At 38.3% G+C, this 57671-nt stretch carries 43 protein-coding genes and 4 pseudogenes (1 of these 47 running past the window's edge); 6 read left to right on the top strand and 41 right to left on the bottom strand.

Features of this window, described 5'->3' with window-relative positions; all coding sequences use genetic code 11:
* Positions 1 to 263: 263 nt before the first annotated feature.
* The 4 genes from B0I26_RS06515 to B0I26_RS06530 form a co-directional block, all read right to left on the bottom strand.
* The gene (locus B0I26_RS06515; protein ID WP_181502758.1) at positions 264 to 725 is read right to left on the bottom strand and encodes a protein-export chaperone SecB; all 462 of its coding nucleotides are present in this window, start codon (positions 723 to 725) and stop codon (positions 264 to 266) included.
* Positions 726 to 740: 15 nt separating this feature from the next.
* Positions 741 to 1295 (bottom strand): hypothetical protein, encoded by a 555-nt coding sequence (locus B0I26_RS06520; RefSeq protein WP_111644662.1) that lies wholly within the window; start codon positions 1293 to 1295, stop codon positions 741 to 743.
* A gap of 289 nt (positions 1296 to 1584) precedes the next feature.
* Positions 1585 to 2061, bottom strand: a complete 477-nt coding sequence (locus B0I26_RS06525; RefSeq protein WP_111644663.1) for a macro domain-containing protein — start codon at positions 2059 to 2061, stop codon at positions 1585 to 1587.
* Between the two features lie 685 nt (positions 2062 to 2746).
* Positions 2747 to 5062: an S-layer homology domain-containing protein gene (locus B0I26_RS06530; protein WP_111644664.1), complete on the bottom strand. Its 2316-nt coding sequence runs from the start codon at positions 5060 to 5062 to the stop codon at positions 2747 to 2749.
* Between the two features lie 472 nt (positions 5063 to 5534).
* Here B0I26_RS06530 and B0I26_RS06535 point away from each other — a divergent pair, with 472 nt between their 5' ends.
* Positions 5535 to 6239 carry a hypothetical protein gene (locus B0I26_RS06535; RefSeq protein ID WP_111644665.1) on the top strand — a complete coding sequence of 235 codons (705 nt, stop codon included), beginning with the start codon at positions 5535 to 5537 and terminating at the stop codon, positions 6237 to 6239.
* 227 nt (positions 6240 to 6466) lie between these two features.
* On the opposite strand, the gene B0I26_RS06540 is transcribed toward B0I26_RS06535, so the two are convergent.
* Together B0I26_RS06540 and B0I26_RS06545 are read right to left on the bottom strand one after the other, a co-directional pair.
* A complete protein-coding gene (locus B0I26_RS06540) occupies positions 6467 to 7243 on the bottom strand; it encodes a hypothetical protein (protein ID WP_181502760.1) in 777 nt (258 codons plus the stop codon).
* A 225-nt stretch (positions 7244 to 7468) separates the two neighbouring features.
* The gene (locus tag B0I26_RS06545) at positions 7469 to 10198 is read right to left on the bottom strand and encodes a dynamin family protein (RefSeq protein WP_111644667.1); all 2730 of its coding nucleotides are present in this window, start codon (positions 10196 to 10198) and stop codon (positions 7469 to 7471) included.
* 279 nt (positions 10199 to 10477) lie between these two features.
* Between B0I26_RS06545 and B0I26_RS18515 the strand changes: the two are divergent.
* Both B0I26_RS18515 and B0I26_RS06555 read left to right on the top strand, forming a co-directional pair.
* Positions 10478 to 10691, top strand: a pseudogene (locus B0I26_RS18515) (IS3 family transposase); the annotation flags it as partial.
* Positions 10692 to 10855: 164 nt separating this feature from the next.
* Positions 10856 to 12094 carry a Fic family protein gene (locus tag B0I26_RS06555; protein WP_111644668.1) on the top strand — a complete coding sequence of 413 codons (1239 nt, stop codon included), beginning with the start codon at positions 10856 to 10858 and terminating at the stop codon, positions 12092 to 12094.
* A gap of 447 nt (positions 12095 to 12541) precedes the next feature.
* Here B0I26_RS06555 and B0I26_RS06560 read toward each other — a convergent pair whose 3' ends face one another.
* The 7 genes from B0I26_RS06560 to xylF form a co-directional block, all read right to left on the bottom strand.
* Positions 12542 to 13600 carry an aldose epimerase family protein gene (locus B0I26_RS06560; RefSeq protein ID WP_111644669.1) on the bottom strand — a complete coding sequence of 353 codons (1059 nt, stop codon included), beginning with the start codon at positions 13598 to 13600 and terminating at the stop codon, positions 12542 to 12544.
* Positions 13601 to 13685: 85 nt separating this feature from the next.
* Positions 13686 to 14681, bottom strand: coding sequence for a Gfo/Idh/MocA family protein (locus tag B0I26_RS06565; protein WP_111644670.1), 996 nt, complete (start codon positions 14679 to 14681; stop codon positions 13686 to 13688).
* Between the two features lie 52 nt (positions 14682 to 14733).
* Positions 14734 to 16233, bottom strand: a complete 1500-nt coding sequence (gene xylB / locus B0I26_RS06570) for a xylulokinase (protein ID WP_111644671.1) — start codon at positions 16231 to 16233, stop codon at positions 14734 to 14736.
* Positions 16234 to 16319: 86 nt separating this feature from the next.
* Positions 16320 to 17642 (bottom strand): xylose isomerase, encoded by a 1323-nt coding sequence (gene xylA, locus B0I26_RS06575; protein ID WP_111644672.1) that lies wholly within the window; start codon positions 17640 to 17642, stop codon positions 16320 to 16322.
* A 169-nt stretch (positions 17643 to 17811) separates the two neighbouring features.
* Entirely contained in the window at positions 17812 to 18978 is a 1167-nt protein-coding gene (locus B0I26_RS06580; protein WP_111644673.1) for a sugar ABC transporter permease, read from the bottom strand.
* On the bottom strand, positions 18953 to 20494 hold the full coding sequence (locus B0I26_RS06585) for a xylose ABC transporter ATP-binding protein (RefSeq protein ID WP_111644869.1): 1542 nt from the start codon (positions 20492 to 20494) through the stop codon (positions 18953 to 18955). Before B0I26_RS06585 ends, B0I26_RS06580 begins: the two co-directional genes overlap by 26 nt.
* Before the next feature lie 86 nt (positions 20495 to 20580).
* Positions 20581 to 21669 carry a D-xylose ABC transporter substrate-binding protein gene (gene xylF / locus B0I26_RS06590; protein WP_111644674.1) on the bottom strand — a complete coding sequence of 363 codons (1089 nt, stop codon included), beginning with the start codon at positions 21667 to 21669 and terminating at the stop codon, positions 20581 to 20583.
* Positions 21670 to 21847: 178 nt separating this feature from the next.
* Here xylF and B0I26_RS06595 point away from each other — a divergent pair, with 178 nt between their 5' ends.
* Positions 21848 to 22975, top strand: a complete 1128-nt coding sequence (locus B0I26_RS06595) for an ROK family transcriptional regulator (RefSeq protein ID WP_245934724.1) — start codon at positions 21848 to 21850, stop codon at positions 22973 to 22975.
* Between the two features lie 44 nt (positions 22976 to 23019).
* Here the strand turns inward: B0I26_RS06595 and B0I26_RS06600 are convergent, their stop codons facing one another.
* From B0I26_RS06600 to B0I26_RS06665, 14 genes and pseudogenes are all read right to left on the bottom strand, one after another.
* Positions 23020 to 23334 carry a VanZ family protein gene (locus B0I26_RS06600; RefSeq protein WP_111644676.1) on the bottom strand — a complete coding sequence of 105 codons (315 nt, stop codon included), beginning with the start codon at positions 23332 to 23334 and terminating at the stop codon, positions 23020 to 23022.
* Between the two features lie 104 nt (positions 23335 to 23438).
* A pseudogene (locus B0I26_RS18520) lies at positions 23439 to 23581 on the bottom strand (UDP-glucose 4-epimerase GalE); the annotation flags it as partial.
* 229 nt (positions 23582 to 23810) lie between these two features.
* Complete coding sequence (locus tag B0I26_RS06610; RefSeq protein ID WP_111644677.1) at positions 23811 to 25844, bottom strand: hypothetical protein; 2034 nt, start codon at positions 25842 to 25844, stop codon at positions 23811 to 23813.
* Between the two features lie 6 nt (positions 25845 to 25850).
* Positions 25851 to 27833: an McrB family protein gene (locus B0I26_RS06615; RefSeq protein ID WP_111644678.1), complete on the bottom strand. Its 1983-nt coding sequence runs from the start codon at positions 27831 to 27833 to the stop codon at positions 25851 to 25853.
* A gap of 163 nt (positions 27834 to 27996) precedes the next feature.
* Entirely contained in the window at positions 27997 to 29268 is a 1272-nt protein-coding gene (locus B0I26_RS06620) for a coiled-coil domain-containing protein (RefSeq protein ID WP_111644679.1), read from the bottom strand.
* 100 nt (positions 29269 to 29368) lie between these two features.
* The gene (locus tag B0I26_RS06625; RefSeq protein WP_181502762.1) at positions 29369 to 31036 is read right to left on the bottom strand and encodes a HEAT repeat domain-containing protein; all 1668 of its coding nucleotides are present in this window, start codon (positions 31034 to 31036) and stop codon (positions 29369 to 29371) included.
* Between the two features lie 25 nt (positions 31037 to 31061).
* Positions 31062 to 32840: an Hsp70 family protein gene (locus tag B0I26_RS06630; RefSeq protein ID WP_111644681.1), complete on the bottom strand. Its 1779-nt coding sequence runs from the start codon at positions 32838 to 32840 to the stop codon at positions 31062 to 31064.
* Between the two features lie 26 nt (positions 32841 to 32866).
* The gene (locus B0I26_RS06635; protein WP_111644682.1) at positions 32867 to 34327 is read right to left on the bottom strand and encodes an alanine--tRNA ligase; all 1461 of its coding nucleotides are present in this window, start codon (positions 34325 to 34327) and stop codon (positions 32867 to 32869) included.
* Entirely contained in the window at positions 34309 to 36726 is a 2418-nt protein-coding gene (locus B0I26_RS06640) for an MBL fold metallo-hydrolase (RefSeq protein WP_111644683.1), read from the bottom strand. The genes B0I26_RS06635 and B0I26_RS06640 overlap by 19 nt, the downstream gene beginning before the upstream one ends.
* A gap of 333 nt (positions 36727 to 37059) precedes the next feature.
* On the bottom strand, positions 37060 to 37365 hold the full coding sequence (locus B0I26_RS06645; protein WP_111644684.1) for a hypothetical protein: 306 nt from the start codon (positions 37363 to 37365) through the stop codon (positions 37060 to 37062).
* Between the two features lie 102 nt (positions 37366 to 37467).
* Positions 37468 to 38400 (bottom strand): hypothetical protein, encoded by a 933-nt coding sequence (locus B0I26_RS06650; protein WP_111644685.1) that lies wholly within the window; start codon positions 38398 to 38400, stop codon positions 37468 to 37470.
* 250 nt (positions 38401 to 38650) lie between these two features.
* The gene (locus tag B0I26_RS06655) at positions 38651 to 38908 is read right to left on the bottom strand and encodes a hypothetical protein (protein ID WP_146612798.1); all 258 of its coding nucleotides are present in this window, start codon (positions 38906 to 38908) and stop codon (positions 38651 to 38653) included.
* Between the two features lie 311 nt (positions 38909 to 39219).
* Positions 39220 to 39426: pseudogene (locus B0I26_RS18525) on the bottom strand (UDP-glucose 4-epimerase GalE); the annotation flags it as partial.
* A gap of 273 nt (positions 39427 to 39699) precedes the next feature.
* Entirely contained in the window at positions 39700 to 39957 is a 258-nt protein-coding gene (locus tag B0I26_RS06665; RefSeq protein ID WP_111644687.1) for a DUF2283 domain-containing protein, read from the bottom strand.
* A gap of 69 nt (positions 39958 to 40026) precedes the next feature.
* On the opposite strand from B0I26_RS06665, the gene B0I26_RS06670 reads away from it, so the two are divergent.
* Both B0I26_RS06670 and B0I26_RS06680 read left to right on the top strand, forming a co-directional pair.
* The gene (locus tag B0I26_RS06670; RefSeq protein ID WP_245934725.1) at positions 40027 to 40161 is read left to right on the top strand and encodes a winged helix-turn-helix domain-containing protein; all 135 of its coding nucleotides are present in this window, start codon (positions 40027 to 40029) and stop codon (positions 40159 to 40161) included.
* Positions 40162 to 40372: 211 nt separating this feature from the next.
* A complete protein-coding gene (locus B0I26_RS06680) occupies positions 40373 to 40552 on the top strand; it encodes a transposase (protein ID WP_245934729.1) in 180 nt (59 codons plus the stop codon).
* 183 nt (positions 40553 to 40735) lie between these two features.
* Here B0I26_RS06680 and B0I26_RS06690 read toward each other — a convergent pair whose 3' ends face one another.
* The 14 genes and pseudogenes from B0I26_RS06690 to B0I26_RS06755 all read right to left on the bottom strand — a co-directional run.
* Positions 40736 to 41530, bottom strand: a complete 795-nt coding sequence (locus B0I26_RS06690) for a uracil-DNA glycosylase family protein (protein WP_111644690.1) — start codon at positions 41528 to 41530, stop codon at positions 40736 to 40738.
* Between the two features lie 122 nt (positions 41531 to 41652).
* Positions 41653 to 42520: pseudogene (locus B0I26_RS06695) on the bottom strand (ADP-ribosylglycohydrolase family protein).
* A 140-nt stretch (positions 42521 to 42660) separates the two neighbouring features.
* Positions 42661 to 43935 (bottom strand): hypothetical protein, encoded by a 1275-nt coding sequence (locus tag B0I26_RS06700; RefSeq protein WP_111644691.1) that lies wholly within the window; start codon positions 43933 to 43935, stop codon positions 42661 to 42663.
* A 219-nt stretch (positions 43936 to 44154) separates the two neighbouring features.
* Positions 44155 to 45123: a UDP-glucose 4-epimerase GalE gene (gene galE / locus B0I26_RS06705; RefSeq protein ID WP_111644692.1), complete on the bottom strand. Its 969-nt coding sequence runs from the start codon at positions 45121 to 45123 to the stop codon at positions 44155 to 44157.
* Between the two features lie 15 nt (positions 45124 to 45138).
* Positions 45139 to 46881, bottom strand: coding sequence for a phospho-sugar mutase (locus B0I26_RS06710; protein WP_111644693.1), 1743 nt, complete (start codon positions 46879 to 46881; stop codon positions 45139 to 45141).
* A gap of 21 nt (positions 46882 to 46902) precedes the next feature.
* Entirely contained in the window at positions 46903 to 47853 is a 951-nt protein-coding gene (manA, locus tag B0I26_RS06715) for a mannose-6-phosphate isomerase, class I (RefSeq protein ID WP_111644694.1), read from the bottom strand.
* Complete coding sequence (locus tag B0I26_RS06720; RefSeq protein ID WP_111644695.1) at positions 47850 to 48959, bottom strand: hypothetical protein; 1110 nt, start codon at positions 48957 to 48959, stop codon at positions 47850 to 47852. The genes manA and B0I26_RS06720 overlap by 4 nt, the downstream gene beginning before the upstream one ends.
* A 76-nt stretch (positions 48960 to 49035) precedes the next feature.
* Entirely contained in the window at positions 49036 to 50424 is a 1389-nt protein-coding gene (locus tag B0I26_RS06725) for a sugar phosphate nucleotidyltransferase (RefSeq protein ID WP_111644696.1), read from the bottom strand.
* Between the two features lie 59 nt (positions 50425 to 50483).
* Positions 50484 to 51809, bottom strand: coding sequence for a UDP-glucose dehydrogenase family protein (locus B0I26_RS06730; RefSeq protein WP_111644697.1), 1326 nt, complete (start codon positions 51807 to 51809; stop codon positions 50484 to 50486).
* 42 nt (positions 51810 to 51851) lie between these two features.
* Positions 51852 to 53072, bottom strand: coding sequence for a glycosyltransferase family 4 protein (locus B0I26_RS06735; protein WP_111644698.1), 1221 nt, complete (start codon positions 53070 to 53072; stop codon positions 51852 to 51854).
* 26 nt (positions 53073 to 53098) lie between these two features.
* On the bottom strand, positions 53099 to 54238 hold the full coding sequence (locus tag B0I26_RS06740) for a glycosyltransferase family 4 protein (RefSeq protein WP_111644699.1): 1140 nt from the start codon (positions 54236 to 54238) through the stop codon (positions 53099 to 53101).
* 7 nt (positions 54239 to 54245) lie between these two features.
* Positions 54246 to 55568: an O-antigen polymerase gene (locus tag B0I26_RS06745; RefSeq protein WP_111644700.1), complete on the bottom strand. Its 1323-nt coding sequence runs from the start codon at positions 55566 to 55568 to the stop codon at positions 54246 to 54248.
* A 29-nt stretch (positions 55569 to 55597) separates the two neighbouring features.
* Positions 55598 to 56431, bottom strand: coding sequence for a glycosyltransferase family 2 protein (locus B0I26_RS06750; RefSeq protein ID WP_111644701.1), 834 nt, complete (start codon positions 56429 to 56431; stop codon positions 55598 to 55600).
* 299 nt (positions 56432 to 56730) lie between these two features.
* Positions 56731 to 57671, bottom strand: partial view of a glycosyltransferase family 4 protein gene (locus tag B0I26_RS06755; RefSeq protein WP_111644702.1) — the 3' portion only. 340 nt of this gene lie beyond the right edge of the window; the window shows 941 of its 1281 coding nt (coding positions 341-1281); its start codon lies off the right edge, out of view; it ends in the stop codon at positions 56731 to 56733.

Here is a 57671-nt window from a genome sequence, read left to right on the forward strand (position 1 = left end):
AATTTAGCACATTCTTTCAGAAAAGGGGAGAGGGCTTTCTGAAGGAATGTGCAAAAAAATGGCTCTTTTGTTCCGAAATAAAGTGATAATTTACATTATAATTGCTAAGGGTCCATGTACTGCTAATTCTCATGAAATGACAAAAATATTCAAATTGGCTTTTATACGCAAATAAAAAATCAGCAATCTTTTTTGCGGTTGGTTCAAGATGTGGACATGGATGATCTGAAGGAAGAAATTGTACTCACATCAAAGCATTCAACTTACTCACCGACTGATTGATTTTCATGGTTTAGTTTTAATGATTCTAAAATATCCATCGTAGGTAAAACAATTGGTGCAATAGACATATGAGAAGTCAGAGAGGCTATTAAACTGCGAGTATACGGCAACAGTTGTGGAACAGTTTGTATATCTGTCCAATGTTCTAATTGTTGTTTTGAAATAGAAGTTTTAGTAACAAAACGCCCTCTGTAAATAATTTCAATCTTAAGCACTACATCACCGCTATCTTCTTCTCTGCTATTAACAACAGTTCTTAAGAAAGCATCAATTTCTTTTTCATTAATTAGCTCTAAACGCTTTCCAAAGATAATTTCATTCATATACTTTCCATTTTGAAGTGGCTTAATTTTGTCTATATGTACAGATTCAAGACTTGCTTCTTTAAGCTGAATATTTGTTTTCGCCAATACATATAGTTCATAAGCTTGATGATTATCCAATTCTATCCACCCCTTTCAATAGAATTTATAACAAAAGCCCTGCTGTAAATCAGCAGGGCTTAACAAGAATTCCCACTCTATATTTTCCTGTTCGGAATTTAGTTTACCTTGACAAATGATTGGTTCTTCAAAAATACCGAAATCGTGCTCTACATAAGTAACAGCCGGTTCCAAATGTACCCGGATAAACTCATTTACAGCTGTCAACAATTCAGAAATAGACAAAAACAAATTGGAAGCGATTCCATTTTCGATATCCATCTCTAAAAGCAGTTGTCTGTAGGACAAAAAATTCAATGTTTCTTCTGTATCCGGTAACGTCGTTTTTCCAATGGTTTTTATATAACCTATGCCGTACTCATCCATCCAATCCCAAAAATATGAATGATCATTATTAATCGCTTTTCCGTATTTCACCATTTCTGCAAATGAAGAAAAATCAGAAGGATATAAGTTCGTAAAATGAGATAAACTACTCATCATACGATTCATGATAGATGTCAGTAACCGATCAGATTCAGTTTGATCCGTTCTTTGAATTCCCATGAACTCCCAAACATTCTCGTTCATAGTCCTTCCCCCTTTCTGAAGAAACGACTTTATTTTATTATATAGAATATACGTTGAAAAAAATACTAAAACACTTCAATAATTTTCGACAAACTCCTAATGTAAGATTCCCATGATGTTAAGAATCCGCAAATGAAGATAAATCCAATCTGGTGCTTATGTAAAAAATAGACACTTCAAACAGCGAGAAATAGCTAAACCTATAGTTTCGAGAGTATTTCCGCTTTAAAACGAAGTGAAAATAGGAGGAGTTCGATGCTGAAAACAGAAAAACTCTATAACAAAGATGCTAAAAGCTTTGTATAAATTCTTGATCGATATCGACAACGATGAATTCAATGTCATTCACCGGTTCTAGAACTTCTTTGAAGATGGCGGCGACTTTTGCTTTATCCAAATTTCCTACCCCTGTTCCTAAAGCCGGAAGCGCTACCTTATGAATTCCATGCTCTTGACAGTAAGCGACTAAATTCTTCAGGCATGTTTTGACAATGTCATAAGATGTCGCACCAGCCGGCTCTTTCATCGTCACTAGATGAATAATGTTTTTAAAAGGAAGTGTTCCCGCATGTGTGACATAAAGGTCACCCGGCATCGGATTTTGCTCTTTACAAACCTTTATCGCTTCTGTTTCAATCTCTTTGCCGCCGGCTCTGCGAATCGCAGCCGCTACTCCTCCTCCCATCGGACCGATTCCGTTTGCTGCGTTACAAATGTATGAAACATCTTGAAGTTTGGTGATGTCTCCATTCACTGCCTTTATCACAACCATAACTCCTTTCCTTATTATTTTTATTATCGCATACTTTCACGAGCAGGCACATCATATATCATCATGTAAAAAACAACGCATTTTTCAAATTCCAAATGACTTTACGAAACGTAAATATCTTCTTTTTCCTGCACACGAACATAGGGCCTTTTTTGGCATCATCGTACTTTCTTTAGCCTATATTCTTCATTGTATAGTCGCATTATACCATGCAGAGGAAGGGTTCGCTTGAAATGGCCGAGCGCGATTGAAGTGTTAGAAGCTTTAACAACGCTGCCCGATTATGATACATTGCACAATCATTGCGCAGCGAAACAGCGAAAAGCTAGGAAGGAAGAGTGAAAACCTTAAAAAGTACAAGGAACTCAAGAGGAGATGGTACCGGAAATAGCAGTTCAAGTTGTAAGGGAGTTAAGAGGCAGATATCCTGTTATTTTTTGCTTAGGAACTGAAAGATTAACGTATGATCGACGGAAAAAGCCTAAAGAATTCATAATAGTTCAAAATTACATCCATGTATTATAATCAATTCCCATTCAGGCAAAATGAAACTGCCTGCCTCCTTTTGAATTCAGGAAACAGGCAGCATAATGCTCCAAATAAGCGGGTCAGTCCAAAGTCACTGAAGACTTTTGATTTTTCCGAAAGAAAAACCTTTCGACATTTATGCAACTTATCCTTATTGAATATCGTTCATTAATTTTGCAGAGATTAAGAATTCTGCCAGTAATTTAGCCATTTGGTCGCGTTTTAAATAACCGTTTGGATCGAAGCGACCGTCATTTTTACCAGTTAAGATACCTGCCTGATATACTTTTTCCACACTCGTTCTTGCCCAAGTACCGATTTGTTTCTCGTCTTTAAAGTCTGTCACTTTTTTGTCTGGATTTAATTGACTCATGTCATAGTTTAAGAGACCGAGATTCATAGTGCGCTCAATCATAACAGCTGCCTGTGCACGGGTAATTTGCTCGTTTGGCGCAAACGTACCATCCAGTTTACCGCGGATAATACCGTGTTTCACTGCTGCCATCAGCTCACCGTTGGCATTAAACCATTCATCACCTTTTACATCTTTAAAACGGCCGTCATATTGCTCGCTAGGCAATCCTAACGCACGTACAAGCAACACAGTAAATTGAGCACGTGTCATGTAGTCTTGCGGCGCATATAATCCATTTGTTTTTCCTTTAATGATATATTTAGATGCGAGCGTTTCAATATATTTTTCCGCCCAGTTTTTATTATTGTCCACATCTGGGAACGTTTTGTCGTTTTCTACAATGGTATATGCAGAGTTGGTTAATGATTTGACAGTTGCTGTCTTGTCGTTAAATAGAGTTGGCAGCGAAACGAACGTACCGTCCTCATTTAAACGCAAGGCTACAGAATGGTTAGGGTCAAATACCTTGTCGCCCGTCAACTCACGATCAACGTATTGCGAGAAACGAGTCAATTGTTCTGTTTTTCCATTTGCAGATACTTCAACATGAAATTCAACAACATTGGACACAATGTTTACTTTATATTTAGATGCACTTTCCTGCTTGTCCACTTCGCTCATCGCAATGGAAATCGTTAAATCTTCTGCATTCGAAACGCCGAGCCGTTGTGCAAGTGCCTGCAGCTGGTCATTTAATTCTTTTGCAGAAATTTTATAGGCTGCTTTATTTGTTGCAACAGTAACAACTGCTTCCGCTTCTTTTTTCACTGATTCTGTAAACAATTTCGCCGGAAGCTGCGCTTTTGCTACTTCTCCAGCAACAAGACGGCCAAGCGGCAAGGCAAGCTCTTTATTTTCTGAAGACAAGTTTTTCACAATGTCTGCTACTTTTGTTGCATCCACAGATACTACTTTTTCCGTTTGTCCGTTTTCATTTTTCTTCGTTTCGACTTTTGCAACATCTTTTCCGATTGTTATCTTACCATTTCCAGTTTCTGTTTTTGATGGTAAGTCCGCACGACTGCCGCCACCTGAAGTGCCTCCGCCACTGCCACCGCTGCTACCACCACTGCCGCCACTACCGCCGCTGTTGCCACCAGTTGCCTGTACAGTCACGCTCTTAGTAGCAAGAGTCATTCCATCAAGCTTAGCGTAAACAGTAATGGTACCGGATTTTTTTACCGTTAGTTTGTTTCCAGTAAAGTGAGCGATACTAGAATCAGATGTTTCCCATTGGATCGAATTAGATATCTCTACGATCATTCCGTTATAAGGTACTTTTAAATAATAGCCATCGCTATCCTCGTTAATGGACGCACCTTTAACCTTAAATGCGCTTTGCAACATCGAAGAACGAGCTGTTTTGTTCGGATCAAGCACTTCATCATTTAATTTTCCTTGCAATTTAAATAACTTTTCTACTGATAAACCAATGCCAGAAAGCTTACCTTTTAAAGTATCAAACTCGCCTGGATGGCCATCAAAAGTCATTGCCACCGCATCGCTTACAATATCCTCATAAGCAGCATTGGAAGAAAGTGCGTTAAGCGCGATAGCTTTTTCCAAGTTGCTTTCCATCGCGGAGATAAACGCTATCAACTGATCAGCCGTCACTTGGCCATCTTCATCAAATAAGGCGTTAAAGTATGTCGCATTAACCGTGCGGAATTTTGTTACCGCATACGCTAATGATTCGGCTGAATTATATTTTGTATAAATTAATGTCGCTACATTTTGCATAAGAGTTGCAAAGTCATCTTGCTTATCACTAGGAATATTTAGAGAAATAGACAAATCCTTAGCAGCCTCTTCAATGTCGGAATATGTAAGGTTACTAGCCTTACCATATGCAGACCTTAATGCCGTTTCATCTGCAGATTGATAAAAAATATAAAATCTGCTTGCAAGTTGGTCAATCTGCTTATCCACTGTCTGTGTTGCTGCACTTACTGTATTTTGATTAACAACCCCCGCCCCTACTACCGGCGTAAACGCAATGGTTGCCGCAAGCATGGCACGCAAAGCCTTCTTGCTGAATGGATATTTTTTCATTTTATCACCTCACCAATGATATATGTAATATGAAAAGTTGTGTTATATAAAGCAGATTGGTTTTACGATGGATTGATGTACTATATGGAGCATTTTGCTCGCTTTTTTGTCTAATTCTTATGTAAATTTTTCAATTTTGATTTATATATAACCAAAATTACCATTAATAGTATATTACATAAATCTATTTTACTAGAAAGTTAAAATATTAACAATATAATTCCTAACTATTTTTACAAAATTTTATTTATCATTATTTTACAAAACTGTGAAACGATTTATGGTAAAATAAATCAAATAACGACTCTTCACCGTAAAATGTACTTGATTTTCACTATAATGTGTTGAAGAAGCCAATTTTATAATAATGGTAATAAACAGAAATTGTACAAAGAATGATTGCGCTTTTGACAAAAAATATTTGCGGTGATGAATCTTAAAAATGGAAATATGTCGAAAGGAGGGAAAAAGGTTGAAGAAAAAGTGGAAAATCGCGCTTGCCAGCTGCTTCGTTCTTGCGGTTGGGGGAGCAGGTGCTTTTTACTATTCTTTCACAACGAAAGAATATGATATAAGCCAGGATGAGAAAGTTAAACAAATTGTAGAGCCGGAATATGACGTGAGACTGCCTGATGATACAGACGCAAACGGACAAAATAGCGGCAATGAAAATGTTGGCACTTCTGCAGCGAACGAAACAGAAACACCAAACCATACAAGCGAAACAAAAAATAATACCGCTCTCGCAAATAACGAAACAAAAAACGGAGCCAGCACAACAACCAATACAAACAAACAGACCAATCATCAAAACAAGACAGAAGTAACAGCAGCTTCTATTGTAGAAAAGTACCGTCCTTCATTTACGAACTTACAACAACAAGCAAACGCAAAAATTGATGCATTGGTTGCTCATGCTTTTGCAGAATATCAAGCAAAAAAAGCTGACAACGAAGAGATTTCATTGAGCTTTTTTTACAGTAAATACAACACGGCGGCAAAAGAGTTAGAATCAAAAACAGACGCGGCTTTCGAAACCATTTATCATGCATTAGAAGCAGAGTTAAAGAAACACGGGTTCAGCACAAGCTATGCGAAAGAGTTTAGAGATGCATACGAGCAAGAGAAAAAAGCACGTCGAAATGCGTTATTGAAAAAAGCCATGGAAAAACTGTAATCTTCCTACTAAAAGCCGAGGCTGACCCAAAAGCAAAGCGTCAGACACCACAACACAATATCATAAGATAAATGGACGATATATGGTGAAATGCACGTGAGGTCAGACACTTGCGGGTCAGCTCCGGCCTGCTTCGCAATAAACATCTTGCTCATAATCATAAGCGCTGCAAATGAACTAACAAATACTCCAATCCCTTCGTAAAAGATAGGATGAACGTGAGGATGCTACTGTCCATTTTGCTTGCTTAATTCAATTAAGCCATATACTTTCAGTGCGTTATATTCTTCTGGTGTGAGTCTTTTCGTAACAGCCGCTTTAATTTCTGCTTTTTCTTCCGGTGTAAGTCCCCCCTGTGCTTTCTTCGCAAATTCCGTCAGTTCGCTCATTGAAAACTTGCTGAGAAGGAACTTCGTAGCTTCTTCTCTAGATTTAAACATGAGTTGTCCACTATTTGGCGGTTGTTTCTCTTCCTTATTATTATTTTCAGATTGCTTTTCTTCCTTATCATCCTGAGCTTTCTGTTGGTCATTTATTGGTTGTTCCTTTTCTTTTTGAGCGACATGTGGACTTTGTACTTTATTTGTATCACTGCTCTGATTCGTTTCATTGTTTTGATTCTGATTCTCTTTGTTCAGCTGCTTCTCTTCCAGCTGTTTTCCTAACAATTTCTTTGCTTCTTCCGGACCGAGTTCTTTTTCAATAAGCTCCTGAACATTCTCGTCTTGTAACAAGTGATGAATATCTTCTTCTGATATTTGACTAGAAATCTCGTTCATTACTTTTTCTGAAGCCATATTCATACCAATACGATAGCCAATCCATCCAAGTCCTAATAAAAGGAGGAGCGGTACACCAAGGATGATCCTCTTCATCTTCCAAAACGGTCTTATTTTCTTACGATGGTTATTCCCAACTTTTCTGTAATAGATCCCCTTCTCATCTTTAAAATAACGAACCCCAATCCATTTCAACGGAGTCCAAATTTCTCTCATTAATGGCATAGGAATCCTCCTTGCTCCAATTAGTATACTAAGAGAATTATAAAACATCATTTTTCAAATGACTATGGTTGTTTGATTTTCCATTCTAATTCGCTCCAACTACGTAACCCTTATGCATACCATTGAATGAATTTGCCAGTGTTAGCATGTTTTATCGTTTTTAAAACATTTTCACAACGAAAAAATCGGCCTCATGGACCGATTTTTTGTTAAATCTCGCTATACTTACAGAACTCCTTTTGCGGAAATGGTCATCCACTCGTATTGGCGGAGTTTTACTTCAAACAATGTCAGCGGATCGCGGAATTTTTGCGGATTTGCTCTCATTTTCTCCAACTCTTCTTCTTTTTCCTTCATTTCTTTTTTCGTTTCTTCTACCGTTTCATTCAGTACGGCAAGCGGGTTGCGGAAGAAGAGTGAAATATCCCGCTCCAGTGATTTCGCAAACAATTCGAACGGCAGAAGCAGCTTGTTGATGATGGATTCGGCAACGTCCAAATAATCCTCATTTTCAACAAACTGTTTGTATTTGTTATATAGAATCGCATTGTTTTGCTGGAACGCTCCAAACAGCCTGCCGGCACTTTTCAACAAAATTTGATACGGTGTGCGGCGGAGAAAAATATTCATCTTCTCCATTTGCACGCTGCTCGTCATCCGGTCAGCATCACGAAGCCAGTCATCAAGCACTTGAAAGTCGCCATTCAGCTTCAGCCGCTCTTGTCCATACATCGCATGAAACCCATCGCTCATTTCATCGAGGAACGATTGACAGTGATTCAGTTCATCATTGGCCGTTACAATCCATTCCTGAAGAGAGCGGTAAGCTTTAGGCAAGATCTTATCATTTACATAGGCATGCACTCTCCGGTTCATCTCATCATTCAGTTCAAGATGAATGTTACGGAAATCACTGTCCTCTTGAATCAGATCAGAACAGCCCCGCAAAATTTCCGGAATATTTTCCGATAGATCCGATCTGATTTCCTCGAGGACTTTATGGAACGTTCTCGTGAGCATTCGCGCTTTTTCTTCTTTCAAATCCGTTAATTGATGGATGGCGCCACTCAGTTTTGTAACCATCTCTTCATTCCATTTAATCGACTCGGACAAGTTGTTTTCCATTTCTGCCCGTTTATCCAATAAATGCCTGATTAATTTGCGAATAAAGATGAATATTTTTTCGATTCGATCGTCTTCCGCAATCGGCCTATTCAAGTTTCTCAAGAACTCTGCCAGATCGTTTTGTTGTTTTCTGCTTCTTACATGTGACAAATAGGCAAACAGCTTAGCCTGCGGAAAATATGCGCGAACTTGCGAACGAGTGTCTTCAACAATTCTCGTAGCTTCTTGTTCATCATAAATTTCATCGATTTTATTGAGCAGAAAATGAATGGGAAGATGAGGCGCATATTTCCGAATCTGCATGAGAATCTCTTGTTCTTTTTCGGTAAAAGGATCGTTCGCATCAAGCACAAATAATAAACTGTCGGCAAAATACACATATGTTAACGCTTCACCTTCGCCAAATCCCGGCGTATCAATAAGAGCCAGCCTGTTTTCCTGCAAAATTGGCGATGGAAGAGAGAACTCAATCATCGCATTGTCAAAAGCCTTATTCAGCCGTCTATCTACTGCCTCCTGGAATTCATGGAAACTTGAAAAGGTGGTTAATTCTTCATCGGCTATTTTTCTAATCTCCGTCTCTTCATCCCCCTTAAAGACAATGACGGAAGATGTCGGAGCCGTTAGGATATTTTCTCCGAGAACCGCATTGATAAAAGCCGACTTTCCATTTCCGGAAATCCCGGCTACTAATAAATGATGGGTTTGAAAATCAACGAGTTCTCGGATGAGCCATCTGAAGCGGTGCCCTGGTTCTACCCCCTGCGCTTCCGCCCATTTAACGATGGAATCAAATAATGTCAAGCTGTATTCCAAACCGTCTGTCTCATTGCGGGAATGAAAAATAAGATGTTCGGCATCATTGACAACCTCCGGGTTCATACTTGATGGAAATTTCTCGCTCCATGCCAGTACCGCCGCCGAAGCAAATAAAGCATGAGAACGATCGGCTATTTTGAGCCAGTTCGTTAAGAGATTCGGAATAATCTCCGCCAGTTCTTTCATTAAATATGTTCCATCAATCAATTCAAAATAGGTTTCCTGATAAAGCGAGGACAGCTCTTTCCACGACTGCTCCCGGTTTGCATCCAAATGTAAAAAGAGGCGGTTAAATTCCCGCAGCCATGAAAAATAGGAACGCCCGTTTTTGTAACCGTTCCACAATGCCTGAACGAGCTGTTCAAATCTTGTCTGATCCGCTCCGTATAACACGGTTAAGCATTTCGAAAAATACTGCGGTTCAAAGATGTTTGTGAATCCTTGTTCGGCATAAGTTTTTAAAATATCAAACCAGTGATGCGACTCTGTCCGGATCGCTTCATTGACTGCCAGTTCAATGGCGCTCTTCCAATCGTTATGTTTTTCAAAAAAGGCCCGGGCAATGTCTGTCACATTCGGATAGTCCGGATGAAAGGATACCGCTTTTTTAATCACTTCATCCGCTTTTTCAAGCATGCCTTGGTCGATGTAAAGCGAAAATAATTGCAGCGCAACTTCTGATTGTAAGACACGGCTTTCGGTTTCAATGGATTGATAAATCTCTTCCGCTGCTGATAATTGTCCGAGTTCATAATAACAATCCGCGATATTTTTCTTCGCCCACGGCTTTAAATCATTATGAACGTTTTCCCATTTAAAAATCGCTGCCTCATAATCTTTATTATGGAAATATACTTCTCCTTGGGCAAAACGGATCGCGGAAATGTCAGCTGTCCCATCTTTATGCCCGGCAAGAAAAGCTTCTCCGAGCACACGGACAGGATTTTTTTCATCCGCTTCCATCAATGTTTCGTAAAACATTTTTTTGATCAGTTGATTCTCTAACGTCATATTGATCCCCCAGTTATGAAAACTTTCCTGTTTCTATTCTCCGTATTCTAGCAGACTTACTTTTCCATAAAGTTTCAAATTGCTTTCATTTATAATACAGATTTTTATCATCGTGTAAAATTTCAGTTAAATTATGTTATTTATTGGATGGAAGTGTAAAAAAGCGGCACAATTGCAGCTTCGATTCGTGCTCGATACGTTAACCGAGAATTCTTGCGATTTGCTTCATTCGGTTGCGTTTTAACGCGATTTTTTGGTTTTTCCGTGATTATATTATGAGGAAATTGCCGTGATCATGTATGTATTGAATGTTTCTTCTCATATTTAAAATTTAGTACGCCCAAAAACAATCGAATAGGCGTATCAGGCTATTCAAGAGTATATCCATTTTTACAATCACAATCGTTTTCAAGAAAAACATAACAGCCTTTTCCCGAGTGAATATCGAGAAAAGGCCGCAGCTTCATATACTCTTTTTTCATTGTCCGCTTGACAGGGAAATGCTATCTCAATATCGAGATGTAATAAATATTTTTTAAAAAGGCGATATTTTTTATAATATAATTAAAAAAATTATATACAAATTTAAAAAACAACGCATTTTTCATAATATAATGTTATATTGTTGGTAATAATTGTGACAGGGGGTGATTTTTTATGTATGAATTACTTTCAAAATTATATTATAAAGATCAAAAAACCTACCTTAACGAATTTGAAAAACGCTTTAACAGTTATGGAACCGTTAAGCTTCCGTTTCATATAAAACCTTATAAGAGCAGCGAAGAATTTGAATGTTTTTATGTAAATCATCAAGAGTTAGACTTGCTGCATGAGCAAATTATGAAGCAAAGTAAATTGATTCAATCGATTGTACATCGTCTTCCTCCTATCGCCATCCAGCAATATATTCAGGCAAAGTTAATCGACGAACTATTAAGCACAAACGAAATTGAAGGTGTCCATAGTACAAAAGAAGAAATGGAAACCGTTATAGAAATTATTGTTCGGAAAGAATCCAGCAAAAAAAAGAATATTAGACATCTGAGTTTAATGAAATCCTATTTCAGCCTGTTATCAGAAACAAAAACAACATTAGAAAAGATTGAAGATATTCGAGATATTTATGATCATTTAGTTCAAGAAGAAATAAAAAAGGAAAATCAGTTAGATGGGGAACTGTTTAGAAAACAGCCTGTCGATGTGGTAACTACGACCAATAAAATCATCCATCGAGGCGTTTACCCGGAGGAATCAATTAAGACAAAACTGCGACAGCTTATCAACTTCCTAAATGAACATCCATCACCAATGTTATACAGAATTGCGATTTCGCATTATTACTTTGGCTATATTCATCCTTTTTATGATGGGAATGGACGAACAGCCCGTTATATAAGCAGTATGTATCTAGCGAAAGAGTTAGATTTTTTAACGGCTCTAACCCTTTCTTATTCCACCAATAAATTGAAACAAATGTATTATGATGCGTTTTCTGAAGCAAATCATCCACGTAACAAAGGAGAGCTAACCTTTTTCTGCGAAACATTTTTCCAGATTATTCATAAGGCACAAAATGATATTTTAGCGGACCTATTAGAAAAAGAACAGAGAATGAACATGTTGTTTTCTTTAGTGAAAGAACTGAATATAGGGGATGAAACGAAAGAGAACCTCATTTTTATCCTTGGACAAAATCATATTTTTGGAATTCAAGGTAAAGGAATGACAAAAAAAGAATTAATTCAACTGACAGAAAAAACAGAGTATGTGATTCGAAAAGCATTAGACGAACTGAAACAAGCCGGATGGATTGAGTTTCGCAAAAGGAAACCGATTGAAGTGGCGTTAAGCGCAAAGTTAGCTAATCAACTAAGTTCGGATGGTGAGCATTAATCACAAGCTCGCTTGAGTATAACACCTTTTTCTGTGATACGTTCAGTCTCAGAATTCTGCAGACTCCTTAAGTGCTTTTCTCGGGCGTTCTGAGACACTTGGAAAAAATAAAAATCAAAGCCGTGTAGACTTGATTCCTTCTACCATAATCGGATTTATACTGTCCAATTTTCGACTCGCAATGCATAAGCAAAGTAGCTGTTAACCGTTGAAGCACTTTGATAAACGTATTAATCACTCAATTTTGTTCCTTTGCTTATCATATGGAAACCATATGGTAAACAAATCTCTCAAATAAACTTTGGAGCGGTGCCGTGCACTCATCCTATAAAAATATAAAATAATTTCTAAAACTTACATTTAAACATATTATTCGACTATAATTTAACATGTTCACCGAGAAGTCTCCCACCTCTAAATAACGTGTGGGTGGGAGAGGTTCATTATTCATTTGTCTGACGTAAACAAATATTTAGTTCTTTTTCGATAAATATTATTTTCGTTTAAAATAGACGAATGAAAATGAGGATGATGCACGGAATCCGGCGGAGCCTGTGTTTCTAAACATAACCCTAAATAATTTTTAGAATTCACATTTCGAATTTTATATCGTTGTTCTCCCAACTTATTTCCAGTATATAGAACGACACTTGGTTCGTCCGTTTCAATTACTAGTTTTCGTCCACTCTCTTTATCGTATAAAATAATTTCTTGCTGATGATTCGTATTTAATAAAAATGGATGGTCATAGCCCTTATTCGCTAAAAGAATCTGAGGGTGAGTTGAATTCACTCCAGCAATGATTTTCCTTCCCGTTCGAAAGTCAAAGACGGTACCTGTTACATCAATCAAGTTTCCGGTTGGAAGCAATTCACGATCCAATTCTATAAATGTATCGCTCTTTATAGTCAGTTCATGATATAAAATATCTCGTTTTAAATCACCACTTAGATTAAAATAAGTGTGATTCGTCATATTTAGTAATGTTTTCTTATCAGATTTACCATAGTAAGTGATAATAAGCTCATTCTCATTTGTTAACGAATAGATGACTTTCACATCAAGGTTACCCGGATATCCTTCCTCACCATCAGGGCTAAAATAACAAAATTCGATTGAAATCTCGTTTTCCTTTTCTTCCCCAACTTTATAGTCCCATAATACTTTGCTAAACCCTTTGTTTCCGCCATGTAAATGGTTTTGATTCTCATTTTTTGTTACTTGGTACTCTTGATCATCTAAGGTAAATTTTCCTTCTTTAATTCTGCCTGCAAATCTCCCTACCACAGCACCAAAGTATGGAGAGGAATATTGCTCATATTCTTCTATACTATCGAACCCTAATACGATATTTTCAAGCTTCCCTTCTCGATCGGGGGCAAGAATCTCTGTAATAATACACCCATAATTGATACAAGAAATTTCTAATCCATGATCATTTCTTAGTTTGAACAAGTATACTGGCTGGTTATGTTTATATCCAAATAATTCTTTTCGAATTTCCATAGTTTCCATCGCCTTTATTTATCATTTATTTTGAATGATCTGAAACAAGGTTCAATAAGACCACTGTTATCAAAGCCACCATGAATTATTGATTGATTCTTATCGATTTTCCTGTTCGAATGGATTCATAACAAGCATCAATCACCCTCATATTTTTTATTGACGATTCTCCAGAATATTTCACTTTCAAGTCTTCTAATATGGCTCTTGAAAAGTGTTCTACCTCAAGTCTATAAATGTCTCCATGAATTTTTTCTTCTCGCGTTACTCCATTCCTCTCTACTATGACAATCCCAACTCCTCCATTTCGATCGGGGCGAAATGCATAAGGTACTTTAATCGTTCCTTTTGTACCGACAACTTCGTATTCATTTCTTTCCGTCATATCAAAGCTGCAATCCATTAATGCAGTCACACCATTTTCTAATTTCATATGCACATATGCAGATAGGTCAACATTTGAAATCGGATCTATATTCCCAATTGCATGAACTTCAATTGGTTCAGTATTTAATATATATCGTACAGCATGGATCGAATAGCAGCCTACATCATACAAGCTTCCGCCGCCCATCTCTTTAACCATGCGGATATCATCTTCTCTGTTTTCTAAATAAAAAGAATGACTCGATTTAAATAATTTCACTTCTCCAATTTCCCCAGATAATATGATTTCACGAACACGATCATGTTGCGGATGGAACTGATACATAAAGGCTTCCATAAACTTCACATTACATTCAAGCGTAATTTTGTCCATTTCTACGGCTTCTTCTGCATTCAATGAAACGGGTTTTTCACAAAGAATGTGTTTTCCCTTCCTTGCCGCCTTTATCACCCATTCTTTATGCAAATGATTAGGCAGCGGTATATATACTGCATCTATTTCCGGATCATTAAGAAGCGCCTCATAACTTTCGTATGCTTTTGGAATATTGAATTCTTGTGCAATCGCATGAACTTTACTGCCTCTACTTGCAATGGCAGTGACTTCTGCATTTTCAGCTCGAAATATAGCCGGAATGAATTGTGTTCTAGCGATATTTGCCGTACTTAAAATACCCCAGCGAACCTTTTTCATTTTTTACCTCCAAATTTAAATGAAATATTGAACAAGTCTTACGATCCATGTATTAATTCCTAAAAAAGGCTAATGATTCATTTAATTCTTTTGTCTTTGCATAGACTTGTTGATAAATGGCAAATAGCTCTCTATATTTATCAACATTTTCTTTAATCGGCTCAATCACTTTAGAATGTTTTATAAATACATCTGCACACTCGTTTAATGATGCAAACCAGCCAGCCCCAACTGCTGCCAGCATCGCTGCTCCAACAGCCGGTCCTTGCTCGCTCGACAATTTTACAATTGCAGCGTTAAAGATATCTGCCTGCATTTGCAGCCAAGTTTCATTTTTGGCTCCCCCGCCAATGGATACAATGGTATCGATGTTCTTTCCATTTTCCCTAAAGATTTGGATCGATTCATTGAGAGACATTGTAATTCCTTCCAGAACCGCTCGTACAAAATCTTTTTTACGATGGGAAGTATCCATCCCAATAAAACTTGCCCGAATGACAGAATCGGCATAAGGTGTCCTTTCTCCAACTAAGTATGGAGTAAAAATGATTCCGTTCGATCCGATTGGTACATGTTCAATCCCTGAAAGTAACGTATGAAAATCCTCTTGTTTCGCAAAAACTTCTCTAAACCACTCTAAGCTGTGGCCGGCTGATAGAGTCACTCCCATCGTATAATAAGCATTTTCTTTTCCATGATTAAAATAATGAACCTTACCTTGAAAATCGCGATCACTATTTTCCTCATAAGAAAGGATGACACCGGATGTTCCAATACTGCATAACGTTTTTCCTTCTGATAAAATGCCGGCACCAATTGCACCACAGGCATTATCAGCGCCGCCGGCATAAACTTTAGTCGATTTTGATAGCCCGGTACTTTCAGCAAAGGAAGATGTGATGGTTCCTACACATTCATAAGAATGGACAAGAGGCGGACACAATGAAATATCAATATCTAACAAATCGCATATTTCTTTACTCCACACTTTTTCGTGAACATTCAATAATAAAGTACCGGCAGCGTCTGAATATTCAGTATGTATTTGACCGGTCATGCAATAACGCAAATAATCTTTAGGCAGCATAAATACAGATGCTCTTTCATAAATATCTTTTTCATTCTCTTTCACCCACAAAAGCTTCGGTAGTGTAAAGCCTTCTAATGCAGGGTTTTTTGTGGTTTTAAGCAGCTTTTCCTCTCCAATCACATCATAAATTTCCTTACACTGCTGAGTCGTTCTTGTATCATTCCATAAAATTGCACGGCGTAGTACTTGGTAATTTTTATCCAGCAATACTAACCCATGCATTTGTCCCGAAAAGCTTATTCCTTCAATGTCCTCAACATGACCATCGAAATCTTTCACTAACTCTGCTAATGCTTCCGTTGTTTTTTTTACCCACTCAGCCGGATCTTGCTCGCTGTACCCCGATTTTTCATGAATAAGCGGATAAGATTTAGAAATCTCTTTACATACTTCACCGTTTTGGTTCATTAATAAAACTTTTACCGCACTAGTCCCTAAATCAATACCAATCACATATTTCATTGAGATCACCCTTTATTGTTATTAAATAAAAGGACATACCAGATTGTTATTTATTTAAACCAGGTACGTCCTAACGAAGATAAAATCTATTCAGAAAGAACAGATAATAAATACTGATTGATTGTCGACTTCAATCGTTCTGTTCTTCCAGAAGAGTTTTGAATATCTCCAAGCTGCAACGCATATTCCTCTAATTTATGGAAATCAGTCTTGCCTTCTACAATATCTTTTCCAATTCCATGATGATAGCTGCTATAGCGTTCTTCAATAAAGCTTTCTAAAACTTTATCATCTATTAATCTTTGAGCAACCTTTAAACCGATTGCAAAACTATCCATACCCGCAATATGTGCATAAAATAAATCTTCTGGTTCAAATGAGCCTCTTCTCACTTTTGCATCAAAGTTTAATCCGCCTTTGCCAAGCCCGCCGTTTTGTAAAATTTCATACATCGCCAACGTTGTAGAATATAAATCTGTTGGGAATTCGTCTGTATCCCACCCTAATAACGGATCTCCTTGATTCGCATCAACAGAACCGAGCATACCATGAATTCTTGCTACACGAAGTTCATGTTCAAAAGTATGACCTGCCAATGTAGCATGGTTGGCCTCAATGTTAAATTTAAAATAATCTTTAAGGCCATAGTTTTGTAAAAACGCTAAAGCTGTTGCCACATCAAAATCATATTGATGTTTTGTTGGTTCCTTCGGTTTAGGTTCAATGAGAAATTGACCAGAAAAGCCTATTTCCTTCGCATAATCAACAGCTAAATGCAAAAAGCGTCCAAGATTATCCAGTTCTAACTTCATGTCCGTATTTAACAGGGTCTCATAGCCTTCCCGTCCACCCCAGAATACATAGTTTTCTGCCCCAAGTTCTTTTGCGATTTCCAACCCTTTTTTCACTTTTGCTGCAGCGTAAGCAAACACATCTGCATTTACCGCAGTTGCCGCTCCATGAACAAAACGGGGATGTGAGAACAAATTGGCTGTATTCCATAGAAGCTTCGTTTTACTTGTTTTCATATATTCTTTTATCATCGCTACAATTTCATCTAAATTTTTATAAGTTTCTCTTAAATTACTTCCTTCCGGCGCTATATCTACATCGTGGAAGCAAAAGTATGGTACGTTCAGCTTTTCAAAAAATTCAAATGCAGCTTCCACACGCGCTTTTGCTAAATCCATTCCCGTATATTGATCCCACGGACGAATCATATTTCCGTGGCCGAAAGGATCGCTCCCGTCCATTGTAAATGTATGCCAATATGCAACGCTAAAACGGAAAATTTCTTCCATTCTTTTTCCACCGACAACTTCATCAGGATTATAATATTTAAAAGCGAAAGGATTCGAAGATGTAGGTCCTTCATATTTGATTTCATTTACATTTTCAAAGTATGCCATATTCATTTCCTCCCATTTCTTAAACTATATAAATTCAACTTAAACTTTCGACATATGAACAGACCTCACTCTTTTGTGCATTTTTTCTACCCAACGGGATACACCGGAAAATTAGAAAAGTTAAATTTTCCGCATGTTGAAAAATCAAGTTGGACCTATATAGTTTTATTTATTTTTTACTATAAATATCAATCCATACGGCAATGATGAGAATAAACCCCTTAACGATATATTGCCAGAATGTTTCAATATTCATCATACTCATGCCATTGTCAATACTAGCCATAATTAAGGCACCAATAATTGCTCCAAATATTTTACCTTTACCACCCATTAAACTCGTGCCGCCAATTACACAAGCCGCAATGGCATCAAGCTCATACATATTACCTGCACTTACTGTCGCTGCATTTAATCTGCTAGTCAATAAAACACCTGCAACACCAGAAAGACCACCCATTATAATAAACACCCAAAGTATATTACGCTTTATATTGATACCAGAAAGAGCTGCAGCTTCCTGGTTTCCTCCAATCGCATAAATATAACGCCCGAACGCTGTTTTATTAGAAATAAAGATAAAAATAGCCGCTAACAATACAACAATTAAAAACGGAACAGGAATACCATAATATCGATTTAACATATATGTAATGAGGAGAATGAAAATAGAGTATACGGCAACTTTTCCGTAATCGACGATGGCAGCTGGTATCATAAGTCCCATTTTCATTCTTTTAGAACGATTTTTAATCGTCCAAAAAACAAGAAATACGATACTAACTAATGCTAAAATATACCCCAGTAAATATGGAAGATAGCTGTTCCCAATTTGCTTAAAACTTTCACTCATCGGTGCAACGGTTTGTCCTTTACTTAACCCAATCAGAATGCCTCTAAAAATAAGCATGCCCCCAAGTGTTACAATAAAAGCCGGTACAGCCCGATAAGCTACCCACCATCCTTGCCATAAACCTAAAATGGCTCCAATGATCATCGCAACTAAAACTACTGAAAAGGTATTCCATCCATACCAAACTTGTAAAATGGCAGCAATTCCCCCTGTTAAACCAACCAACGAACCAACAGATAAATCAATATGACCTGCTACTATAACAAGTGTCATACCAACTGCAAGAACAGCAATGACAGACATTTGCGTAAATAAATTAGAGAGATTACGCGAAGATAAAAATTCTCCTTCCGTGAAAATGCTAAAAATAACAGCTATTAACACAAGAGCAATAATCAGTGTGTATGATTGGAGATCAAGCTTCAAACTTAAACCTTTATTCCTTTGCGTATTTACATTAACTGTTGATAGTTGTCTGGACACGTTTTTTCCCTCCAGTAGCACATCTCATAATGTTCTCTTGAGTAGCTTCTTCCCTTAAAAACTCTCCGGTAATTCTTCCTTCTGACATGACAAGAATACGGTCTGACATTCCCATTACTTCAGGCAACTCAGAGGAAATCATGATAATACCTACACCTTGCTTGACAAGATCATTAATGATTTTATATATTTCATACTTTGCCCCAACATCAATTCCCCTTGTTGGTTCATCAAGAATTAATATTTTCGGATCATTTAATAACCATTTACTTAAAACGATCTTTTGTTGATTTCCGCCGCTTAATTGACCTACAGCTGCTTCTAAACTTGGCGCTTTTAAGTTCATTTTCTTAGTAATGTCCTGAGTGCTTTTAATTTCTAAAGCTTCATCAATCACTTTCAACTTCATGACTTTGTTTAAAGCTGTAAGCGTTGTATTTTTCGTGATATCCATCCCTAAGACTAAACCGTATCGTTTTCGATCTTCGGATACATAAGCTAGACCTTCCTTAATTGCATCAGCAGGTTTTTGTATATTTGTTGGTTTTCCATCGATAAGGACTGTTCCGGTTTTTTTACCCTTAAACCCGCCAAACAGACTAATAAATAATTCCGACCTGCCAGCCCCCATTAATCCAGAAAAACCAAGTATTTCACCTTTTTTTAATGAGAAGGATACATCCTTAATAATTTGTTTTCCATTTTCATCGAAAACAGAGTAATTTTTCACTTCTAGTATTTTTTCATCACTAATTGGATGAGGTTCATATGGGAAAAGTTCTGTTAGTTCCCGGCCTACCATTTTCGTAATAATCCAATCTTCAGTTACATTCTCGATCGAATCTGTGCTTATTGTTTTACCGTCTCGCAATATAGTTACTGAATCGGCCAATGACATAACTTCACCGAGCTTATGAGAAATATAAATGCATGTAACCCCTTTTGAACGCAGATCATTTAAAAGGTTCATCAATATTTCAACATCACTTTCAGTTAAAGCGGCTGTCGGCTCATCCAATATTAAAATATCTGCTTTCTTTGTAAGTGCTTTTACAATTTCTATTAACTGTTGTTTACCAACTGTCAACTCCTTCACTTTTGTTTCCGGATCGATATCTAATCCAATTTGATTTAACCATTTTTGAGCCTCTGCATATATTTTGTTCCAGTTAATGATTTTTGATCTCATGAACTCATGGCCTAAAAATAAATTTTCTGCAACTGTCATTTCTCCCACTAATGCAAGCTCCTGATAAATAATAGCAATTCCCGCATCTTGGGATTCTTTGATCGATTTAAATTGAACTTCTTTCCCGTTTATCAATATTTGACCTTCATAAGTTCCATGTGGATATACGCCGCTAAGTATTTTCATTAGAGTTGATTTTCCTGCGCCATTTTCACCGCATAAAGCATGGATTTCTCCTTTACGTACTGAAAATGTGACGTTATCTAATGCACGTACACTGGAAAAATCTTTCGTAATTCCTTTCATTTCAAGCGCAAACGTTTCCATTCCTTTTTCACCACCTGCAATAAAGTAATCCGACAAATGGGGGAAGCTTCCCCCATTTATATACTTTTTTATTATTTAAAACCTGATTATGGACGTGGTGGACGTTCGCTTTCTGGTACATTTTTATATACATCATCGTAAGAATGGAACCCATCCTTGATTACTGTATCAACAAGATTTTCTTTATCAACTTTAATAGGATCTAATTTAATAAATGGAACATCTACTTTTCCGTTATTGATTGTGGAATCGGAGGTAACCTTCTCACCTTTTGCTAATTGAACGGCAACTTCCGCACTCTTTGTTGCAATGGCTTTAATAGGTTTATAAACGGTCATAGATTGTTTTCCTTCCGCAATACGTTGGACTGCCGCCAAGTCAGCATCTTGCCCGGAAATAACCACCTTTCCTGCTAAGCCTTGAGCTTCAAGGGCTTGGATAGCTCCTCCAGCTGTACTATCGTTCGATGCTACAACTGCGTCAATGTCATTATTGTTGGCTGTTAATGCATTTTCCATAATTTTTAACGCTTCGTTTGCGTCCCAGCCTTTCACCCATTGATCCCCTACAATTTCAATATCCCCTTTATCGATAAGCGGTTGAAGAACGTTCATTTGACCTTCTCTAAACATTTTCGCATTGTTATCTGTTGGAGAACCGCCCATTAAGAAATATTTACCTTTAGGAACTTTTTCAACTAGATACTCTGCTTGCATTTCACCAACTCTAACATTATCAAATGATACATAGGCATCAATTTCTGCACCATTTATTAATCGGTCGTATGCCAAAACCGGAATACCTTTACTTTTTGCCTGATCAACAACTGTCGTTAGTGAATCTGAGTTGATGGCAATAATAACAAGCGCATCAATACCTTGTGATATCATATTTTCAATTTGTGATAATTGTTTTGCTTCATCACCATTTGCGGATTGAACTAAAACCTCTGCTCCTAATTCTTTCGCTTTTTCTACAAAAAAATCCCGATCATGTTGCCAGCGCTCTAATGTTAAATCTGATACAGATAGTCCAATGGTAAGTTTATCTTTTTCACCTTCTTTACCTTCGGAGTTTTTGTTACCGCTTTCATCGGTGACATCTTGACCACAAGCTGCTAATACAAATACGAATAGAAAAGAAAGAATGGATAGAAAGCCCTTACATTTTTTCACACAGCGAACCTCCTCTTTTAATAATTTAATAATTATAAATTTTTTTACAATTCAATCTTACCACTAAAAACTTTGTTTGTCTACCCAATAAACAAAGTTTGTTATATAATTTATTTATATAACCTAATCGGAAAGGACTGAAGAACCTTTGACCATAACCACTTGGAACCAACAAATAGTGAAAAAAAAGAATAAAGAAATCGTACTTAGAACTATCATCTCAAATGCTCCAATATCACGTGCGGATATTGCTCAACATTCAGGTCTAAATAAAGCTACCGTTTCTTCTTTAGTAAATGAATTAATTGAAGAAGAATTCATTTATGAGTCAGGGCCGGGTGAATCGAGTGGAGGAAGAAGACCTGTTATGTTGCTATTTAATAAAAAAGCAGGTTACTCCATCGGATTAGATATTGGTGTTAACTATATTTTAGGAATTGTAACTGATTTAGAAGGCAACGTGGTGTATGAACAGCATCAATCAATACACAATCTTTCTTTTGACGAAATGATTCATTTAACAATCGAAATGATTAAAAACCTTATAGAACATACACCTCAAAGCAGGTACGGTGTTATTGGGATAGGAATTGGTGTACCAGGTATTGTAGATAAAAACGGAAAAGTATTACTTGCCCCTAATTTAAAGTGGAGTCATGTAGATTTGCCGGATATCCTTCATCGTGAATTTGACTACCCAATCATTATCGAAAATGAAGCAAATGCGGGGGCGTATGGAGAAATTAGATTCGGAGCTGGTGTAAATTGTAATAACGTTATATATGTAAGCGCAGGAATCGGTATTGGAGTGGGTATAATACTGAAAGGAGAACTATATAAGGGTATTAATGGCTATTCTGGCGAGAGTGGGCATATGACGATTGTAGTAGATGGAGAAAAATGTAGGTGTGGGAATTCTGGGTGCTGGGAAGCTTATGCTTCTGAGCATGCATTACTCAATCAAGCTAAACACATTTTGCCAGGCGCGACACTAGAGGAACTAATCGAAATTGCCGAAGAAAACAAAAACGTTAAAGAAATTTTTAATGAAATTGGCTCATACTTGGGTATAGGTATTTCCAATTTAATTAAAACATTTAATCCGCAACAAATCATTATCGGAAATAGACTAGCTAAGGCGAAACACTTAATCGAGCAACCAACTATAAAATCCATTAACAAACATACATTAGATTTTCACCAAAAGGATTTACAAATAAACTTTTCAAAACTATCCATTTATTCCGCAGCACTAGGAGTATCAGCATTTGCGATTGAAAATTTTCTTTCAATTGGAAAGGATTAAAAAGAAACAGAGCATCGGACTTCTCAAGTTAGTGGAAAGTAATTCTACTGTTGGATTAGGACCATTCTTATCATATCCGGATGGTACAGCCTCCAAGCAAAACGATGCGGATACATGGACTTCCAGGCAAGAAAAGCAAGCATACCGAAAACCAAAAGATGCGCCCATTTGCGGACAATGTAATTCCATGACAAGAAACCGTCACTAACATTGTTCACATGTTTTAATTGCAGTTTTTGTGCGATATCGCGGATCATGCTTGCCATATGTTCACCAGTAAAAGCCGGGGATTCAGTGAAATAATAAATCATTCCGCACCATAGAAATACGAGTCCCCAGCGAAGCCATTTGTTAATCACCTATTGACCCTTTCTATTTCCTTATTAAAAACAAACGCAGCCTCCCGCTGACACTCATTCAGCAGGAGGCTTTCTATTTACTTGACATTTCGGCTATGCCATTTTCATGCGCTTGCAATAATGTCTTCCAGCGAATACTCCGCTTTCCATTCCAACTCTTCGTAAATTTTCTGTGATGACGCGACAAGTCGCGCCGGGTCGCCCGGACGGCGGTCGGTGTGTCAATGACCGCTTTGCGGCCAGTTACATCACTTTTTCTTCACTAAATGATATATGTCTAAGCTGCGTTTGTTTTGATTGGAAGTTTTTTCGCACACGAGTATCGACACCCTTTGGGAAATAGAAATAAAGTCAAGGTGGACGGTTTCTGCTTTGCTTATGGCAGACATAAGAACATGCTAAATTTGCGACAATTATTCTACTAATCCTCGATAAACTTTTGGGTGTGACAGTGCTTAACCACAGGCGACGTATGATCAGACATCGTCTCTAAATCTATCCTGAGCCCGTTTATTACAAACTGGACAAAACACATCCCATTCGTCTGTGGTTTCCTTATGATAATTCATTCCAGAATGTTTTGTATACTTAAACAGCGTGGCAGTCGATGGAGCATGAGCATCTTTTTGTGCCCATCTCCCTCCCCTTCTATTAAAGCAAATCGTTTCCACCCAAAACGCCTCACAATACGGATTTCTACATGTAAAATATTTTTGCCCCCTTTCTCCATAATCGAATTGAGCGGAAAGGTGTGCACCGCAATGCATGCACACTCCGTTATACCCTAAATGGTAATGCAGCAGCATATTCATCCATTTTACAAACTCTTTTTTATTGCTAGGCTTATATTCAAAGCTTCCTAAACGATGTCTAAGCTCTTCTTGTTTCCTATGATTCATTGTCGCATTCCATGTATGGACAGAAACATCATTTAATTTATTTGGATGCATTAAAAAGGACGCTATAGGCTTCTTCGTCAAAGGTTCATAATATTTTTCAAACGATACATCACGAATGATTTCAGCCCAATACTCCCGATTAGGTAATGGCTTATACTTTGCATCCAAAAAGACCGTTTCTGCCCGAAAATCATCCCGGAAAGTAAAGGTAAAATCAGGTCTATAAGATTTTTCCGTATCTAGAAAAGGACGTTCATAATGAACTTCAAGTGTTAAATTTGTTTTTTGCGGCTCCTGATATTCTTTATAACGATAAACGGGACGGTTAAAAGTGAAAGCTATTCCTTCCAACCCGCCTTTTCTTTGAAGATATCGCTGAATTTGAATATACGGATTTTGAGCTGAAATAAAACCGCATTCGTAAATTAATGAATGAATAATGGAAAGCAAGCACCATACTTCATATAATTTTGGAGACTTTTGCAAAGGAACATATGTATTTGACAATTGTTTCAGCGGCTTTAAATTCAACAAATCGTCTAAATATTGATACACTTCACTGTAAAGAGGCGAAAATGTAAACAAGTGCGTCTGCTCCAGCTCCTCTTCGCCTACATTCAAGTAATGCAAACTTAAACATTTCTTTGCTATTTCACCGATCTCTTTCCAATAACGCTCACTCTTACAAACTAACTGAAGGGATTCAGAAACATAATCCAAATCTTTCTTTATGGAATTCTCAATTCTTTCCTGCTCAAAAAGTCTTAGACGATGATCGTACTGATTGGATAATGCATGAATTAAAAAATCCCTTCTTTGATATAACTCTCTTTTTCTGTTTCGCGCCTGCCTTAAATAACGGTCTGCATAATCTATTAACCGCTCTAATCCCCAACGTATCATTCGGTGTTCAGGAATATCTATGGAACGCACGTTTACAGGGATCAAAAACTTATCTTTAAAAGGAAAAAGCTTACGATTTATCAAAAATTCGGCATTAAACCGTTTTATTTTGGAAGAAGGGAGCAAGTGATGTTCACGTATTAATTGTTCATGAGGCGCCTCTTCCAATTCCAATAACATCTCATGAAGTTTTTTCATCTGATCCAATGCATATCGAGCCACTTCAACATTCTCTTTCCACAAATTCATTGGCGTAGCTGGTCCCTTGTTAGCTGTAAATAAATCTTCAAGCATACTGACAATTTCGTCTTTCATCTGCTGAAATTCTTCCTCTGTCAATAAACTGCTTGTGATGAAAACATCGGCCGACCTGTCTATGATATACCCATCCCCATCTTCCGCCTCAAAGAAAAAAGTGCCGCATTGATTAATACCGATTGGACTTCTCTCCTCAAATTCATCGCCTTTATCATACCAAACATTCCATTGTTCATCATAAATTAAAGGGATTCGCTGCTCATTAGACGTTACACCGTAATGGGACAAGAATACTTTTTGAACTTTATGATTCGATGTTTTTACAACAATTGTCCCTTCATATTCAGAAGCAATATAACAGTTGCTTTCTTCATTGAAAATTAGCGGACTTACCAATTCTTGTATAGGTTGTTCACTCGTAGCTTTAATCTTAGCAATCCATAATTCCACTCCGCATCATCTCCAATACGTAATTGTCCGCCCTTGATTTAACATTTCTCTGATCTTTGTTTGTGTCATATCCGATTGATTCTGGAGCTCTTGTGATAGCTGTTCCAATGTTTTAACTGTTTCATCACTTCGTGAAACTTGGATTCTAGGCAATATTTTCCCACGAACGATTTGGTCAAATTTTAAATGAGAGTTTACCGCACTTCCGTAATAGCCAATTTGGTCTAAGGCTCTGCGGTTCAACCTGGCCCCTAATTTATCCAACCACGGATTGAGTTTTTCTGCATTTCGCCTGCAGTTCTCATCCATCACAGTTACTGTTAGATCTTTCTCCACATCAACAGAAATCAACTCAGATACTTTTATCTTTTCCAACTCTTCTATTAAATTTTTCTCATTCTCTGAATGGCGTAAATTAATCACAAAGCTTCGGTCAATGACCTTTGGGCTTAACCCTTTTACCGTATGATCCATGTTCATCGTACCAACAAACCTTACGTTACTTGGAATTTCAAATTCCGCGGGATATCGATGGCATAAATCAAAACAATTTTGCAATCTCCATTTTTCGGAATCGCTCTGTATTTGTTCCCATTTCTCTTCATTAAGAAACTCAAGTCCGTTTTCATCTACAGTGATATAAGGTTTAATCCTTTTATAAGCCAACTCTTGAAAATATTTGGAGTAAAGGGTAATCTTAGGGTTTTCCTCTTCCCTGGCGCTCAAAAACTCCGCGAAATAATACTCCACATGGGACAAGTTCATCTCATCTAAGCAAATCAAATACAAAGATTTTGGATTTTCCCTTGCTTCTACTAACGCATCTAAAAATTCAGTGGACACATATTGATAGTCGATCGGATTAAAGAAACCCAGTATATCTTGCTTATCCGTCCAGCTAGACTGAACTCTTATCGTGTATGTCTTTGCTCCCTTAATGATTTTAGAAAAGCCTCTTACTAGGCTGGACTTGCCTGTTCCACTTGGGCCATGCAAAATAATCAGCTGATTTGTCTTTAAAGCACCTACAAAGCATTCAATAACATCACGTTCATACTGAAGATTGCATTGAGTATGCAAAGCACCCCGTATTATGTCAATAATGTCTTCTTGCTTACTCCATTGAATAGTTTTTGAATTACTTAAATCGATATGATCCTTTCTCTCGAATATCGATAGAGGCGGTAAAAGACGGAAACGCTCAAACTGGGACAGCAACTCACTTTCATATTCCTTTAGTTGTTGTTCCTTATCGTTTAACTCTTGCTCTCTCTTTTTGTTCATCTCTTCTTTATTTCTCATTTCTTCTTCTTGCTTTTGAAGGATTTCCCACCGCTGTTGAATCTCATCTTGCTTATCTTGATATGCTCTTTCAAATTCATATAGTATAATATGAGATAATTTTTCTAATGATCCAAACTGCTCCGAGAGTTTCTCTACAATTCTATCTCCAAGAGATTCCATTAACCTTGTTTCAAAAGAGGCCCCTTTCACAGAGTCTCTCCTGATCGATATCATCTCCTTCATCCGTCTCTCTCTATTTCTTTCTCCTTGTAGCATCTCAATTTTTAGTGCCTTAGGAGTTGCGATAACAATATCTCCTTTTTCAAATGATTTTGTGTTATTCACCAATACAAAGGATGCATTCCATTCTTCATCTTCAAACGGTAAAGTAAAAGGAGACAATATATCAGGATTTAATACTTCTCCAAAAAACAGCTTTTTTTCATTTTGGATATTAATTACATCCGTTATTTTTAAAATCAATCTGTTATTCAATCCCTCTGGAGATTGGCAAAATTCCTTATAAAATTGATCGGCCTTTTCCTGCGTCCAGTTAATCGGTGCTCCTAATTCATTCAGAATAGTATTTAGCAGCTGTTGCAACTGTTTGGTTTGTTTCCCCGCCAAAACCGTCTTCTCCTTTCTCGCTTTTTTCAACGTTGTTTTTAATGATGCTTTATCCATCAACGCAAAAGGCTTTGCCACAATCCATATTAAGAGTTATACGCGTTTTCAAACCGTTCTATTTGATCTTGGACAGAATTTGAAAAATACAGGATTCCATACAAATATTTATAATTCACCATCTGACTGGACAGTAACAGCGCCAACATCTTAAATATATTGGAAATACAAAACATAAGAGCTCCTATATTTTTTCAGGCTCATTTACTGGCAAATCTCCAAAAAGACTGTCAAACCATTCATCACTTTTCGGATCTTCCTCTTTCTGGTTGATTAGCGCAGCTGTATCGCTTTCTTGGCGTTTCTCATTTTGCTGATCGTTCATCATCTGTTCATAAATATCGACTTTACGCCGTAAAATATCGAGCTCATTTTCATAGTGGTTTCTTTCCTGTTCAAACTCTTGTAGTGATTTCTCTAGTTGGGATTGCAGCTGTTGAATGGTTTCTTCTAACTGGGCAACGCGTTCCTCATATGTTTGTTGTATTTTTGCTTTTTCCAGTTTCCAACGGTTTTCTGACCATTCTTCTATTTCCTTTGTTAACTTACTCATTTGCCTACTTTTGTTTTCTACTTCCTGCTGCAATGCTTTGTTTTTCTTTGTCAGCTCTTCTACCTGTCCCCTCAGTTTTCCTACTTCCTGGCCGAGCTGTCCAGCCTCCTTTTGCTTTTGAATTACTTTTTGCTGCTCTACCTCAAGTTTTTTCGCAAGCTTTGCCGCTTCTTTCATCTGTTTTGCTAACTGATTTTCCTTGGAATTGAGCTGATCTGTCACCGCACTTAGCTGCTTATGCAATTGCTCTACTTCCTTTTGCTTTTCCTCATATTGCTCCTTAAAGCTTTCGTTTTTTGCCCGGTCCCGGACATTTGTCAGCAAACGAATAATATTTGTCAGCTCTTTATAGAGTGCATCCTCCTTCTCTTCCTTTTTTTCCTCTCGTTTTACATTAAAAGAAGGAGGGAGTTGGATTCCTGTCTCCTCTTCAAATTTTTCCCCATATAGCTGAAAGACTTCTAAAATGCGATGATGTAACTGCTCATGGAAGCGGAGCCAATTAATATATGTACTGTAGCCCATCTCTTCTTCTTGAACAAGCTCATAAAGATAATCGGTCTTCTCTTCTAAAGATAAGGAATGAAAGTCCGTAAATTGTTCCTCCAACATTTGCAATACCTTATAATTAAGGTTAGCAAAAAAGTTATACAATAGATAATTGCTGCTAATGTGCGGACTGACTTCACGGATTAGCTCTTGTTTGGTCACTTCTCTTTTTTTCAATTTCAATACGGTTAAATTCGTTTTAGCAAGCAATTGCTTTTCATCTTCAAACGCATCGCATAACTGTTCCAGATCGAGATTGACAAGCAGACATGCGTCTAAATACTGTTTATCAATCCCTTCTACTTCTATATACTTTAGTCTTCGTAACGATTTTTTTGTTTTACTTTTCGCCATATTTTCCTCCCCCTTTTTTTCAATCGTTATTTGACGAAAATATAAAGAAGGCAGGGAAACGTGGTGTTTCCCGTTTATTTAAGAGTAGTACGATTTTTTCTTAATCCTCGTTTGTACTAACCCCACCCAAACGTTTCGGCAATCTATTCAGCATTTGTTCAATCTCCCTTTTTACTGCGATATCCGTTTCTCGATTTTTTGCCTCATACACCACTGATAACGGCAACAATTTATTTTTCGTGCTGTTAGCAAATTTAATAATCAATCGATAAATCTCTAAACGCACAGGGGCACTGGGCTGCTGATCGAGCTTCGCTTGCAAATATTTGCCGACTTGCGACGGTAAACGGTTTGGTTTTTGCAGTGCAGCTAAAATAATAATCGCTCCGCGGTCTTCCATCTCCACCATTTTTTCCGCCATATATAGATGGTATTTTTCACTCAACAAACCAGCCATTCCGCTTAAAGCATGCTGCTCTTGCGCATCGCCATGGATAAGAAGATGGAGGAACTCATCCATCGCCTGTGGATCCCCAAGACTAATTAATGCATATAATGCCTCAGCGCGGATCGAAGCATCGTTTACATACGGACGAATTTGCGGAATCTGGTCTTTTGTTCCACAGGAAGCTAACGCCTTCAAGCAAGCACCTTTTATTTTTTTACTTTCATCCGATTGCAAATGGGCGAGAAGCAAGGCAGCAAAGTTTTGATCGCGAGTATGGGCAATTCCTTCGATAATCGCTGCTTTTTTCTCGGTAAACTTGCCCAATGCCTCGTTTAGTTTTTGGGCAACGATCGGCTTGCGAATGCCGCCTAGCAATTGGCACGCGCGTCGGATGCGATATGGGTCCGTTTCTTTCTCTATAATTTCCATCAAAATTGGAATCGCCTCGTGTTTAAAGGAGCGAATTCCCGTCGTATAAATAGGGCGGATTTGCCGTAAGTTACAAGCGATCAGTGCTTCGAACAAGTCGTGGATGACTGATGGTTTTAACAAAGAAAACTGCCTTGCAATCTGAATCGATTTTTCAATGGTTTCTGTACGGGCCGGATCAATGCGATCGATAAGCTGAATCAAGGGCTGAATCACGGAAGAATCCCGCATTTCCAGCAGCGCTTCAAAACAGTACGGAAACAGTTCGGCATCCTCTGCATGCTTCAAAATCAGCGGGATCACCTCACGCTCCTGAATAAGTCCGGCCGTGCGAATGGCTAATTCCAAATGCTGACGGTTCGTCGCATGTTCTAGCACTCCCTTAATCATAATTCTTCCTTTTAAATTTAATAACGTTAAGCGGCTAAGTAGTTCCGCCAACAATGCTCTTTTTTCCGGCTTTCGATAAAACATGCGGACTTCGCGAAAAATCAAACCAACCGCATCTACCCCAGCCTGCTCGATCTGTTTCATCGCCAGCTGGATTGCTTGTTCGTTATCACTTTTGGCGATCACCTCTATCTCTTTTAACAGTGGCTGCAACTTCGCAGGAAGAGAAGAAAAACTCAAATCGATATGCATAACTCCTCCACGGTTGCTCGTCACCCTCTTTTTTGTTTCTTCCCCAACTACCTCCGGCCCGCCAATATCCGCAAACAAATCCACATCTTGATCCTCATTCAGCTGTTGGGCCTGCTTCATCAATACTTCCTCAATCTGTTTTTCATCATACTTCGGCTTTCTTAATGCCGACATATCCTCTGCCAAACGCTCTAATTCCTGTGCTCTTTTCCGATTCTTCTCTTGCATCACTTCAAAAAGATTAAACATATAAACCCCTTCCCCCATTCTTTCACTATTTCAAATTATCTTGTATATCGCGAATTTGTCGTTTCTTATTGTCGTCGTATTCAGGAATACCAAAGTTGACATGAATTTTTTGCGTTTCATCTTCCGTCAGCCATGCGCTGACACTGACATTTCGGTCTCGGTCCACTTCTAGATGAATAGTAAGTGGCGAGCCTACTTTCACTGGTTTGGAGAATTTTAATGCCGCATTTTGCAAAAATTTCCGTTCCATCGCTTTTGGATCGTCTGCGGTAAACAGTTCCAGCTCCATTTCTGTGACGTAGTCGCTATATTCAGCACCGGTGACATAAAAACGGTTCGTAAATGTTTTTTGAAACGGCACTTCCGTATATTTCTCTATTAACGTAACCGGCTCCCCTTCAACGACGTCAATATAGATGTTTTGCGGCATCGTTGTTTCTGTTTTGCCTACTTCATCGACATGGGCAAGGCGAATGTTGCTGCGATTGTAATGGTAAATCGCTGCCCCTCTCGATACGGCATACATCGAATTGACTGGCATTAACGGAACGATACGGCCTCCAAATAATTGATAAATGCGCTCTTGCACTGTCGGATAATACGTCATTCCTCCTACTAAAAACACATAGTCTATATCAGAAAGTGTTAACGGAACGCGCGCATCCTTAATCGCATTACGAATCGGATATTCGATGCATTTCTTTTCCTCGCGTGCATATTGGGCATCCAACAATGGACGAATGGCTTCATCGATTTCCGCTTTGGTAATGTGCAAACTAACCCGAAGTTCTTCAGGCACATTGGCCATTAGTTGCGTAAAATGATAAGAATCTAGCTCTCTTTTCTGTTCGTCAGAAAGTTCCACATAACTTTTTCCGTTCATATTCATTTGCAGCGTCATATTAATTTTGTTCGCAATTTGAACTTTTGCTTCTTCTGCCATGGCAAGCAACGACTCTCTAATTTGCAAGCGCACGTGTTGCGGCAATGCTTGAAACTGCTGTTTTGTGAGATGTTTTTCTTCCATCACCTTATGTAGCCACTTATCCATCAGCTTTTTCATAATTAGTTCATCAAAATCGGCCCCACCAAGTTCGGTATATTGGGAGATAGAAAGCTCGGTAATATCAAAGCCGCCATTTTCATTACGGCTCACCCGGTGAATCGTGACATCACATGTTCCGCCCCCAAGGTCGAACACTAAAATATTTTTAGGGCCACTATTTAAATCAAAAGCACTATGTTTTTCAGATGTTTGCTTTTCCTGGTTGAGAAAATCAATTAATGCTGCTGTCGGCTCGGGAATCATAATGATTTTATCCCGGTCAAATCCTGCTAATACCGCTGCCTCCCTTGTCGCCCCCTGTTGCTGGAAGTTAAAGTTAGCCGGAATGGTGATGACAGCCCCATCAATTTTCTGATTTAAAAACCGCTTTTCCACCGCATTTTTGGCCGCTTTTAAGTAAAATGACGATACCTCTGACGGAGTGAAATACTGCCCATTTGCCATCTTCCAACGATATTTTTTGTCTTCTCCGATGTAACGTTTTGCCTTGCTTGCGGTAAATTGCGGCTCCATCCACGCCATTTTTTTCGCATAGCGGCCTACATAAGGAACGGAATTTTCATCGATGTAAAGCACGCTTGGAAGCAGTTCCTCCTCAATAAAATTCCCATACTCATCCACTTGGCTGATACCCAATGTTTCCGCATGCAGTTTGCCAGTTGGGCTCAAGTAAGCAATCGATACCGTTGTATTCGTCGTTCCTAGGTCAATGCCGACATAATATTCTAACTTTCTCATGATTTACTCTCTCCCCGTATTATTCTTTATTCCGCGACTTCTTCTACCAATGGCTGCACAATGACTTGGCCATAAATCATCCAACCATAGCGGGTAATTTTTACACGCACTTCATTTGTCGAACTAGCGATTGGATGGAGCATCATAAACCGCTCCCGTAACTCTTGCCTTGTGATCGTCAATTCCTGCCCAATTTCATATCCGTAAGCCGTCGGTTCTAAGCCAAACAGGCTGAACGCATTAAACAAATTCACTAAACGTCCCCTTGTAATCTCAGAATCTACTGCGGTCGCCCCTTGACTTTCCTCATATAATTCGGAAAGCAAATAATGATGCTGATTCCCGCCAACAGCCTGTACAAACTGTTTGAACCGCTTCCATTCGATCTCTGCTTGCTGTTGTTTGATCTGCTCGATTTCCATATAAAGACGTTCATTTTCTTCTCTTAGTTGTGCAATCACCTCCTCATTGTCTGCGCCTACCGCATTTGCTAGTCTACTAGCATCCGCAAGCCGCTGTTCTAATGCCCGCAAACTCTCTTTGATCCGCGCGGAAAACTCGTCCACTTCCCTTGTTAGCTGCTGTATCGTTTCCTGATCAGTCAATGAAGAGGAAATAGCTACTTCCGTCTCACTCGCTATCCTCTCCTCTATCTCTTCTGCCTCCACTGTTTCCACTGGCTGTAATTCTTCCTGTTCCCCTGCTTTTGCCGCTTCGAGTCGCTCGATCTCCACCAAAGAAGCTTCTTCCACAAGCAGATGTTTGGCTTTCCCGCTTACGTTGCGGAGGAAATTAGCAATAACCTCCTTATCCTCTTTTTCTTTTAAAATTGGAATGATAATGCTGAGCATTCCTTTATGGAAAACTAGTTCATCCGGCGAAAAAGCTTGGCCATACTGATGCATCATTTTGTAGTCTGCTGAATCATCCTTTCTCGTCATCAATAAAGACCGCAGCGCCCTCATCACTTCTTTTCTGACATGAACCTCTTTGAACAACGAAGGGAGAACCGTTTCCGCCAACGAAAATATATCTCTCTGTCGATCGACAAATTGGATTGCAGTTCGAACAAACAATTGCACAAATAACTGTGGATTCCCTTGCGTATAAATCTCATAAGAAGGAAAATTGCCGCTGCACAATGCATGAAACGCCCTTCTCATCATGTCATGTCGAATTGGCAGATGGTCCAACATCGCCCGAACCACAAACTTGTCAATAGCTGGCTGAAACTGCTCATTCCACTCTTTCACCACTAGATCGGCTACATCGCTGTTTTGCTCGTTCGGATGCTCAAAAATGACCTTTTCTACAACCGCTTGCAATTTCCATAAAAATCGACTTCGCTTTGCGAACGTATCCAGCTCATATTGTTGCAGCTGTCGCTCAAGCTCCTCCCGATTAATCCCCTCTTTGTCAACAAACTCCCAAAAATCTCCAGAAAGCCCTTGATACTTCACAAATTGTTCTAACCATTGTGTCGCCATTCCACTACTTCCCCTTTCGAAAATGTATAAATAGTACCGTTTTTCGCGGCTACCACTGGGACAGTCAAATTGTTCCTCAATAAAGAAAAAACAGTGGGATATACAACGCCGTTCGAACGGGGCGCCCTATATTGTTGTTCATGCTCCCCGTGAACTAAAAAAATAACACTTGGATTTAAAGCAATCGCTGTTTTAATAATTTCCTCCCGACTAGCATGGGCGCTTAATCGAATGGAACAAATCTCCGCCCTTACAGGATAAAAGCGCTCGTTCAGTTTCACCGTATCCGTTTGCCCTTGTAACAAAGAATGTCCTGGACTCTCTTCATCTAAATATCCAGAAAAAGCAATCGCATTTTTCGTATCCGCCACTATCTTTTCTGCATAGCGGGAAGAAGCGCTTCCATCTATTAACATTCCCGAGCTAGCTATGATGCAATTTTTCCCTTGATTTAACATTCGTTGTGCAAACTCATCAAATTTGCCGTTTCGATAAAAACTCCTTGCCTCTCGAATTCCTTTATCAAATAGAGAGGAATAACCATTATGAGACAAATAGGAGTCATACACTTGAGAAACTTCAGCCACTAAACCGTCCACATAAACAAAAAACGGCAAAAAACGATGATGGCGAAAATATTCATGTAAAATCAGCATAATTTCTTGAGCGCGCCCAAGCGCAAAGGCAGGAATGAGTATATTCCCACCACGGTCCATTACTTTCTTTATCTGCTTCACCAACAGCTTTTCCTGCTCTTTCCGGCTCATGCAGGCATTCGTCGGCAGGGAGCCATATGTATTTTCCGTAATCAAAATATCCACGTGCAAATCAGGGGGCAGGACCATCCCTTTTACGGTTTTTTGATCCGTAATAGAAAAATCACCTGTATAAAAAATAGAAACGCCTTTTATTTCCAAACATACCGCAACAGCCCCTAAAATATGACCTGCACGATAAAAAGTCACCTTCCATTCGTCATCTTTAGAAGGAATCGTAAACGTATTGCAGGCACATTCAATATGTTCCAATGCCGCCTGTAAATCCGCTTCGGAAAAGCCAATCTCTTCCTCGCTGTGCTGCTTTAGCAAATCCGCCAACATGACACCCATTAATTGCTTCGTTTCTTCCGTAGCGTAAATTGGAATGTTCGGGCACTTTCGGTACAAATATGGAGCTGCCGCACTATGATCCATATGGGCATGGGTAATGATCAGCGCGTCAATATCTTCCCATTTTACATTTAATCGATCTAGGGGGGTATAGTCAGGAAGGACATTCCCTTCACCTAAATGAAATCCGGCGTCTAACAAAATATGATGATCTTCCACCGACACAAGTATAGATGAGCCGCCGATCTTCTCTCCCCCACCTAGCACAGTCACCCTCACCTGATCCAGTAATGGCTTTCTCATGACCACCTTTGCCTTCTCTAATCGATGAAAAATACGGACAGCTTCCTCCAAATCGGCATAGTGAGTAAAATGATGGCGCAATAAATCGTAACTTCCAATCCCGCTAATCATCACAGCCAGTTTCATCGCGAGCCAATGGCCATGGAATTGCTTCACCTTCTCGGCTTCCTGAAGGGAAATAGCTTCACCGACGATGAGCTTGCCATAAATGATATAAAGAAACTGTTTCTCTGCTAAAAATGGATGAACAAAGGTTTGCTGACAAAACTGTCGCAACTCCTCTTTTGTAATCTTCCGCTGATACATTTTTTGCGCGGTCAAAAAAAAGCTCCAATTTTCTTCACAAAGATGTAAGGCCAAATCCCGCAATGCATCATTCTCCCACCATTCCTCCAACAAATCCAGCTTTACGGAACAGACAAACAATTCATTCGCCTTTTCTGACACATCAAGCTGCAAGAACAACAGCTTACGCAAATGAAAACGGGCCTGCGGGAAATTTTCCGCCTCCATCTCCAAAACAACAAGGAACAGAACGACATCCATATAGATATCTTGGTATTCCGCGCTTTCGGTAAAAAGCTGTTCTGTTATCTCATAAAGCTGCGTTGTTTCCATGTAAACATGTTCGCCCTGTTTCCATAAATGTTGCAGTATAGGCAAACAAACTCTTGGCTGCCTGCAAACCCCAAACTGATCGTATATATACCAAAGTTCTTCCGTACCCCCATCCACTTGTTCCCATGCTTCGATGAACGGTGGGACGAACTTTTCCAACTCCCCTCCTTTTTCTAATGCTTCTTTTGCCAACTGCAATACCTTTTGGAAATTCCCTATTCTATGAAAATATTGCATTAAAGCATATAGCATATCTAACGTGATATGTTCCTCTTTTGCCAGTTCTTCGTAATAAAAAGCCGCTTCCGCAAACCGATGGCGATTCTCTAAAAAAACCGCCTTATGAAAAAGTTCCTTGCTTCTACTCATACTTTTGTCACCTAATTTTCTATTTTTTTCATCTGAACAAGTACATTTTAATTAATACAATCAGATGATTTTGTCGAAATTAGTCATATTAGCGAACTTTTTGATATATATTTTTTATTTAAACAGCCTATATAGAGTGAACACATCGACCGAAAAAATCGATCCGCTAAAAGAAGCTTCTCACTGTTTCGCGGTGAGAAGCTTTCTAACAAATCACTATTCGATCCGCTTTTTCATTTCACCTGGTACTGGCAACGCAACTGACATGAACAACGCACTCGCCACCAAATGAATGATTCTAAACGACCACAATTCAACGAGCCATGCGCCCTTTTACCCGATTACCTCATCAAATGGGGAGAAAAGTAAAGCATCTTGGCCCGTCTCTTCATCTTTATACCAATATAACAGCACCCGCCGCGTAACAAATTGGAGCATCCTGCTTACTACATTCCATACAGCTTCTACCGCCTTTAATGCAAATCCTAATAGCTTAAATCTCCACAGCAAAAATATCGCGATCGCTATGATCACTAAAATTAGCAGACAGCCTACGCATCCTCCTACATCCGAATCACCTAATGCCCCGAACAGCAATATCAATACAAGTAATACGATTGCTCCGACGATATAAATCACCGAATATCATCCCTTATTATTTTGATAATGTCGCCTAGTATTCCCGTCTCTACCATTTGCCGATTTCCGCATATACCACATCGATAATATGATCCGTTTCTTTCATGAATCCACGAAATCCTCTTCCACAAAATCAAACTTCCATTTATACAGAGATACGAACGCTCCATTCGTATTTCTAGTCGGTCCTTGTTTATTTCTTTTCTCCGATGCATGACGACAAATTTGTGTTATTTCGCTTCTCAAGTGAGTTAATTCTTCCTTTGTTAAAGGATTTATCTGATCGATGGCTAATTTTAGAAACAATTGTTCATAGTTAAACTCCCAGTAGAAATGGACTAGTTTTTGAAACAGTTCTTTTCTCAGCCATCCATGTTCCAAGTTCATGAGCGGGTTATTGCTGGCGCTGTAAACCTCCCACTCATTCGCCCGCTTGGAATGGTGTTTTAAGTCGTCGTATAAATAATGAAAGAGTGAGAACCATAGGCGATATCCGCGTTTTCGCCAGTAGTTTTCATCCTTTAGATTTGTTGCTGATTTTAATGTTTCCACCACTGTTTGTTTTCGAATCTCTTCTTGCTTAAGCGAATCCATCCAATCTGTAGATATGTAATGATCTACCAGCAATCCTTGGAAAGCTTCTATAATATCTGGCAGTTTGAGCACATAAAAATGTCGGTGATTCGGAATCATACATACTTGTGCGGAACCGAAGATAAATAGTAAAAACAGAGCATCGTCTTCTTTACATTGGTGGTGATGTAAAAAATCGCTATATGTTCCCTCTAACTGCTCTAATTCTGGAATCGAGTCCACTTTCATCTCCATCACGATATACTTGCGATTCCCATCAGCCAGCTGTATCTCTACTACTAAGTCGATTTTTCTTCTCCGGCCAAAAGCATATTCGAGATGACATACGATACGCTCGATTTCATCGACCGCAAACGGCATCGGTTTGTTACATTTTGCGTATATCCGTTCCAATACTTTTCCTTTTTCTTGCATCGCCACTGTAGAATGATCCGAATCCAATATCCACTTAATAACCCCGGTATGCACCCGTTCAAATTGGTAGCCAATGACCTCGACGAAATTGAGATCTGACTTTTTCCCTAATTCAATACCATTGTTTCTCCCCCCAATGAAAAAACACAGCTATTCCGCATGAAAACATGATCCATTTCTATAAAATGCCTTTAATGCTATTCCCCAGTCGCCAATTGTTCCTGCGCCTTAGCCGTTAGCATCAAATAAGAAACGTTTTTCCCATCTTCCAACCGCTTCACCTTCTCCGTCCATGGAAGAAGGTAAAGCAATCCCAGTTTAAACGCGATTCTGGGTCGACCATTTTTTGGCGCATGCCATCTTCATAAGCGATTAACTTACGGATTGCATTCATCATGGCCGTTTTACTGAGAAACACTTCTTTGTCCTTCGATGTCAGACGTACAAAAATTCCCTCATCAGAAAACGACACGACTTGAAACGTTTCTTTTCCTTTAAATGTAGATACGATTTTCCCTTCGTAAAGCTCCTCCAACAGCGCTACCCACATTTGTTCCGGGAATCGCTGCTAATTCATTTTTCTATCCTCCATATTTTGCTATATTGACACCAATCCTTTTATTTCGACGCCTATCCACTCCACTCCTTTTCCTTCCATAACATTTTTATGAAAATATACCTACGATATATGTACTACTCCCTAACTCTCTTGCCACCAACCGTTAAGCAAAAACCACACCGTCGCCACTACGCACAGCACTATCAATCAAATATATACAGAATATTCAGTTATTTATACACATAAATAAATCAGCCACCCTCCGCAACAAGGGTGGCCGGTCTTTCTTAACCTTTCCGCTGATGCCATTTCCACGCGCTTTCGATGATTTGTTCCAACGAATATCCCGCTTTCCAGCCGAGTTCCTTATAAATCTTCTCCAAGGAGGCAACAAGGCGCGCTGGGGAGTCCGGGCAGCGGTCGGTTTATTCAATGAAGGCTTTGTGGCCGGTTACTTTTTCATCTATTTCAATGACTTCATTGACAGAATAGCCTTCGACAAATGACAGGCACTCATAGCTCTTGCGGTCGATCCTAAGACACTTAGAAAAAAGACGAGAAAAGTAAAGGAATCAGAGCTGTTTAGTCCCGATTCCTCCTGCTTAACCGATTTTATACTGTCTACTTTTCAGATCACATGCACAGGCACTGATCCCATGACACCCGCCATCCTGTCCTAAATAAAGAATAAACGAGCCGTTCCTAATTGAAAGAAAGGCTCGCTTTACAGGCCAACACACATTAAACAACGCGAAATTCATTTAAAACTAGTGAATTTGTTGATTGATCATATGAAAGTTGATATTTATCGGTATATATTTCCTTATAAGATCAATGTCCCTCTTCTTGTAGTCCATAATAACGATGCCAGTAATGACATCGTCTTCTTCAGAAAATCTAATAAACAGGCCAGGAGCTGCTTCATTATCGTACGATACTTTTGGTTCGCCCAAATAAATATAAAGGACATCGTGATCATAGTCATAGGAGTATTTAACGTTTTCCTGTAGATTTTGGACGAACATAAATCGCACCTCCTGTTTCCTGATTTAACCTACTTTCAGTCCTATATCCGTGAACATTACGAGGTGGCCATGTCCCGGGAAGGAATTCAGAAACTCTTGCATCGAATGAGACTGTCTTGGATCCGCCCCACCTATACCTTAGCCAAAGGTGACGCCGAACAACAGCAGGCGTTTGAAAAACAAATGGAGCTGATAAAAAACTAATCACTCCCGATATGATTCTTTTGTATGTCGATGAAACGCACATCCGGTCGTATCAAATCCTGCGAACTACTTGGTCGGAAGTGGGTCAACAAAAGCAAGCGCCCACCTATGGCCACCATGCCCACATTTCGCTTTTTGGAGCCGTGAATGTGCTCAATTGGATTTCTTGAGAATCCTCAAAAGCCATTATCCTGACAAATTGATTGTACTCGTGCTCGACAATGCCCGCATCCACCATGCCAAAATGGTCAAAGAGTTCTTGCGTCAAGAGGGGGAATCGTTTCACTTGATCTTTCTACCCCCGTATTCCCCGCAACTCAATCCGATCGAACGCTTGTGGAAATGGCTCAAAGAGACAGTCATGCGAATGTGTTTCATAAAGATCAAATAGATATTGATCGAGCCATTACCCGGTTTATGGAATATATTGATCAACAACCGGAAGAGGTGCTTCGACGCTTGGGGTGTGCTGTGTGATGCAAAGGTTAACTTTTCAAGGTGCATTTATATAGTTGCGCTGACCGAGTGTGTGCCGCACTCGTTCTTTTTCATTGTACGTTTTTCTTATCATTATTTAATTTCTATCATCTCGGTCATCCGCGTGGTGTGACAGGAACTGGGCCTTTTCCTTATTCAACAAATAAAGGCGTTCACGCAGTTGCTTATAAAGAAGTGGGCCCTCTATTTGTGTTTTTTTCGGAACCCCTTTTAACGAAAACGGAACACTCATATACTTTTCTGGATACAAGCTAAGTTCGCGTCTAAATGCATCTCTTGGCTCCGAACCGACTAATATGACAAGTTGAGGGTTTAATAAATGTATTTCTTCTATTAACAGTTCCTTGCACTTTTTCATATCCCGAGTCCCTCTATGATTAGCTATCCTGGCAAAGTCAGTCACATATGATCTTTCTGCAATATCCCTCGTTATACCTAAATTTCGAACAAGCGAATCATAATTTTGGGTGTTGGGCCAATAGCGATCAAAAAACGATTGATAAGGTTGTATATCTTCAAAAATCCAAAAACAAGAAAGGACGGTCATACTAAGCTTCTCTTCTTTCTGCAAGGAACCCTTAAATACAAAGAAATACTCTGCCTTACCTTGCTCAATGACCTCGCGCCCAATAAACGGCAAATCCACACTTCGGGCAATATCGTCCCTCTTAAAAGGCCAATAATTCCGAGATGGATCCATTGCTTTTTTATAATGCTGGAAATACGTTTCATAAAAATCCACTAAATATTTTAACTCAGGGACTTGTTTCAAATCCGACACTATATTAAAAGGCAACGTTCCTATTAATTGTGGCTCACTATAAATTCCAAAACTCGAATGTATTTCAGCCAATCGATGAGCTAGCATCATACATCCCCCATCATTCACAAAAATTTCGAACAAAGAAACAGCGACAGAAACAATCGAAAGCTTATAAGTCCTATCTCAAACTAATCAGCCGAGGAAGCAGGCTGTAACAAATTCCACTCGCACTAAACCCGAACATTTGCCAATTGAATCGCTAACACCTCCAACTCATCGGCACATACAATCTTTTCCTTAAAACGGCTTGGCAGTTGGCGATATCCGACTTCCAATCCTTTCAATCCCCCCGCAATGGCCGCAATCGTATCGCTATCCTCTCCCATATTCGCCGCCGAAATGACGACGTCTTCAAACGATTCACAGCGCAACAGCCAGTGAAGAACCCAGCTCATCGTATGCACCACATAGCCATCAGGCGGGCAGGAAGGTTCAACCGTTAAAAGCGGTTCGTATCGCGTATGAACAACTTCTTGCCTAATTGCCGCCGGTAGCTTTTCCCCATGCAACAGCCGAGAAGCAATGCGATTATAAATAAGGCACGCTTCCGCCGCTTGATCATCATGATGTGTCATATTCGAATGAAGGACCGTGACTTCCTCTATCTTTTCCTGATCCGCATACGCCAGCGCAATTGGCAGACAGCGCATTAACGACCCGTTCCCCGCGCATTTGCCATCGAGCTTCTGGCAAGCCCGATAAGCAGCATCAAACCAATCGCCAGCATACAACGAAAACACGGTGCGGATGATGTTGCCGACATCCGGGGGGATTGGTCTTATACCACTTCAAAAACTCCTCGCCAATCGCGGCAATCGGGTTTTCCTTATTCCGAATGATTCCTTTTGCCACCGCAATCGTCATCGCCGTATCGTCCGTCACTTCCCCAGGCAGTAAATCAAGCCAACCGCCGCCGATGATGTCCGTCACTTTTCCGTACGTGCCGCGAATTTCCTCGGCACTCATAAACTCCGTCGTCGCCCCGAGCGCATCACCGATCGCGACGCCGAACAGCCCTCCTTTGATTCGGTCAAGCATTCCTTTACCCCCTTAGTTTTCCATATTCGCCAAACGCACAATCACGCCTTTCCAACGTTCCTCCTCCTTACATGGATAACTCTACTATCGACAATGGTGTTTTTAGTAAATTCCATCCGCTATACTAGCCTATTTTATCTTTAATAATCATTAAAACCTCGATCGTTGTTATGCACAGGATCCGGTACATTTAAATCTCCTTGAAGTTTTCTTAACTTGGCAGTGTGTTGAGCGATCGCACTAGCACTACGATTAACAATTTTGCTCAATCGTTCATGTTTCTTGATAAGATCTGCAATTTCCCTGTCTTTTTTTTGTGGAAAAAGATCCAAATAGCGGTAAATACAAAGATTCTCTTCCCTTGTCCACGGTGACCGTCCTTGCGATGCATGACCATTCGATCCCATTTCCGTATCACCTTCCGATCTGTCATTGCCGTCATTTGACGCACGGCCAAGTATGGGATACAAGTAACGCTCCGTAACTTGCTGGTAATAATTTAACATCGATTCCCCATCTTGAAACCCATATCCTGCCTGAGGAAACGGGAGAAGAAGAATATGTAAATCTTTATACCTTAGGTGGACAGTCGCGTGATACGATGATAAATTTTTGGAGGCATCGGCCTTTATATCTAACGAAGAGAAGTCACGTTCTTCAAGTTGGAACATTTCCTTCAACACTGTTTTCTTCACTCCGTTAGCTCCTCCTAGACATAAAATTACCTTAGCTTTTGAAGAGACAAACGCGTTTTTTAACAATACCATCCTTCTCTTCACATCTTCGGTAAAATTGCTGAAGTCCGTTTTTATTTCTTCCTTTATATCCGGGTTGTTAAATGCTTTTAGATATGGATTTCCTATAGAATGATCCGGCCAAATTTCACTATATTCCGTCGGCCATACCCGTTCTGACGGCCGAGGGAGAGGACGCCAATCACTTAAGCACGTTTGAAATCCCTCTCTTTTTGTAAACAATTCATTTAAAATATAAAGTTGAATCGTTTCTTTAAGCTTAGGACATTTATTATATGTTTGAAACAAATTACTAACACTATCCCTTCCCCACTCTAAAGCAAGGCAAATTCGGGCCACCATAGATAAAAAGGTGCCTTTTGTGTAAAACTTATCTTCGACTTCCTCCCCATATTGCTCCCGCAAGTAACGAGCGATTTTGTCCTCCTTACCCGATTCCCAAAACCCTCCGCTCGGATTATCTTTGTTAACACAATCCTCATACTTACCCGCTTCGTTTTTTCCATAATAGCGAATGCGCGCCTCTACATTCTCCTCGATTCCATAACCGCCTGTCCCTTCCTCGTTACCAAACACGATAATGTCCGCCTCAGGAAAATTTCCATACCCAATAAACGATAATAACTGCTGATATTTTTCACGTGTCAACTTCCATTCCATCGTGATCCCTCTTTTGTATCAAGTTTGAAAAAGAAGAAAAATTACCCTTTATGATTTCGATAGCAGTTCTCTATATTCCTTTTAGACAGATGATTTTGGTCAATATCTTCCCGTGACTGTACACTGTTCCTATTTAACTGTTCAAATATATACTGAATATTTCGATTACTTAAATTAAAAAACAACCAGCCGCCCCACGACGAGGGCGGCCTGTCTTCCTTATCCTTTCCGCTGATGCCATTTCCATGCGCTTGCGATAATGTCTTCCAATGAATACTCCGCTTTCCAGCCCAACTCTTCGTAAATTTTTTGCGATGACGCGACAAGTCGCGCCGGATCGCCCGGGCGGCGGTCGGTGTATTCAATGACGGCTTTACGTCCCGTTACTTTTTCGCACGTTTCAATCACTTCTTTGACGGAATAACCTAAGCCGTTGCCAAGGTTGTAAATAGCGGTTTTCTTTTTGTCTGACAATAAGGCTTCGAGCGCTAAAATATGCGCTTTCGCTAAGTCGGTAACATGGATATAGTCGCGAATACATGTCCCATCCGGTGTGCCATAGTCCGTACCAAAGACAGAAATTTTGTCGCGCTGGCCTAACAAGTGCTGTAAGACAATCGGAATTAAATGCGTTTCCGGGTTATGGTCTTCGCCAATCTCTGCTGACTCATGCGCCCCAGCTGCATTAAAGTAGCGAAGGACGACATAGTTGAGCCCATACGCCGAAGCAAAGTCTGCTAAAATGTGCTCAATCATTAACTTCGAACGGCCATATGGGTTAATCGGATTGGTTGGGCAATCTTCCGTAATCAATTCGACATTTGGAATGCCATACGTTGCCGCGGTTGAGGAGAAAATAAAGTTTTTCACATTATATTTCAGCATCGTTTCTAATAAGGTTAACGTCGCCGCCACATTGTTTTGATAATATTTGAGCGGATGAACGACCGATTCGCCGACTAAGCTGTTCGCCGCAAAATGCATCACAGCTTTAATCGGGTATTTTTCAAAAATCGGTTCCAAATCGGCCCGGTTCCCTAAATCTCCTTGAATAAACACCGCACGGTCATCGACTAAATAGCGATGACCCGTCGATAAGTTATCAAGCACGATGACTTGCTCTTTTTCAACTAACTCTTTCACTAAATGACTGCCGATATAACCGGCGCCGCCGACAACGAGAATCATAGACAATCCCCCAGATTATAAGTTAACGATTTGATGAACAGTACTCATGACGGTATGTTCTAATTCACTAAGTAATTTTTCTCTTTCTTCTAACGAAGTTCCTTTGACTCCAAAATAAAACTTCGCTTTCGGCTCTGTACCTGACGGGCGTAAACAGAACCACGAACCATTGGCGAGATGGTACTTCAAGACGTTCGAACGCGGCAAGTCAATCGTTTGTTCTTCCCCTGTCGCGACAATGGTACGCCTGCTTGTTAAATAGTCTTCAATCGCGACAACCTCCACCCCAGCGATTTCTTTCGGCGGTTCTTTGCGGAAGGTTGCTAGAATGTTTGCGATTTGCTTGGCACCATCTTTTCCTTTTAACGTCAACGAGCGTAATGATTCTTTGTAGTAACCGTATTTTTCAAAAATCTCTAATAACCCTTCATATAATGTTTTTCCTTTTGACTTATAATACGCCGCGACCTCTGCCGCAAAAATAGCGGATTGCACCGCGTCTTTGTCGCGGACAAAGTCGCCGATTAAATAGCCATAGCTTTCTTCATAACCAAATTGGAACGTGTATTGTTTTGTTTGTTCAAATTCGTTAATCTTCTCACCGATAAATTTAAAGCCCGTTAACGTATCGATCGTCGGCAATCCATAATGTTCGGCAATCGCGCGGCCGATGTCAGATGTTACAATTGTTTTCACAACGACGCCATTTTCCGGCAAGATGCCTTTTGCTTTCTTTTGCGATAATAAATATTCCACCATTAACGCGCCCATTTGGTTGCCCGTTAAGACAACATATTGTCCGTCAAGGTTTTTCACCGCGACGCCAAGGCGGTCGGCGTCCGGGTCTGTCGCCATTAAAATATCCGCTCCTATTTCTTCTCCGTATTTGATCGCCAATGCAAACGCCGCATGTTCTTCCGGGTTTGGCGAAGCAACGGTTGAAAAGTTCGGGTCAGGCAGCTCTTGTTCCTTAACGACGGTAACGTTTTCAAAACCAAATGCTTTTAACCCGGCGCGGACGAGCTTATTGGCTGTACCGTGCAACGGAGAAAAGACAATTTTTAAATCTTTCGCCACTTTCGCAACGAGTTCCGGATTTAATTGAATCGTTTTTAATTGCTGAATGTAAGCTTCATCGATTTCTTCACCGATATAGGTAAGCAAGCCGTTTTCAAGAAGTTCTTTCTCCTCGGCCACTTCCACCGTCAATTCATTTTCGACCGCATTGACGTATTGAATAATCGTATCTGCCGCAGCCGGCGGGATTTGTCCGCCATCTTCTCCATACACTTTAAACCCGTTATACTCCGGCGGATTATGGCTGGCGGTAATAACTACGCCCGCAAAAGCGCCGAGATAACGAACAGCAAATGACAGCTCTGGCGTTGGCCGAAGCTCTTTAAATAAGTAAGCTTTAATCCCATGCTTCCCAACCGTCTTTGCCACTTCTAACGCAAACTCCGGCGACTTATGGCGGGAATCATAGGCAATGACAACACCGCGTGCTTTCGCTTCTTCGCCTCGTTCAACAATATAACGCGCCAATCCCTCCGATGCTTTTCGGATCGTGTAAATGTTCATTCGGTTTGTACCAGGGCCAATCTCCCCGCGCATCCCGCCTGTGCCGAACTCTAAGTTTTTATAAAAGCTATCTTCAAGTGCTTTCTCATTATTTTGCATAGCAAGCAATTGTTGTTTTAACTCTGCATCTAACGCTGGATAGGAAAGCCATTTTTCTACTGTTGCTTTATATGTCATCTTTCTGTCCCCCCTTGTTGTTTACGGATGTGACACAATCATTTGCACGTTTCCGTTAATTCGAAACGTTCCAAGTTGATAAGGAAGAATAAAATGGTCTCCTTTCCGAATCTCCCATTCTCCTTCTTCCGTTCCAATCGTTCCTTCACCGTCAATGACACTGACAAGCATAAATGGTTTATCTTGTTCTAACTCTAGTTGATGATGAACATCCCATTTATAAACGGTAAAATACTCACTTTCAACAAATGTCGTAATTGTCGCGCCTGCCGTTTTTACAACCGCTGGCTCTACTTTTTCTTGCACATGCGGCACGGTCGTGACATCAATTGCTTTCTCTAAATGCAATTCACGTAAATTACCGTCTTTGTCGCGACGGTCGTAGTCATAGACGCGATATGTCGTGTCAGAGCTTTGCTGTGTCTCGAGAATCAACAAACCGGAACATAACGCATGAATCGTGCCGCTTGGGACATAAAAAAAGTCGCCTGGTTTCACTTTGACGCGACGCAATAACTTGTCCCATTGGCCCTTTTCAATCATTTCGACAAGCTCTTCTTTTGTACTTGCATTATGTCCAAAAATAATTTCCGCATCTTCTTCACAATCAATGACATACCAACATTCCGTCTTGCCTAATTCCCCATTTTCATATATACGGGCATATTCATCATGTGGATGAACTTGAACCGATAAATCTTCATTTGCATCTAAAATTTTTGTTAATAACGGAAAACGGTCACTGTCATAATGACCGAACAGTTCACGGTGTTCATCCCATAACTCTCCTAGCGTCATCCCCTCAAACTCTCCAAAGCGAACAACACTTTGCCCGTTTGGATGCGCGGAAATCGCCCAACACTCCCCCGTTCGCTCAGAAGGAATGTCATATCCGTACAAATCCCGCAATTTCGTTCCGCCCCAAATGCGTTCTTGAAAAATAGGACGTAAGAAAATCGGTTGTTTCATCATTGTAAAACCCTTTCATTTTTATTTCTTAACACGTGCAAAATTTCTTTTGAAATGATATCTGCTTGATTGACAAGAAAATCACCATCATGTTTATGTTGACTCTGCAACTCATTGATGAATTCTTCGTTAATGACAAGCTGACGTAATTCATCCCATGTAATTGTCTTGCATAAATGATTTGCCTTTAAAAATGAAATCGTATTTTGATCTTCTTTCATTGTCTGGCGATCTAAAATCAATAATGGTTTACGATTACATACTGCTTCGCTGACGATTCCCCAACCTGGCTTTGAAATAACGAAATCCGCTGCGGCAATATAATGTTGCGATTCGATGTAGTCTTTTGGAATGGAAAAAACGTTTGGCCTTTGCACTTGAACGTTGGATGAAACGATAAACGTACAATTAGGACTATCCCAAATCGGTAGACGTTCTAGTTGTCCGACATCGATTTTCATCCCAAGTCCGAAGAACACAACGAATTTCTCACCAGTTGGATCCACAAGTTCCCTTATCCGATTAACTTCTTTGCTGTCTACGTTTCTTGCAAAAAAGCCAAACTGCTTTGTTCTTTTCATCGCCCAATCCGACTCTTTGCTTCCGGCTAAAGAGAAGAAAAACGTCATTTTTTCATAGGACTCTTTTAAAGGCTTAAGGAGCGGGTCAGCAATTAATCCTTGATACGCTGTATGCCAAGTAAAATTGGATATACCAAGTGAAGGAGTTCCTAGCGTATACGCTGCTTCAAACGGAAAAGCGGAAATATCCGAAATAACGAAATTTACCCTATTTGTCTGTAAAAAATCTCGTTCTTGTTCGATTAGGAAATTCCACTTTTGCAGATATTTTTTATATTCAACATTTAATTTTTCGATATCCGGCTCAATCGAGTCTTTTTGCAACACATAACCAATATCCGTTTCAATTGTGCGGAATGTTACGCGATTCTCGTCCTTCAAAGACTCTCGTAAAAAGTGAAGGGCAAAAGAGTGACAAATAATAACCTTCACGTCTTTCTCCATGGCCAACAAATGACGAATGAGCGCAACACTTCTTGCCGCATGCCCGAAACCATAATCAGAAATGTAATAAGCAATCGTCTTCATCGATTTAACCAAGCCTCTCTATTTTTTACATAAAAAAACACAGGGAGAGCGCAATTTTGCCCTCCCCCCTTCAAAATTAAGAAATCACTTTTGCTTTTGATTTTTGGAAGTGACGAATGACATCGTCCCAATTAAAATAAAGCCGTACAAAATCTTCATCACTAATACCAGAACCTGTTTGCACTTCAATAAACTCTAATTCTGTAATCGCCCGAATACCATGTTTTCGCCCTGCTGGAAGATGGATAATATCTCCCGCTTTCACGCGGGTGATATGTTCATCTAACGCTAGTTCTCCTTCACCGCGAACAATTGTCCATACTTCGTCTCGTAAATGGTGATAGTGGTAGCTTGAGTTTTTCCCTGCATGAATACAAATACGCTTTGTGACCATTTCTTGGCCATCTTCATACTTCGCATAATCTAAAACACGCGACCAGCCCCAAATCCGCTCTTCATACATTGGCGGCTGATGAAAACCGTTCATTAAATCTTTAATTTTCGGACTGGAAGCTTTATCGGCCACCAAGATTCCATCTGGACTTGCTGCCACAACAAGGTCTTTTGTACCAATCACCGTCACAGGAATGTCTAATTCATTCACCAAATGGGTATTCACCACATCTTCCGCTAATACGCCTTTCCCAATTTGCTTCGTTGCCATTTCTTCTGTCAGAGTATTCCATGTACCGAGATCTTTCCAATAACCATCATACGGAAGCACAACAATATGATTCGCTTTTTCGACTACCTCGTAGTCAAAACTAATTTTCGGCAACGTGCTGTATTGGCTGGAAAGTTGATCAAAATGAAGTGGAATACCTTTCTCCATTAGAAGATTGACTAAATATTTTAATTTAAACGCAAATACACCGCAGTTCCAAAAAGCGTTCATCGCAATTAACGTCTGCGCCTTTTCTTCACTTGGCTTTTCTGTAAAATGATTCACCACAAAATACTCGTGCCCCTCCGCCTTCTCCCGCGGAACGATGTATCCGTATTTAGAAGAAGGATACGTCGGTTTTACACCAATTAACGCCAACTCTGCATTCGAATGCTCAAGAACACTTTCTAATTCTTTCACTCTTTGAAAAAAAGAATCTTCTACATACGGATCCACCGGTAACACAACGACCGTTTCATCCTCTGACACATTCTCGATCGTATATAAAAAAGAAGCCGCAAGCGCTATCGCTGGAAACGTATCGCGGCGCTCCGGCTCAATAATCAATGGTACATCCGTCCCTAGTTGGCGATGAATCATATCACGCTGCATTTTCGATGTCGCAATGACCGCGGACTCGGTCAGCCCAACAGCTTCTAACTGCCCCCAAACGCGCTGTACCATCGACTGTTTCTCGCCATTCTTTCCTTCTAACACTTTCAAAAACTGCTTCGAGCGCGTATCATTCGACAAAGGCCAGAGGCGCTTGCCAGATCCGCCAGATAAAAGGACTAGTTTCATTTATAACCCTCCATAATAAAAAAATCAGATCTTAAACGATCTGATCTTTGCATTCATTATTAAACTGTTTGGAACTGATAATTATAAATTGGTTTGCGGCCAATCGAATGGTATTCGATAGGATATTGCTGCACTTCATTTATGCTATAACAATTCCGTCCGTCAAAAACAATCGGTTGTTTCATTTTTTGAACGTATATATTTAAATCTAATTCCTTAATTTGTGACCATTCAGTAAGAATAAACACCATATCTGCATTTTCAAGTGCGTCCTCAATAGATTCCGTGTATATTACCTCTTGTGGTAAGACCTTCTTTGCATTTTCAACCGCAACTGGGTCGTAAGCGACAACTTTTGCTCCTTCAGCAATTAGCTCTTTCGAAATCACAATCGAAGCTGCTTCACGCATATCATCTGTATTCGGTTTAAAGGCTAAACCTAATAAAGCGATTCTCTTACCAGTTAGGCTTCCAAAACGTTCTCTTGCTTTATCAATTAAAATGCGTTGCTGATGATTATTTACTTTAATCACTGCTTTTAGCAATTCGAAATTATGGTCAAGATTCGCCGCAATTTGCGTCAAAGCTTTTGTATCTTTTGGGAAACAAGAGCCGCCATAGCCAATTCCCGCATTTAAAAACATAGAGCCGATGCGCTTATCCATTCCCATACCTCTAGCTACGCTTTCCACATCGGCTCCTAATTTTTCACATATATTCGCAATTTCGTTAATAAAACTAATCTTCGTCGCTAAAAAGGCATTCGAAGCATATTTAATCATTTCCGCACTTTTAATGTCCGTTTTAAAAATTGGAATGCCAAAAGGTTTGTTAATTTCTTCAATCACCTTTGCCGCTTCTTCGCTATCGGCACCAATGACAATCCGATCACCATGGAACGTATCATACACAGAAGAACCTTCCCGCAAAAACTCTGGATTTGACACCACTTCCACATTGATATGCTTAGGAACTAAAGAAATTAACAACTCTTTTATATAATGGTTGGTTCCAACTGGTACTGTACTTTTCGTCACAACAATGATATCCTTTGTAATATTTGCCGCAATGTCTCGAACCGCTTGTTCGATATACGACAAATTAGCAGAGCCATCCTCTTTCTCAGGAGTACCAACAGCAATATAAATCACATCGACATCTCTAAAACCTTCTTGATGGCTTGTTGTAAAAAATAAACGCCCGGCTTGAATGTTCTCCTTCATTAACTCTTCAAGTCCAGGCTCATAAATAGGTGAAATACCTTGACGCATTTTTTCTACCTTTGTTTCATCGATATCAATACATGTCACATAATGACCAATATGAGATAAAGAAACGCCGGTGACTAAACCGACGTAGCCAGTTCCAACAACCGAGATTTTCATTAATATTCCTCCGGACTGCTTATTTATTTACTAATAAACTTTCTAAAGTTTGTTAAACAAATAGAAATATTTTTGGGTACAGATTTTTCTTTCATAATTTTTTTCAAAAATGATTCTCGCTTTTTTTCCCATCTCAAATTTCAACTTTTCACTCGAATAAAGAGCTAAAATTGACTCCCTTAAGTGGTTTATATTATTTTGGTCAACTCTAAAACCAATCTGTTGTTGTTCAACTAATAAACCCACATCTGTTTTGTTGCTCATAATTGCAATAATAGGTCTACCGGAAGCCAAATAAGAGTAAGTCTTACTTGGTACTCCGAGCCCTTCTGCTTCCTCTTCAAGAGTCACAATATGACAATCAGCGGAACTTAATAGATAAGGATAGTCTTGCTCAGATTGATAACTCCAAAACTTAACGTTTTGTAAATTATATTCTTTTACCATATTAATTAGCTTTTCTTTCTTTCCACCTTCTCCAACAAATAAAAATACAATATCTTTATATCCTTCTAACAGTTTTGCTGTTTCGATAATCATCTCTAGATTTTGAAATAGACCGATATTACCGGAATAAAGTACAACAAATTTATTATCTAATCCATACTTCTCTGAATAGTGATTCTGCTTAGGATAAACTTTAATAACATTTTTATCAGCCCAATTCGGTATTACTTCTATTTTGAATTCATCAACATCTTTATTATCCTTTAGGTATTGTTTCATGTCCTCGCCTAAAACAATTACTCTTTTGGCATATCGAAAAAATTTATCATTCAAAAAATCCATTGTTTTAGCCATTATGCTGTTAGGTTTTATCACTTTTAAAGAAATGGCAATATCCGGATATAAATCATGAATTAAATAACAAAAATTATTTTTATATAACTTAGAACTAACATACCCTGCAATAGGAAGTAACGGAGGATTTGATACAACTAGCACATTTTTATAGTTTTTTAGCTTATAAAATCTTAATAAAACTGATAAAGTAAAAGAGAAATAGTTCAGTAATCTCCCGATTTTATTTTTTTTATCTAATTTTAGAGATGGAATCCGTTCAATATATACGTCATTGTAAACACTTTTTTTTTCAATATCATTTCTACTCTTTTGCTTTTGATGGTAGGAAGGCATTCCTGTTAAAACATCGACACTTAATCCTAAAGAAGCTAAATCTTCCGCCAATTGGGTTAACAGCTTCCCTGTAGACGCAATATCAGGATAATAAAACTCCGTAAGAATTAATAAATCTTTTTTCAAATTTATTCACACCAATCTATTCAATCTTATGAATTATAGACGTCATTAAAAAGTGCTAAATATTCGTAGGCAATCTTTTCGTTGGAATATTTCCCCTTTACTAATTTAGAATATTCCATTAAATCTGCTGGATCAGGTGCACACTCAAGAATCTCTTTGATTTTTTCATATAGCTGTTGATCGCTAAAAGGGTCATCATAATAATAGGCTTTATTTAAAGTTACTTCTGGCAAAGAAGCACATTTAGTAGTAATCGTTGGAATTTTTTTATACATTGCCTCAACCGGAGGCATTCCAAACCCTTCGAAAATAGAAGTGGAAACATAAATTTTGGCATTACTATATAAAGCAGACAACTCTTCATTTGTAACAAATCCGGGAATAATTACATTTCCTTCTATTCCCAGGTTCCGAATCATTTCTTCAATGGTTTGAGTAGACTTGCCTTTTACACCCACTAGAACAAGCTTTATATCTGGATAATCCCCTTTTAGATGAGAAAAAGCCTTTACCAGTGTTGGTAAATTTTTATGTGGTAATAATGAAGCAACAGATAAAATATAGCTATTTTTTTTCAATTTCAACCGTTGAAACAAAGCATTGGTTTCACTGGTTACATCTAAGCTATCAAAATCAATTGGGTTATATATTACTTTTATTTTATTTGATTTTACTTCTGGAAAATGCGTAAGTATATCTTCTTTTACAAATTGAGAAATAGCTACAATTTTATCACTTTTTTTTACACTAATAGGATAAAAAGTATTGAATACAAGCTTTTGAAGTAAAGAAAAGTATTGAGGATAATGCTTATACTGCAAATCATGTATATTAGAAATTATTTTTGTTCCCTTAACCTTGGTAATTGTACGTATATACGTTGGAAAAAACATAATATCTAAATTATAATTTTTTATTAACTTAGGAAGTTTAGTGTTTGTAAAAAAAACTCTCTTAAATCGATTTTGTCCATCCAGTTTACACACTACTTTATTGAAATTCTCTTTAGAAAAGTGAAAAGTTTCTTGGTTCGTTTCAGTTGTAAAAATATAGTATTGATTTTCTTGATCTATATCTTCTAGACCTTTGAGTAAATTCCTTAAATAACTCTCTGTGCCGCCAACTTTTCCGGGTCTTATATACAAGGCATCTATACCAATTCTCATTCACGAACTATCCTTTCAAAGAAATATTAATAACTCTATTTTTTAACAAAACAATAGAAATAACATGGACAATAAGAACTAATATAACAGGCAACAATAATGAATATTGGAAAATCAGTTTAACAATTGATATAGAAAAAGGATCTCTAAAAAAAGAAAAAGGAATAGCACCATTAATAAATACATATATCACTCTGTAAAAGGAATTTAATTGACCCAAATTTTTTACTATATTCAAAAGAATTACAAATACAATAATAAAACATATTGTTCCCAAAATACCAAAGTTAATATTTAAAGAAACAAATGAATTTAGAGCCCCTAAAGGAGCATAAATATGATAACCCATATCATTAAAATCGATTATATATTCTAATTTATTAGGAAGTAAAAATGTTGGTATTAAATTTATAAATTGACTAAATAAAGACGTTGGCAAATTAATTATAGATAAGAAATCTAATGCTATAAATGATAATAAAGAGAAACCTGTATATAATGATTCTCCTAAAAACACATACATTATGTTTTCAAAACTAAATTCTGTGCTACCAAATCTTAATATCCCCACTATGCTCATAAATAAGATTAATACTATTATTGAAAAGAATAATTTTCCCTTTGATAAACCACTATGGTAAGTTGTTATATAACTTAACAACATGAATACACTCGAGATAAAATAAAGTCTAGTACCTAATGATAATATAAACAATGATGAAATAAAATAAATAAAAAAGTATTTATTATAAAATATTTTTAAACCTAGAGATCTATTTATAAAATTTTTATCTAAATCATTTTTGGTAGTATAAATAAAGCATATCGCTAAAATTACATAACTAAGACCGATTAAAAAACCTCTATCATCAATTGAATATTCGAGAGTATAACCTGTAAAAAGTTTGTCCTTAATCTTCAGTAAATATAAAACATAAATCAAAAAAGTAAAGTATAGAAAAAAACTTAAAATTTTTCTGCTTACATATAATTCTGTTTTTGATTTATAATACTTTAAATTCTTAATCAATGATTTATTACAAAGATAATCTGAGATTAAAAACGTAACTATGACAGCAGAACAAGTAAGCAGATAATAAACTTTATTCTCTTCCGAAATATTTTGATAGTAATTATACCATGTATTCATCATAGGATAATGATGAAATAAATTATTTTCACCAATAGCAATAGGCAATAACCAATAGAAAATAAATCCTATTATAAATAAAAACACATGATCTAATTTTACTTTTTTAACTAATAAATATTTTTTAATTAATATATAAAAACATAATAATAAATTAATTAATAGTAATATGTTAACCATATATCTATATTCCACCCTAAAAAGAGTCATTATTTTAAGACTATTTTGTTCCTATTAATAACTGATTTGATAATATTTACAGTACGTATCATACCCATTTTCTCTAATAATATTCTTATTGATGTAAAAAGAATAAATTTACAATAAAGTAAAATATTGAACAATAAATTTACATTATATTGTTTTCTAATTTTATAATTTTCTTTATTTATATATAATAACCTTGTATTGGACACTCCACCGTCTCTCATATTTGTTATAATTTTATCTAAACAATAAAAATTACATTTATTAATTACTCTAAAAATAAATTCATAATCTGCCGCAATTTTATAATTCAGATCATAGAAGCCATATTTCTCATAAAGCTCTCTTTTCACAAACATAGTCGGCTGCCAAACAGGCATATATTTTTGGATATTTTTCCAAGGCTCTTTATCTCCTAATATCGTATAGCGTATATTCCCATCGATATCACAAATATTAATGCTTCCGTGAATTATGTCTATATTAGAATTAGAGTTAATAACATTAACAATATCTTGAATAACATTGGAATCATAATACCAATCGTCTGAATTTAAAGTAGCAATATAATCTCCCGTAGCAATTTTAATTCCCTTATTCATAGCATCATAAATCCCTTTATCGGGGGAACTCTCCCAAAAAGCAATCTTAGACTCATATTTCTTTATAATATTAACTGTACCGTCAGTTGATCCTCCATCAATAATAATATATTCGATGTTAGGATAAGATTGGTTTATTACGCTTAGTATAGTTTGTTCAATCGTTTTAACACTATTATAACAAACTGTAATTACCGATATTTTTGGTAATATCATGTTACTATTTACTATCATAATTATATCATCCCATTCCAATTTGAGCTTTTAAGAAATGTCATGTTCAGCAGATTGACTCCTTAATTTTGGACACATACTCTCTTATTTTAGGTTATTCTTCAAATTTCTCTTTTTTCTTAGGTAAGAAAGAGCAAATCCTCTTACCTTATACACGAACTTCTTTGATCTTTAAAGACTCCGTTTTGGCTCTCTTGGAAAACTCCTGCGTTGGAAAATCAAGAATACTCGAATGAATTCTTCCTTACTTTAGTCTTAAGTGATTATTGTCTAAGCTTAAATACACATTCAGTTACCCGTTAAAAATAATAATTGTTATATAAGTCACTATAGACCATTCCCTTGACGCTTTGATACAAACTGTTATATTTATAAGCTACTTTGGTCAATTGGAAATTTTTATTAACTCTCTCCTTTACATTTTGAGACAAATATACTGAATTATTCTCAGACAATAACCACAAAAGCCCCTGAGTTAAATCGCTAATGTCAAAAGGGGATGCTAAGTATCCATTATATTTGTGCTCAATCATATCTGGCATTCCCCCAATATTAAATGCCACACATGGCGTTCCACAAGCCATTGCTTCCATTACTGTATTCGGTAAGTTCTCCATAATAGATGGCGCCACAAACACATCTGCAGCAGAATATACAATACTTAAAGTTAAATCATCGTGTATTCTTCCTAAATAATTAACCTTAAATCCTAAATTTGGTTTTTCTTTCGGTTCTGATGCTCCAAATACAATTAATTCAATATCATCAGTATTAGATAAAGTAGCTAATTTTTGTAAAGCAGGTTGAAGAAATTGAAATCCTTTATTAGGGTCACTTATACTATTCATAGCTCCAAAAAGTATATACTTTTTATCGTTAGATAATCCTAATACGTTTCTTGCAAATGCTTTATCTATTGGTTTAAATTTATTTGTATCAATTCCATTAGGAATAACTTCTATACGAAAATTTTTAAATAATGAACTTCTTTTTGCACAGTCTGCTAGCCACCTACTAGGTGTAACTATTGTTAAATTAGCATTTTGAAAAGATTTAAATTTTCTTTTCCATATCTTATAACTAAGATCTTTTCCAGATTTTGATTGTAAATGAGGACATTGGCCACAATTATTTTCATACTTTTTACATTCATATGGTATGTGGCAACCACCTGTAAATGGCCAAGAATCATGCAAAGTCCAAATAATAGGCTGTTTTATATATGGTATTAAGCTTATAG

Source organism: Paranoxybacillus vitaminiphilus (assembly GCF_003259935.1).
In the GTDB taxonomy this organism is placed as follows: Bacteria; Bacillota; Bacilli; order Bacillales; family Anoxybacillaceae; genus Paranoxybacillus; species Paranoxybacillus vitaminiphilus.

What these genes read in the sequence shown, in the direction of transcription:
- B0I26_RS06630 (WP_111644681.1), bottom strand. Translation starts at nt 32,840, where the DNA reads ATGAGAAAGTTAGAATATTATGTCGGCATTGACCTAGGAACGACGAAT.
- B0I26_RS06720 (WP_111644695.1), bottom strand. Translation starts at nt 48,959, where the DNA reads ATGAAGACGATTGCTTATTACATTTCTGATTATGGTTTCGGGCATGCG.
- B0I26_RS06625 (WP_181502762.1), bottom strand. Translation starts at nt 31,036, where the DNA reads ATGTTTAATCTTTTTGAAGTGATGCAAGAGAAGAATCGGAAAAGAGCA.
- manA (WP_111644694.1), bottom strand. Translation starts at nt 47,853, where the DNA reads ATGATGAAACAACCGATTTTCTTACGTCCTATTTTTCAAGAACGCATT.
- B0I26_RS06665 (WP_111644687.1), bottom strand. Translation starts at nt 39,957, where the DNA reads ATGTTCGTCCAAAATCTACAGGAAAACGTTAAATACTCCTATGACTAT.
- B0I26_RS06750 (WP_111644701.1), bottom strand. Translation starts at nt 56,431, where the DNA reads ATGATAGTAAATAGTAACATGATATTACCAAAAATATCGGTAATTACA.
- B0I26_RS06585 (WP_111644869.1), bottom strand. Translation starts at nt 20,494, where the DNA reads ATGGAAACGTTTGCGCTTGAAATGAAAGGAATTACGAAAGATTTTTCC.
- B0I26_RS06545 (WP_111644667.1), bottom strand. Translation starts at nt 10,198, where the DNA reads ATGACGTTAGAGAATCAACTGATCAAAAAAATGTTTTACGAAACATTG.
- B0I26_RS06565 (WP_111644670.1), bottom strand. Translation starts at nt 14,681, where the DNA reads ATGAAAAAGGTTCGCTGGGGTATTTTAAGTACGGCAAATATCGCTAGA.
- B0I26_RS06620 (WP_111644679.1), bottom strand. Translation starts at nt 29,268, where the DNA reads ATGGCGAAAAGTAAAACAAAAAAATCGTTACGAAGACTAAAGTATATA.
- xylB (WP_111644671.1), bottom strand. Translation starts at nt 16,233, where the DNA reads ATGAAATATGTGATTGGTATTGATTTAGGGACTAGTGCGGTAAAAGTT.
- B0I26_RS06745 (WP_111644700.1), bottom strand. Translation starts at nt 55,568, where the DNA reads ATGGTTAACATATTACTATTAATTAATTTATTATTATGTTTTTATATA.
- B0I26_RS06520 (WP_111644662.1), bottom strand. Translation starts at nt 1,295, where the DNA reads ATGAACGAGAATGTTTGGGAGTTCATGGGAATTCAAAGAACGGATCAA.
- B0I26_RS06640 (WP_111644683.1), bottom strand. Translation starts at nt 36,726, where the DNA reads ATGAGTAGAAGCAAGGAACTTTTTCATAAGGCGGTTTTTTTAGAGAAT.
- B0I26_RS06700 (WP_111644691.1), bottom strand. Translation starts at nt 43,935, where the DNA reads ATGGAATGGAAGTTGACACGTGAAAAATATCAGCAGTTATTATCGTTT.
- B0I26_RS06560 (WP_111644669.1), bottom strand. Translation starts at nt 13,600, where the DNA reads ATGGAAATTCGAAAAGAATTATTTGGATATAAACATAACCAGCCAGTA.
- B0I26_RS06635 (WP_111644682.1), bottom strand. Translation starts at nt 34,327, where the DNA reads ATGGCGACACAATGGTTAGAACAATTTGTGAAGTATCAAGGGCTTTCT.
- B0I26_RS06740 (WP_111644699.1), bottom strand. Translation starts at nt 54,238, where the DNA reads ATGAGAATTGGTATAGATGCCTTGTATATAAGACCCGGAAAAGTTGGC.
- xylA (WP_111644672.1), bottom strand. Translation starts at nt 17,642, where the DNA reads ATGGCATACTTTGAAAATGTAAATGAAATCAAATATGAAGGACCTACA.
- galE (WP_111644692.1), bottom strand. Translation starts at nt 45,123, where the DNA reads ATGATTCTCGTTGTCGGCGGCGCCGGTTATATCGGCAGTCATTTAGTG.
- B0I26_RS06690 (WP_111644690.1), bottom strand. Translation starts at nt 41,530, where the DNA reads ATGATGCTAGCTCATCGATTGGCTGAAATACATTCGAGTTTTGGAATT.
- B0I26_RS06555 (WP_111644668.1), top strand. Translation starts at nt 10,856, where the DNA reads ATGTATGAATTACTTTCAAAATTATATTATAAAGATCAAAAAACCTAC.
- B0I26_RS06730 (WP_111644697.1), bottom strand. Translation starts at nt 51,809, where the DNA reads ATGAAAATCTCGGTTGTTGGAACTGGCTACGTCGGTTTAGTCACCGGC.
- B0I26_RS06710 (WP_111644693.1), bottom strand. Translation starts at nt 46,881, where the DNA reads ATGACATATAAAGCAACAGTAGAAAAATGGCTTTCCTATCCAGCGTTA.
- B0I26_RS06725 (WP_111644696.1), bottom strand. Translation starts at nt 50,424, where the DNA reads ATGAAACTAGTCCTTTTATCTGGCGGATCTGGCAAGCGCCTCTGGCCT.
- B0I26_RS06540 (WP_181502760.1), bottom strand. Translation starts at nt 7,243, where the DNA reads ATGCCATTAATGAGAGAAATTTGGACTCCGTTGAAATGGATTGGGGTT.
- B0I26_RS06670 (WP_245934725.1), top strand. Translation starts at nt 40,027, where the DNA reads ATGTCCCGGGAAGGAATTCAGAAACTCTTGCATCGAATGAGACTGTCT.
- B0I26_RS06530 (WP_111644664.1), bottom strand. Translation starts at nt 5,062, where the DNA reads ATGAAAAAATATCCATTCAGCAAGAAGGCTTTGCGTGCCATGCTTGCG.